Annotated in this window: 56 protein-coding genes and 1 tRNA gene (1 of these 57 only partly in view); 41 read left to right on the plus strand and 16 right to left on the minus strand. The window is 63.1% G+C overall.

What is annotated here, in order from left to right; translation table 11 throughout:
• Positions 1–59: 59 nt before the first annotated feature.
• The gene (gene amaB / locus ACE04A_RS14790) at positions 60–1562 is read right to left on the minus strand and encodes an L-piperidine-6-carboxylate dehydrogenase (RefSeq protein ID WP_448717488.1); all 1503 of its coding nucleotides are present in this window, start codon (positions 1560–1562) and stop codon (positions 60–62) included.
• 153 nt (positions 1563–1715) lie between these two features.
• Between amaB and ACE04A_RS14795 the strand changes: the two genes are divergently transcribed.
• The 22 genes from ACE04A_RS14795 to ACE04A_RS14900 all read left to right on the plus strand — a co-directional run bounded on the left by ACE04A_RS14795 (position 1716) and on the right by ACE04A_RS14900 (position 25391).
• Positions 1716–2465, plus strand: a complete 750-nt coding sequence (locus ACE04A_RS14795) for an amino acid ABC transporter ATP-binding protein (RefSeq protein ID WP_485820252.1) — start codon at positions 1716–1718, stop codon at positions 2463–2465.
• Positions 2466–2620: 155 nt separating this feature from the next.
• Complete coding sequence (locus tag ACE04A_RS14800; protein ID WP_279995615.1) at positions 2621–3415, plus strand: ABC transporter substrate-binding protein; 795 nt, start codon at positions 2621–2623, stop codon at positions 3413–3415.
• Positions 3416–3448: 33 nt separating this feature from the next.
• Positions 3449–4141 carry an amino acid ABC transporter permease gene (locus tag ACE04A_RS14805; RefSeq protein ID WP_259245785.1) on the plus strand — a complete coding sequence of 231 codons (693 nt, stop codon included), beginning with the start codon at positions 3449–3451 and terminating at the stop codon, positions 4139–4141.
• 2 nt (positions 4142–4143) lie between these two features.
• Positions 4144–4833, plus strand: coding sequence for an amino acid ABC transporter permease (locus ACE04A_RS14810; RefSeq protein ID WP_100856850.1), 690 nt, complete (start codon positions 4144–4146; stop codon positions 4831–4833).
• A 17-nt stretch (positions 4834–4850) separates the two neighbouring features.
• The gene (locus ACE04A_RS14815) at positions 4851–6143 is read left to right on the plus strand and encodes an NAD(P)/FAD-dependent oxidoreductase (protein ID WP_448717485.1); all 1293 of its coding nucleotides are present in this window, start codon (positions 4851–4853) and stop codon (positions 6141–6143) included.
• A 13-nt stretch (positions 6144–6156) separates the two neighbouring features.
• Positions 6157–6741, plus strand: coding sequence for a helix-turn-helix domain-containing protein (locus ACE04A_RS14820; RefSeq protein ID WP_259245787.1), 585 nt, complete (start codon positions 6157–6159; stop codon positions 6739–6741).
• Positions 6742–6847: 106 nt separating this feature from the next.
• Positions 6848–6924, plus strand: a tRNA-Arg gene (locus ACE04A_RS14825).
• A 319-nt stretch (positions 6925–7243) separates the two neighbouring features.
• A complete protein-coding gene (locus ACE04A_RS14830) occupies positions 7244–7756 on the plus strand; it encodes a sigma-70 family RNA polymerase sigma factor (protein ID WP_448717484.1) in 513 nt (170 codons plus the stop codon).
• Positions 7749–8753, plus strand: coding sequence for a FecR domain-containing protein (locus ACE04A_RS14835; RefSeq protein ID WP_448717483.1), 1005 nt, complete (start codon positions 7749–7751; stop codon positions 8751–8753). Before ACE04A_RS14830 ends, ACE04A_RS14835 begins: the two co-directional genes overlap by 8 nt.
• A gap of 118 nt (positions 8754–8871) precedes the next feature.
• Positions 8872–11352 (plus strand): TonB-dependent siderophore receptor, encoded by a 2481-nt coding sequence (locus ACE04A_RS14840; RefSeq protein ID WP_448717482.1) that lies wholly within the window; start codon positions 8872–8874, stop codon positions 11350–11352.
• A gap of 255 nt (positions 11353–11607) precedes the next feature.
• Positions 11608–12540, plus strand: a complete 933-nt coding sequence (locus ACE04A_RS14845; RefSeq protein ID WP_448717481.1) for a DUF4123 domain-containing protein — start codon at positions 11608–11610, stop codon at positions 12538–12540.
• A 10-nt stretch (positions 12541–12550) separates the two neighbouring features.
• The gene (locus tag ACE04A_RS14850) at positions 12551–15394 is read left to right on the plus strand and encodes a toxin VasX (RefSeq protein WP_448717480.1); all 2844 of its coding nucleotides are present in this window, start codon (positions 12551–12553) and stop codon (positions 15392–15394) included.
• Complete coding sequence (locus tag ACE04A_RS14855) at positions 15381–16325, plus strand: DUF6708 domain-containing protein (RefSeq protein ID WP_448717479.1); 945 nt, start codon at positions 15381–15383, stop codon at positions 16323–16325. The genes ACE04A_RS14850 and ACE04A_RS14855 overlap by 14 nt, the downstream gene beginning before the upstream one ends.
• 27 nt (positions 16326–16352) lie before the next feature.
• Positions 16353–17291, plus strand: coding sequence for a DUF6708 domain-containing protein (locus ACE04A_RS14860; RefSeq protein ID WP_448717478.1), 939 nt, complete (start codon positions 16353–16355; stop codon positions 17289–17291).
• A 308-nt stretch (positions 17292–17599) separates the two neighbouring features.
• Positions 17600–18142 carry a hypothetical protein gene (locus tag ACE04A_RS14865; RefSeq protein ID WP_448717477.1) on the plus strand — a complete coding sequence of 181 codons (543 nt, stop codon included), beginning with the start codon at positions 17600–17602 and terminating at the stop codon, positions 18140–18142.
• A 345-nt stretch (positions 18143–18487) separates the two neighbouring features.
• Entirely contained in the window at positions 18488–19249 is a 762-nt protein-coding gene (locus ACE04A_RS14870; RefSeq protein WP_448717476.1) for an enoyl-CoA hydratase/isomerase family protein, read from the plus strand.
• Complete coding sequence (locus ACE04A_RS14875; protein ID WP_485820253.1) at positions 19246–20865, plus strand: AMP-binding protein; 1620 nt, start codon at positions 19246–19248, stop codon at positions 20863–20865. The genes ACE04A_RS14870 and ACE04A_RS14875 overlap by 4 nt, the downstream gene beginning before the upstream one ends.
• Positions 20862–21797, plus strand: a complete 936-nt coding sequence (locus ACE04A_RS14880) for a hydroxymethylglutaryl-CoA lyase (RefSeq protein ID WP_448717472.1) — start codon at positions 20862–20864, stop codon at positions 21795–21797. The genes ACE04A_RS14875 and ACE04A_RS14880 overlap by 4 nt, the downstream gene beginning before the upstream one ends.
• A 52-nt stretch (positions 21798–21849) precedes the next feature.
• On the plus strand, positions 21850–22377 hold the full coding sequence (locus tag ACE04A_RS14885; RefSeq protein ID WP_279995603.1) for a MarR family winged helix-turn-helix transcriptional regulator: 528 nt from the start codon (positions 21850–21852) through the stop codon (positions 22375–22377).
• Between the two features lie 73 nt (positions 22378–22450).
• A complete protein-coding gene (locus ACE04A_RS14890) occupies positions 22451–23185 on the plus strand; it encodes an enoyl-CoA hydratase/isomerase family protein (protein WP_485820254.1) in 735 nt (244 codons plus the stop codon).
• The gene (locus ACE04A_RS14895) at positions 23182–24378 is read left to right on the plus strand and encodes a CaiB/BaiF CoA transferase family protein (RefSeq protein WP_279995601.1); all 1197 of its coding nucleotides are present in this window, start codon (positions 23182–23184) and stop codon (positions 24376–24378) included. Before ACE04A_RS14890 ends, ACE04A_RS14895 begins: the two co-directional genes overlap by 4 nt.
• Before the next feature lie 41 nt (positions 24379–24419).
• A complete protein-coding gene (locus tag ACE04A_RS14900) occupies positions 24420–25391 on the plus strand; it encodes a Bug family tripartite tricarboxylate transporter substrate binding protein (protein WP_485820255.1) in 972 nt (323 codons plus the stop codon).
• A 168-nt stretch (positions 25392–25559) separates the two neighbouring features.
• Here the strand turns inward: ACE04A_RS14900 and ACE04A_RS14905 are convergent, their stop codons facing one another.
• Entirely contained in the window at positions 25560–26510 is a 951-nt protein-coding gene (locus tag ACE04A_RS14905; protein WP_259245803.1) for an NAD(P)H-dependent flavin oxidoreductase, read from the minus strand.
• Between the two features lie 220 nt (positions 26511–26730).
• Between ACE04A_RS14905 and ACE04A_RS14910 the strand changes: the two genes are divergently transcribed.
• The 4 genes from ACE04A_RS14910 to ACE04A_RS14925 all read left to right on the plus strand — a co-directional run bounded on the left by ACE04A_RS14910 (position 26731) and on the right by ACE04A_RS14925 (position 28721).
• A complete protein-coding gene (locus ACE04A_RS14910; RefSeq protein WP_448717466.1) occupies positions 26731–27558 on the plus strand; it encodes a hypothetical protein in 828 nt (275 codons plus the stop codon).
• Positions 27559–27663: 105 nt separating this feature from the next.
• On the plus strand, positions 27664–27819 hold the full coding sequence (locus ACE04A_RS14915; RefSeq protein WP_100856831.1) for a hypothetical protein: 156 nt from the start codon (positions 27664–27666) through the stop codon (positions 27817–27819).
• A gap of 137 nt (positions 27820–27956) precedes the next feature.
• On the plus strand, positions 27957–28295 hold the full coding sequence (locus ACE04A_RS14920; protein ID WP_100856830.1) for a DUF6693 family protein: 339 nt from the start codon (positions 27957–27959) through the stop codon (positions 28293–28295).
• 222 nt (positions 28296–28517) lie between these two features.
• Positions 28518–28721, plus strand: a complete 204-nt coding sequence (locus ACE04A_RS14925) for a cold-shock protein (RefSeq protein WP_172616244.1) — start codon at positions 28518–28520, stop codon at positions 28719–28721.
• A gap of 113 nt (positions 28722–28834) precedes the next feature.
• On the opposite strand, the gene ACE04A_RS14930 is transcribed toward ACE04A_RS14925, so the two are convergent.
• The 10 genes from ACE04A_RS14930 to ACE04A_RS14975 all read right to left on the minus strand — a co-directional run bounded on the left by ACE04A_RS14930 (position 28835) and on the right by ACE04A_RS14975 (position 35844).
• On the minus strand, positions 28835–29218 hold the full coding sequence (locus ACE04A_RS14930; RefSeq protein ID WP_448717465.1) for a GFA family protein: 384 nt from the start codon (positions 29216–29218) through the stop codon (positions 28835–28837).
• Between the two features lie 3 nt (positions 29219–29221).
• Positions 29222–29581 carry a type II toxin-antitoxin system HicB family antitoxin gene (locus tag ACE04A_RS14935; protein WP_438860292.1) on the minus strand — a complete coding sequence of 120 codons (360 nt, stop codon included), beginning with the start codon at positions 29579–29581 and terminating at the stop codon, positions 29222–29224.
• A 108-nt stretch (positions 29582–29689) separates the two neighbouring features.
• Entirely contained in the window at positions 29690–30097 is a 408-nt protein-coding gene (locus tag ACE04A_RS14940) for a hypothetical protein (protein WP_485820256.1), read from the minus strand.
• The gene (locus ACE04A_RS14945; RefSeq protein ID WP_485820257.1) at positions 30037–31101 is read right to left on the minus strand and encodes a lyase family protein; all 1065 of its coding nucleotides are present in this window, start codon (positions 31099–31101) and stop codon (positions 30037–30039) included. Before ACE04A_RS14945 ends, ACE04A_RS14940 begins: the two co-directional genes overlap by 61 nt.
• 21 nt (positions 31102–31122) lie before the next feature.
• Positions 31123–31701: a protocatechuate 3,4-dioxygenase subunit alpha gene (pcaG, locus tag ACE04A_RS14950; RefSeq protein WP_448717462.1), complete on the minus strand. Its 579-nt coding sequence runs from the start codon at positions 31699–31701 to the stop codon at positions 31123–31125.
• A gap of 3 nt (positions 31702–31704) precedes the next feature.
• On the minus strand, positions 31705–32406 hold the full coding sequence (gene pcaH, locus ACE04A_RS14955; RefSeq protein WP_259245808.1) for a protocatechuate 3,4-dioxygenase subunit beta: 702 nt from the start codon (positions 32404–32406) through the stop codon (positions 31705–31707).
• Between the two features lie 63 nt (positions 32407–32469).
• Positions 32470–33750, minus strand: coding sequence for a TRAP transporter large permease (locus ACE04A_RS14960; protein WP_259245809.1), 1281 nt, complete (start codon positions 33748–33750; stop codon positions 32470–32472).
• Positions 33747–34313, minus strand: coding sequence for a TRAP transporter small permease (locus ACE04A_RS14965; protein WP_424917686.1), 567 nt, complete (start codon positions 34311–34313; stop codon positions 33747–33749). The genes ACE04A_RS14960 and ACE04A_RS14965 overlap by 4 nt, the downstream gene beginning before the upstream one ends.
• A gap of 60 nt (positions 34314–34373) precedes the next feature.
• Entirely contained in the window at positions 34374–34817 is a 444-nt protein-coding gene (locus ACE04A_RS14970; RefSeq protein ID WP_279995595.1) for a type II 3-dehydroquinate dehydratase, read from the minus strand.
• A 19-nt stretch (positions 34818–34836) separates the two neighbouring features.
• Complete coding sequence (locus ACE04A_RS14975) at positions 34837–35844, minus strand: TRAP transporter substrate-binding protein (protein ID WP_404976226.1); 1008 nt, start codon at positions 35842–35844, stop codon at positions 34837–34839.
• 131 nt (positions 35845–35975) lie between these two features.
• Here ACE04A_RS14975 and ACE04A_RS14980 point away from each other — a divergent pair, with 131 nt between their 5' ends.
• A complete protein-coding gene (locus ACE04A_RS14980) occupies positions 35976–36797 on the plus strand; it encodes an IclR family transcriptional regulator (RefSeq protein WP_100856821.1) in 822 nt (273 codons plus the stop codon).
• A gap of 31 nt (positions 36798–36828) precedes the next feature.
• Here ACE04A_RS14980 and ACE04A_RS14985 read toward each other — a convergent pair whose 3' ends face one another.
• Positions 36829–37680: an IclR family transcriptional regulator gene (locus tag ACE04A_RS14985; protein ID WP_448717459.1), complete on the minus strand. Its 852-nt coding sequence runs from the start codon at positions 37678–37680 to the stop codon at positions 36829–36831.
• Between the two features lie 164 nt (positions 37681–37844).
• Here ACE04A_RS14985 and ACE04A_RS14990 point away from each other — a divergent pair, with 164 nt between their 5' ends.
• The 4 genes from ACE04A_RS14990 (at position 37845) to ACE04A_RS15005 (ending at position 41553) form a co-directional block, all read left to right on the plus strand.
• On the plus strand, positions 37845–38876 hold the full coding sequence (locus ACE04A_RS14990) for a TRAP transporter substrate-binding protein (RefSeq protein WP_448717458.1): 1032 nt from the start codon (positions 37845–37847) through the stop codon (positions 38874–38876).
• 2 nt (positions 38877–38878) lie between these two features.
• A complete protein-coding gene (locus ACE04A_RS14995) occupies positions 38879–39550 on the plus strand; it encodes a hypothetical protein (protein ID WP_279995592.1) in 672 nt (223 codons plus the stop codon).
• 87 nt (positions 39551–39637) lie between these two features.
• A complete protein-coding gene (locus ACE04A_RS15000; protein WP_448717457.1) occupies positions 39638–39904 on the plus strand; it encodes a hypothetical protein in 267 nt (88 codons plus the stop codon).
• A 140-nt stretch (positions 39905–40044) separates the two neighbouring features.
• Positions 40045–41553, plus strand: coding sequence for a metal-dependent hydrolase family protein (locus ACE04A_RS15005; protein WP_448717456.1), 1509 nt, complete (start codon positions 40045–40047; stop codon positions 41551–41553).
• Between the two features lie 472 nt (positions 41554–42025).
• On the opposite strand, the gene ACE04A_RS15010 is transcribed toward ACE04A_RS15005, so the two are convergent.
• Complete coding sequence (locus ACE04A_RS15010) at positions 42026–42853, minus strand: IclR family transcriptional regulator (RefSeq protein ID WP_448717455.1); 828 nt, start codon at positions 42851–42853, stop codon at positions 42026–42028.
• Between the two features lie 130 nt (positions 42854–42983).
• Between ACE04A_RS15010 and ACE04A_RS15015 the strand changes: the two genes are divergently transcribed.
• The 3 genes from ACE04A_RS15015 (at position 42984) to ACE04A_RS15025 (ending at position 46985) form a co-directional block, all read left to right on the plus strand.
• Positions 42984–43820, plus strand: a complete 837-nt coding sequence (locus ACE04A_RS15015; protein ID WP_448717454.1) for an enoyl-CoA hydratase/isomerase family protein — start codon at positions 42984–42986, stop codon at positions 43818–43820.
• Positions 43817–45913 (plus strand): acetate--CoA ligase family protein, encoded by a 2097-nt coding sequence (locus tag ACE04A_RS15020; RefSeq protein ID WP_485820258.1) that lies wholly within the window; start codon positions 43817–43819, stop codon positions 45911–45913. Before ACE04A_RS15015 ends, ACE04A_RS15020 begins: the two co-directional genes overlap by 4 nt.
• 79 nt (positions 45914–45992) lie before the next feature.
• The gene (locus tag ACE04A_RS15025; RefSeq protein WP_448717452.1) at positions 45993–46985 is read left to right on the plus strand and encodes a tripartite tricarboxylate transporter substrate binding protein; all 993 of its coding nucleotides are present in this window, start codon (positions 45993–45995) and stop codon (positions 46983–46985) included.
• Between the two features lie 103 nt (positions 46986–47088).
• Here the strand turns inward: ACE04A_RS15025 and ACE04A_RS15030 are convergent, their stop codons facing one another.
• Positions 47089–47793 carry a nucleotidyltransferase family protein gene (locus tag ACE04A_RS15030; protein WP_448717451.1) on the minus strand — a complete coding sequence of 235 codons (705 nt, stop codon included), beginning with the start codon at positions 47791–47793 and terminating at the stop codon, positions 47089–47091.
• A gap of 173 nt (positions 47794–47966) precedes the next feature.
• On the opposite strand from ACE04A_RS15030, the gene ACE04A_RS15035 reads away from it, so the two are divergent.
• The 4 genes from ACE04A_RS15035 to paoC are packed head-to-tail and all read left to right on the plus strand — an operon-like array spanning position 47967 to position 52819.
• Positions 47967–48995 carry an XdhC family protein gene (locus tag ACE04A_RS15035; protein ID WP_485820259.1) on the plus strand — a complete coding sequence of 343 codons (1029 nt, stop codon included), beginning with the start codon at positions 47967–47969 and terminating at the stop codon, positions 48993–48995.
• Between the two features lie 14 nt (positions 48996–49009).
• A complete protein-coding gene (gene paoA, locus ACE04A_RS15040; protein ID WP_448717449.1) occupies positions 49010–49651 on the plus strand; it encodes an aldehyde dehydrogenase iron-sulfur subunit PaoA in 642 nt (213 codons plus the stop codon).
• A complete protein-coding gene (locus tag ACE04A_RS15045) occupies positions 49648–50598 on the plus strand; it encodes an FAD binding domain-containing protein (RefSeq protein ID WP_438858907.1) in 951 nt (316 codons plus the stop codon). The genes paoA and ACE04A_RS15045 overlap by 4 nt, the downstream gene beginning before the upstream one ends.
• 4 nt (positions 50599–50602) lie before the next feature.
• The gene (gene paoC, locus ACE04A_RS15050; protein ID WP_485820260.1) at positions 50603–52819 is read left to right on the plus strand and encodes an aldehyde oxidoreductase molybdenum-binding subunit PaoC; all 2217 of its coding nucleotides are present in this window, start codon (positions 50603–50605) and stop codon (positions 52817–52819) included.
• A gap of 31 nt (positions 52820–52850) precedes the next feature.
• Here paoC and ACE04A_RS15055 read toward each other — a convergent pair whose 3' ends face one another.
• The gene (locus ACE04A_RS15055) at positions 52851–53654 is read right to left on the minus strand and encodes an IclR family transcriptional regulator (protein ID WP_259245825.1); all 804 of its coding nucleotides are present in this window, start codon (positions 53652–53654) and stop codon (positions 52851–52853) included.
• A gap of 209 nt (positions 53655–53863) precedes the next feature.
• Here ACE04A_RS15055 and ACE04A_RS15060 point away from each other — a divergent pair, with 209 nt between their 5' ends.
• The 3 genes from ACE04A_RS15060 to ACE04A_RS15070 all read left to right on the plus strand — a co-directional run.
• A complete protein-coding gene (locus tag ACE04A_RS15060; protein ID WP_448717446.1) occupies positions 53864–54190 on the plus strand; it encodes a recombinase-like helix-turn-helix domain-containing protein in 327 nt (108 codons plus the stop codon).
• A 61-nt stretch (positions 54191–54251) separates the two neighbouring features.
• A complete protein-coding gene (locus tag ACE04A_RS15065) occupies positions 54252–55286 on the plus strand; it encodes an aromatic ring-hydroxylating dioxygenase subunit alpha (protein ID WP_485820261.1) in 1035 nt (344 codons plus the stop codon).
• Positions 55279–55961, plus strand: partial view of an SDR family oxidoreductase gene (locus ACE04A_RS15070; protein WP_448717444.1) — the 5' portion only. 100 nt of this gene lie beyond the right edge of the window; only the first 683 of its 783 coding nucleotides appear in the window; it begins with the start codon at positions 55279–55281; the stop codon falls past the right edge of the window. The genes ACE04A_RS15065 and ACE04A_RS15070 overlap by 8 nt, the downstream gene beginning before the upstream one ends.

Below are 55961 nucleotides of genomic sequence, written 5' to 3' on the forward strand. Positions count from 1 at the left end.
GATTCAACCGGGCGGGGCCTTGCGTTTCAAACCTTGCGATTCAAGGCTTTCCAGTCGGCCTACTCGCCGAACTTGATGCCTTGCGCCAGCGGCAGGTTGCGCGAGTAGTTGATGGTGTTGGTGGCGCGGCGCATGTAATTGCGCCAGGCGTCGGAACCCGATTCGCGGCCGCCGCCCGTCTCCTTTTCGCCACCGAACGCGCCGCCGATCTCGGCGCCCGACGTGCCGATGTTGACGTTGGCAATGCCGCAGTCGGAACCGGACGCTGACAGGAAGGTCTCGGCTTCGCGCAGGTCATTGGTGAAGATGGCCGACGACAGGCCTTGCGGCACGCCGTTCTGCAAGGCCAGCGCGTCGCCGAATTCCTGGTAGCGCATCACGTACAGGATGGGGGCGAAGGTTTCGTGGCAGACCACGTCGGTCTGGCCGGGCATTTCGGCGATGGCCGGGCGCACGTACCAAGCGTTGGGGTATTCATCGGCCAGCACGCGCTCGCCGCCCGTGACCTTGCCGCCTTGCTCGCGCGCAGCCTTGAGCGCGTCTTGCATGGCGTCAAACGATCCCCGGTCGATCAGCGGGCCGACCAGGTTGCCGCTGTCCAGCGGGTTGCCGATGGGGGCGCTGGCGTAGGCCTTGTGCAGGCGTTGCACCAGGGCGTCGGCCACGCTTTCATGCACGATCAGGCGGCGGGTAGTGGTGCAGCGCTGACCGGCCGTGCCGATGGCGCCAAACACGATGCCGCGCGCGGCCATGTCCAGGTCGGCGGTGGGGCCGACGATGATGGCGTTGTTGCCGCCCAGTTCGAGCAGCACGCGGCCAAAGCGTTGCGCCACGCGCGGGCCCACCTGGCGGCCCATGCGGGTGGAGCCGGTGGCCGACACCAGCGCCACCGTATGCGAATCCACCAGCGCTTCGCCCACGTCACGGCCGCCGATCAGCACTTCGGACAAGCCGGCGGGCGCGTCGCCGAAACGCTGCATGGCTTGCGCGAAGAGCGCTTGGCAGGCCAGGGCGGTCAAGGGTGTTTTTTCAGACGGCTTCCACACCACGGCGTTGCCGCAGACGATGGCCAGCGCCGCGTTCCACGACCACACTGCCACCGGGAAATTGAAGGCGCTGATCACGCCGATGACGCCCAGCGGATGCCAGGTTTCCATCATGCGGTGGCCGGGGCGTTCGGACGCGATGGTCAGGCCGTACAACTGGCGCGACAGGCCGACGGCGAAGTCGCAGATGTCGATCATTTCCTGCACTTCGCCTTCGCCTTCGGCCACGATCTTGCCGGCTTCCAGGCTGACCAGGCGGCCCAGCGCGGTCTTGTTCTCGCGCAGGGTTTCGCCCAGCAGGCGGATCAGTTCGCCCCGGCGCGGGGCCGGCACGTCGCGCCAGGCCAGGCTGGCCTGGCGGGCGCGGGTGATGGCCGAATGGGCCTGGGCCACCGTGTGTTCATGCACCTGCGCCAGTTCAGCGCCGTCGATCGGGCTGCGCGCGGTCAGCGTGCCGCCGGTAAGCGCGTCGGGGTTCAGACCGAGCGCGCGCAGGATGTCTTGGGGGGTGTCCATGCCGGTTCCTTGGATTGCCAGCGAAGTCATGGCTTCGCTTAAGGGTTATGCCTAAGTGGCGATTCGGGAAAAAAATTTACTATACGAAACTCCAGCGTGAATTGCGAAACTTTTTTGCTTAACCCGCTTAAGCGCGGTTTTCGAGGTGCATCAGTGGCAGACGCTTTACTGGATGTCCAAGCAGTCACCAAAACGTTCCATCGCGACGGGCAGCCGCCGCATCTGGCGCTGGACGGCGTCGATTGCCAGCTGAACAAGGGCGAAGTCATGGTGGTGGTCGGGCCGTCGGGCTCCGGCAAAAGCACCTTGCTGCGCACGCTGAACGGCCTGGAAACCATTGATAGCGGCACCATCCGTGTGGACGGCGTGTCCTTGACGGACCCGGCCACCGACGTCAACCGCTGGCGCATGAATGTCGGCATGGTGTTCCAGCACTTCAACCTGTTCCAACACCGTACTGCGCTGGACAACGTGGCGCTACCCCAGCGGGTGGTGCGCGGGCGCAGCCGCGCCGACGCCGAACGCTACGCCCGCGACCTGCTGGGCCGCGTGGGCATGGCGGACTTCGGTGAGCGCTATCCCAGCCAGCTGTCGGGCGGCCAGCAGCAGCGCGTGGCCATCGCCCGCGCGCTGGCCATGGACCCCAAGCTGATGCTGTTCGACGAGGCCACATCCGCGCTCGACCCCGAAACCGTGGGCGGCATCCTGGAACTGATGCGGCAACTGGCGCGCGACGGCATGACGATGGCGGTGGTGACCCACGAAATGGGATTCGCGCGCGACGTCGGCGACCGTGCGCTGTTCATGGACGCCGGGCGCATCGTGGAAATCGGTACGCCCGACGAGGTGTTCGTTCATCCCAAGGAGCCGCGCACGCGCGCTTTCCTGGACAAGATTCTGTAGTCAAGGCAGTCCCAAGGCAGTCCCAAGACAGTTCGAAAGCAGTCCGAAAGCAGTCCAAGCACAGGCCGGTCCGGCAACTCCGGGCGCTGCCGGCCATGCGGCAACACCCTATGCCAAGCCCGGAACGACGTCATCCACCACAAGGGAATATCGACATGCTGAAAATCAAACAATGGCTGGGCCTGGCCAGCATCGCCCTCGCCAGCGCCACCGTGGCGCTGCCCGCGCAAGCCGACGAACTTAGCGACATCATCAAGCGCGGCGAACTGCGCGTGGCCGTGCAGACCTCGGGCCCCTTGATGAGCTTCATGGACAAATCCGGCAAGCGCACCGGGCTGGCCGTGGAAGTGGCCAAGCGCATGGCCGACGACCTGGGCGTGAAGCTGGTCCTGCAAGACTATGAATGGAAGGGCCTGCTGCCGGCGCTGTTGTCCGGCAAGGCCGACATGGTGGCCGCCGACATGACGCCCACCCCGCAACGCGCGGCGCAAGTGCTGTTCTCGGCGCCCATGTTCTATGCCGAAACGGTTGCCGTGGTGCAGAAGGACTCGCCCTACAAGTCGTACCAGGAACTGAACAAGGACGGCGTCAACGTCGGCGTGCTGGGCGCCAGCACCTATGCCGAAGCCGGCAAGAAGATGTTGCCCAAGGCCACCATGAAAGAGTTCTCCGGCGGCAGCGCCCCGGTCGGCCAGGCTCTGTCCAGCGGCCGCCTGGACGCCGGCATCATGTCCATGTCCACCGCCAACCAGTTCCTGGTGGACTTCGGCAACCTGCGCGTGCTGGACGGCGTAATGGTGCGCGAGCCGCTGGCGTTTGCCGTGGGCCCCAATGCCTTCCGCCTGAAGTTCTGGCTGGATAACTGGCAAACGCTGAAGACCGCCGACAACACGCTGCCCGAGCAGGTGCAGTACTGGTACTCCACCGACTGGAAGAAAGACCACCAATAAACCGCGCCACACAACCAGGAGACCGGAGCGCCCATGGATTGGCTGATCGACTATTACAACTGGCGCATCGTCAGCCAGTACGCGGGCGAATTCGCCACGGGCCTGGCCAACACGCTGATCGCGGCGGGCGCCAGCCTGGTGCTGTCCGTGTTGCTGGGTGTGCCGCTGGCCTTGCTGCACATGTCGCGCCGTGGCGCCATCTGGCGCCCGGTGGCGGCGTATGTGCAGTTCATCCGGTCCACCCCCTTGCTGGTGCAGATCTACCTGGTTTATTACGCCGTGCCCATGGTGATACCGGGCGCGGGGCGCTGGAGCGAAATGGTGCTGGGCATCATGGCCATGACGCTGCATCACGCCGCCTACATGAGCGAGATCATCCGCGTGGGCATCGAGTCGGTGCCGCGCGGCCAGATCGAAGGCGCCAAGGCTTGCGGCATGAACTATCAGCAGCGGCTGCGCTACGTGGTGCTGCCGCAGGCCTTCGTCAACACGCTGCCGCCGCTGCTGGGGCAGACCGCTGTGCTGATCAAGGACACCTCGCTGCTGTCGTTGATTACCGTATTCGAACTGGTGGCCGCCGGTGTGCAGATGAACAGCGACCGCATCGTGCCCAGCGAAAGTTTCCTGACCATCGCCGCGGGCTACCTGCTGATCTACGGCGTCATGCTGATGTTGTCGCGAGGCGTCAGCCTCTGGTTGGCCGGCCCGGCCTGGAACGCGAGGTAAGCATGCTGGATTCCTATCTTTCCACCGCCGGCGTCGTGCTGCCCTTCCTGCTGAAGGGCTTCTGGGAAACGCTGAAGATCTCGTTCGTGGCCATCATCGCCGGGTCGCTGCTGGGCTTTGTGATAGGTGTGATACGCAGCTACCACATCCGTGGTATCCACCAATTGCTGGGCCTGTACATCCACATCCTGCGCGGCACGCCGTTCCTGGTGCAGCTTTATATCTTCTACTTTGTGCTGCCCAGCACCGGCATCGCGCTGCTGCATTGGGATTCCGCCACCGCCGCCTTCGTGTCGCTGTCGGTGTACACGTCTTGCTATGTGGCGGAAATCGTCATGGGCGCCATCCAGTCCGTGCCGCGCGGCCAGACCGAAGGCGCCATGACACTCGGCCTGCGTCCCTTGCAGATCCTGCGGCTGGTGGTGCTGCCGCAAGCCATGCGCCTGATCGTGCAACCCATGAGCGGCGTCTACGTCATGCTGATCAAAAGCACCGCCATTCTGTCGGTGGTCGGCATTACCGAACTGACGCGCCAGGGCGAGGTATTCATCATCACCTTTCCGGCGAAATCGCTGTTCATCTACGGCATGATCGCCGCCATCTACTTCATCTACTGCTACCCGTTGCTGCGCCTGGCCAACTGGCTGGAAAAGCGCCTGACGGGCGGCCTGCAAGGCGCAAGCCTGCACTGACACGGACCCCCACCGGCATGGCCTCCGAGTACATCGACACCTATTACAAGCGCACGCTGTCCGACGCGGACACGCGCTATGCGCCGTTGGCCGGCGTGGCCAGCACCGACGTCTGCGTGGTGGGCGGCGGCTTGGCCGGCTTGTCGACCGCGCTGGAACTCGCCCGGCGCGGCCGCAGCGTCACCTTGTTGGAAGGGCGGCGCATCGCCTGGGGCGCATCGGGGCGCAACGGCGGCTCGGTGTCGCCCGCGTTCTCGGCCGGCGCCGACGCCATCAAGCGCCATGTGGACGAAGACCACTACCGCCAGCTTTACCGGCTGTCGATGGAAGGCGTGGAGATCATCCGCGACAACATCCGCACCCTAGCCATCACCGACGCGCACAAGGTCGACGGCCGGCTGCGCGTGGTGCGCTACGAAGCCACCGACGCGCTCAACCAGTGGTGCGACGCCCAGCGCCGCGACTTTGGCCGCGATGTGCGCTTCCTGACGCGCAGCCAGGTCCGCGAACGGCTGGTGTCCGACGTCTATCACCAAGGTGTCGAAGACCCGGCCTCGTTTCACTTTCATCCCCTGAACTACGCGCGCGCGATGGCCCGCGAATGCGTGCGCCTGGGCGTGCGCATTCATGAAGATTCCCCCGTCACCGGCGTCACGCTAACCGGCGCCGTCAAGCACCTGAAGACGGCGCACGGCCAGATCGACGCGCGCACCGTGGTGCTGGCCACCGGCGGCTATACCGGCGACGTGGTGCCCGCGCTGCGCCGGGCCATGTTGCCCATCGCCACCTACATCATGTTGACCGAACCGCTGGGCGATCGCGTGCTTGAAGCCATCCGCAGCACCGCCGCCATTGGCGACGACCGCCGCGCCGGCAACTATTACCGCGTGCTGGATGGCGGCCGCATCGGCTGGGGCAGTAGAATCACCACCCGTGTCGACGACCCACCCGATCTGGCCGAGTCCCTGCGCCGCGAATTGCTGTCCGTTTACCCGCAATTGCAGGGGCTGCGCGTGGAAACCGCCTGGTCGGGCCGCATGGCCTACGCCCGGCACTTGATGCCGCAGATCGGCCAGTTGGCGCCAGACGTCTGGTATTGCACGGCGTTCGGCGGGCACGGCATGAACACCACGTCTATCGGCGGGCGCGTTGTGGCCGAAGGGATCACCGGCGACACGCAGCGCTACAAGCTGTTCGAACCCTTTGGGCTGGCGTGGAACGGCGGCGGGCTGGGCACGGCGGCGGTTCAACTGACTTATTGGTCTTACCAGGCGCGCGACTGGTGGCGGGAGCGCACCACGCGGGCATGACAAGGTACACAGGATGCACGGCAACAAACAAAGCGCATTGGCGCAACGGCTGCGGGCCCTGCGCCAAGCGCGCAATTGGACCCTGAAGCAGGCGGCGGCAGCCACCGGCGTTGCCGCGTCCACGCTGTCGAAAATCGAAAACAGCCTGCTGTCGCCCACCTACGACAACCTGATCAAGATCGCCGCGGGCCTGGACCTGGACGTGGCCGAACTTTTTTCCGCGTCTGACGCCCACATGGGCACCGGCCGCCGCAGCCTCAGCCGCGAAGGCGAAGGCCGCCAATACGAAACCCCGTACTACGACCACCGCCTGCTGTGCACCGCGCTGTCGCACAAGCGCATGATGCCGTTTCACACCCGCGTCAAGGCGCGCTCGTTCGACGAATTCCAGGACTGGAGCCGCCACCGCGGCGAAGAATTCGTCTACGTGCTGGAAGGGGAGGTGATGCTGTACACCGAGTTCTACGAACCGGCGCGTTTGAAGGCGGGCGAGAGCTTCTATATAGACAGCCGCATGGGTCACCGGGTGATCAGCCTGAGCGAGGCGGATGCGATGGTGCTGTGGGTGTCCACGCACGCGGATATCGAGGACGAGTAGGGGGGCGTGGGGGCTTAGAGGCCGCTGCGGTGGGCCGCGTCCCAAGTTTTTCCGCAACAAGGTAAAATGCGGCGCCCGGACATCTTCCGGGTCATCAAAAGACTGCGCGGCAGTAGCTCAGCTGGATAGAGCACGGGCCTTCTAAGCCCGGGGTCGGGGGTTCGAGCCCCTCCTGCCGCGCCAGAATCTTTAGGGAATACAGGGCTTTAGACTAAGTCCACCCTCCGAAGTCCACCCCCCGAAGTCCACCCTCCGAAGTCCACCCACCGAGTCCATCCACTTGCGGCCCAGAAGCCACATCGCGCCGTTGCATTGGTCGATGTATTCGCTGAAGGCGCCGTCCACCATGCCGTCCGCGTTTACACCGAAGAGCTTGTCTTCGGTTGTGATGAACCCTGCCTTTTCGACAAACAGCTTGGTCCGTGCTTCGTAGGCGGCGCGGGCGTACGCACTGTGTCTATAATGCGAATCGTTATTGTTCTACTTTCGTGCGGGCGCAGCCGTGTCTTCCTCATCCGATGTTATGAAAGGCCAGGCGGTCGAGGACCTTTATCGCGTCCATCACCGCTGGCTGGTGACACTACTGCGGCGCAAGACGGGTAACGTCGATCAGGCGGCCGACTTGGCGCACGACACCTTCGAACGGGTCTTGCGTGACGATATCCGCGCCATCATCGCGGCGCCGCGTGCCTGCCTGACCAACATCGCACGCACGCTGACCATCGGCCATTTCCGCCGGGCGGCCGTCGAGGCGGCCTATTGCGAGGTGCTGGCGCGCCAGCCCGTCGACATGGCCCCTTCGCCGGAAGAGCAGGCGCTGGTGGTCGAGGCGGTGACGGCGGTGTGCACCGTGTTGGATGGCTTGTCGGTGCACGTGCACCGGGTGTTCATGCTGGCGCAGGTGCAAGGCCTGTCGCAGCCCGAGATCGCCCGCGAACTGGGCATTTCCACCAACGCCGTACAGAAAGCCTTGTCCAAGGCCTTGCAGCATTGCTATCTGGCGATCTATGGCTGACGCCGCGATGCTGAGCAAGCGTGCCCCGGACGGCCTGCCGGTCGATCGCAAGCGCCTGGCGCAGGCGGCCGACTGGATGGCGCGGCTGCAAGGCGAGCCCAGCGACGCGACGGTGGCCGCCTGTCTGCGCTGGCGTCAGGCGCATCCCGACAACGAAACCATCTGGCAGCGGATGTGCGCCATGCGCGGCGATCTTGCAGCGCGCTGTGCCGTGGCGCCGCCGGCGGTCGCGGTCGAATTGATCGAGCGGGCCGCGATGCGCCGCGCGCGCCGCGACGCGCTCAAGTGGATGGTGACGGGCGGTGCCGTGGCCGGGCTGGCATGGACCGCCGAACCGTGGGAGCGCTGGCCCGTCCTGCTGGCGGATCAGCGCACGGGCACGGGCGAGCTGCGCACCCTGACGTTGGATGACGGCACGCGCATCGTCATGGGGCCGGGCACCGCGCTGGACCTGCGCCTGGACCAGCGGCCTCGCTCCCTGGTGCTGCGTTCGGGTGAAATCTTGATCACCAGCGCCAGTTCCAACGACTTGGGCCCGCTGTCGGTGATGACGCGCGACGGCGTGCTGACGCCGGTGGGTACGCGCTATTCCGTGCGCGACAACGGGGCTGACCGAGGCTATGAGATCGCCGTTTTTGAAGGGGCGGTTGATATCGTCGCGCGCACCGATGGGCGGGTGACACGGGTGCTGGCAGGCCAGCATACGGCGCTGCAAGCCTTGGGCACTGGTCCGGTGCTGCCGGTGGCGCCGGGCGCGGACGCCTGGACGCATGGCATGTTGTTGGCCGACCGGATGCCGTTGGGCGACTTCGTGGTGCAACTGGCCCGCTACCGGACGGGCGTGCTGCGTTGTGATCCCGCCATCGCGCGGCTGGAAGTGGTGGGCACGTATCCGTTGGCGGACACCGACAGCATTCTGACGATGCTGCCCCGGGTGTTGCCGGTGCGGGTGCATTACCGCACGCGATATTGGGTGACCCTGAGCGCCGCCCACTGAGGGCGCGGTGAAGTTGTTACAGGAAAGGCGGAAATTCAGCGTTCGAGCGCAAGAGATAGAGAACGGCGCCAACACACCGGCGTATCTGTTTTCCATCCCAGTCTAGGAACCCTGAGTCATGGCCTTTCCCCGAGCCGCCCGCCACACCCTTCTTGCGTCGGTATTGCTTGGCGCAATTCTTCCTCATCTGCCGTCTTCTGCCTGGGCGCAGGCGGCAGCCGACGATCAGCGTCGCGCCTATCGCATTGACGCGGGTGGCTTGAACGCCGCCTTGTTGAGCTTTGGCGCTCAGGCCGGGGTGTTGATCGCAAGCGATCCCGCCGTCACGTCGGGTTTGCAGAGTCCGGGCGTGGACGGGGTGATGAGCGTCAGGGAAGGGCTGGTGGCGCTGCTGCGCGGCACGGGTCTGGAGGCGCTGCCCGAGCGTGACGGGTATCGCCTGGTTCGCGTGCCACCGCCCGGCGTGACTCAGCTTGAGCCCGTCACCGTGCTGGGCCGCGTGGGCGTGACCGAAAACACGGGTTCTTTCACCGCCAGTTCGGCCACGGTAGGTGGCAAGACGGCGCAAGCGCTGCGCGAGGTGCCGCAAAGCGTGTCGGTGATCACCCGGCAAGAAATCGAAGACCGGCGTCTGGTCAGCCTGAACGACGTGATGAGCGCCACCCCGGGCATCTCGATGTTCCAGGGGGCGATGCTCAGCAGCAACTACCTGTCGCGCGGATTCGCAATCGGCAATATGCGCGTGGATGGTGGGGCGTCGATGTACCGCTCGTTCGGTGCGGACGATGACATGGCGTTCTATGACCACGTCGAAGTGCTGCGCGGTGCTGACGGCCTGTTTGGCGGCGCCAACGAAGCGGGCGGCACGATCAACCTGGTACGCAAGAAACCCACCCCGGAATTGCAGGTTATCGCGCAGGCCGAGGTAGGCAGTTGGGCCTATAAGCGTACGGATCTGGACGTGAGTGGCCCGCTGACGGAAAACGGCAAGTTGCGTGGGCGCGGCGTGCTGGCCTATGAAGACAAGAACTTCTTCTACGATGTGGCGCACAGCCGCCGCACGCTGGGCTACGGGATTCTTGAAGCGGATCTGTCCAGCACCACCACGGCCTTTGTCGGGGCCTCTTATCAAAAGCGGGATTCGTCCTATCAGGGCTACGGTTTGCCGCGCTATGCCACCGGCGAGGACCTGAAGCTTCCCCGCAATACCTACCTTAGCGGCGCCGACGATCAGGCGACCCGGACCATCGTCAATCTGTTCGGGCATGTGACGCAGCAGCTTGGAGGAGATTGGAGCGCCAACCTGGACATCAACCATGAAAACTCGCACCAGGACCGCTTCGATCACTATTTCTCCGGCGCGATCGACCCCTTGACGGGCAGCGGGTTGTTCGACACCGCCAGCGACCAGAACGAGCACTTCAAGAACACGTCCATCGACTTGTCCGCCAATGGTTCGTTTGGTCTGTGGGGCCGCCGCCACCAGGTGGTGGTGGGCGCCAGTTGGGAACGTTTCCGGCCCAGCACTTATGGTTCCAAACCGGCCAGCCGCGGCCAGGCGGTGCCCAACATCTTCGAGTTCGACCCTGACGATTACCCGCGCGACACGGACTTCACGCCGATGTGGAATCAGACCACCGACACGCGGCAGGCCGGCGTGTACGGGTCGCTGAACATGCATCTGGCGGATCCGCTGCATGTCATTGTGGGCGGCCGCCTGAGCCGGTACGACTACACATTCACGAACCAGACCTTGAATGCCGCAAGAGAGGTCACTGCAACCTCGGTGACCCAGTACCAGGACGACAATGTCTTTACGCCCTATCTGGCCGCGACGGTTGACCTGAACGACACCTGGACCACCTACGCTAGCGTGGCCGAAACCTTCAAATCGCAAGCCAACAGCCTGCAAGGCCCAGCGCCCGGTAACCCGCTGGACCCGGTAACCGGCCGCAACTACGAGATCGGCCTGAAGGGCGAGCATCTGGACGGCAAGCTGCACAGCGCGTTCGCCATTTATCAGATCGAGCGCAAGAATGCCGCCGTGCGCGATACGGCCTATCCGTCCAGCAGGGCGGGCAACGGCGCGACTTGCTGCTTCCTGCCCAACGGGAACATCGTCAGCAAGGGCTTCGACGCGGAACTGAGCGGGGAAGTAGCGCCGGGCGTGCAACTGACAGCCAGCTACAACTACAACCAGAATCGCGACCGCAATGCGTCGGGCGGCAGCTATCAGCCCCTGACGCCCAAGCACATGGCCAAGATCTTTGCGACCTACCAGTTGCCGGGCGAACTGCATCGCTGGAAAGTGGGCGGCGGCGTCAGCATCCAAAGCACCACCTATGTGAGCGGCAGCGCGTACTTGCGTAATGCCGACGGCAGCCTCAGCAAGCAAAGCACGCCTTACAAGTTCACGCAGCCCGGCTACGCGATCTGGAATGCGTTTGCTCAATACCAGATCAGCGACAACTGGTCGGCGCAGGTCAACGTGAACAATCTGTTCGACAAGACCTACTACAGCACGGTCGGTTACCTGGACTACGGCAACTTCTACGGGACACCGCGCAGCGCCGCATTGACCTTGCGCGGCCGCTTCTAAGCCGTTGTCCGGCTGGCTCCTGACCAGGTTCGCCTAAGAGAACAGGACATATCCCATACATTTCTAAGATTGTTCTCATTTACCTGCTCAGGAGCTTGCTTCTAAAAGTGGTTACCACCACTTGACGCCTGAGACGGCCACCAAGGTCCGTCCTCGGCGGGAGCACGCCATGACTTCTTCATCCCACTTCCAGCCCTTCACCACCCAGCAGATATTCGAAGCAACGCTCAGCGTTCCAGGCCATACGGAAACGGCATGAAGTACACCACGTCCGATCAATCCAAGGGGTCGCGTCAAGTGGTGAACACTCTGCCTCTCATGGACTGGGCCACGCTGCAACAGGGCGCACGGCCTTGGCTTTGGCTGACCGGCGCACACAGCGAAACACTTGAACAAGACCTGCTGAAGTTAACCAAGCGTTTTGACTATCGTTGGGTGTGGCGCGACACCCCCTGGGAATACGCTTCTCCAGGCTATCGCGACGGGCCTTTGCTGGTACCGCTGGACGAGCCGCTCTTTACCTTCGCGCTCGACCACTGGCTTGGCCGGCAGGCGGGCTTGATCCTGCTAGGCCCTGACGACGAAGCCATGCTCGTGGCTCACCTCCAGCACCTGCACCAACTGCTGGGATCTGATGGTTTTCCGATCGCTTTCAGCCTCCATGCCGCGCGCGCCCTTGAAGAACTCTGTGAAGGCTTGCCGGCGGATCGTCTATCTCAGCTTTTCGGCCCTATTCAGCGCTTTGTCTGGCATGCAGGTGATGTGTTGTCGGGCGAGTGGCTGTGTGCCGATGCTCCGGAAGCCGCTCTTACTTCGTGGATAACGGAAAGCCCCATCGCTTTGACAGCGAACGATGAGGCCGCGCTTGGCCAAGCCAGCCTCGCGTGGTTCATGCGCGACTGTGCACGCGACGTTCGTCAACGTTTTCCGGCGTACGGCCGCCCAGAAAATGAATCCGTGCTCTGGCGGCATCTAAATCTCTTCACCAGTGAGGCTACCGATCAACTGGGGCTAGTCACGGAACGCGACGTTCGCCACTACCTGGAGCTGCGCTTTCGCTATGCACAGGAGAGCTTTACCAAGGACGTCGCGTTGCGCGACATCTTGGTCAACCGACACGTGCAGGGGAAACAGCGCTTGACTGACGCCGAAGCGCGGCTGGCGGCTACTGCTTCCACGATGTCGTGAGGGAAGATGCATGACGACGACTTACAAAATAGCGCTAGGCCCGGACCGCCCCAATGAAAAACAGCTGGGTAAAGCTATCTCGGCACCACCGTGTCATCGGTGCATTCCTGTCTACCCATTACGCTACGGCATCGCGGATAGTGCGCTAGATAAAGACGTATTCCCCACCCTTGATATCAAGGGCTATCCCGCGCTCGCATCAGGCAAGGCCTACGGCCTGCGCGTGCTGCGTCCAGGCACCTACGTCTACCTTTGCTATTTCGAGAATGGCCGCATGTGGACGCAGCACTATCAAGTTACCGAGGACATACGATTTGCTCGTATCTGGTGGAGCCGTGCCGATGAAACCGACGCTACCCCAGGTCGGCATGCTCGCCCCGACACCGTGGGCGCCAAGTCCTTCCTATCAGCCCCAGACAGCAAAACCGCAGAAAGCGTCTATCTGATGGTGAGTGAAACGTTGCTGACGCATCGCACTCTTTGGGATATCGAAACGAACAAGGACGGGCTGCGGGATGCGCTGGCCGTCAAGGTCCAGCCTGGTGGGGGGGCTACGCAGAAGCATGCCTTCAATGCCGCGTTGCTTGGCAATGCCGCCCCTGAGCTCGTTGCACCTGCCGTGTACGGCACTCCCATGCATTACGGCTGGAGCGAGATTCGGTTCTCAGCCACGGCACCTAACCACAACAACATACTGGGCAATATGTATATCGAACTGCGCCCACGTATGGACGTCACTCCGCTGGCAGTGGCATTGCCAGATCCCATCGGCATCGCAAGCGAACTTCACTACCTGGTCACCGATGCTGTTGCGACCAAGACAAAATACGCAGGTCGGAATGCACATAAGTTGCAGAGCGGAACCCTCATCGCCAACTATTTCGAAGCGATGACGAAGCAAACGGCCAGTTCCCCTGAACTGGCCAAGATCCTGGCCAAGCAGCGTGGTCTTGTGAACTATGCCGGGGCAATCTCGTTTCCCGATACCTACTCCAAGAAGATCAAAGAGTTTGAGAAAGCCATTGCCACGGCGGTGAACGATTCCATCGCCTGGGTGCGGCTCATCGACCAAGAGAAGCTGTTGGGCAAAGCACTGAGGTGCTTTGATCTTCGCGTGATCCACAACGCACGCGACTATGAGAATGCAGTCTTCCAGTGCATTGGCGGCTTGGTTCATACCAAGGACGGGGCGCAAGTCCTAGGCGACTTGATCGCCAAGCCCGCAGACAAGAGCCCCTATTGGCTCGCACTCGCCAATGGCAGCGAAATCCTGCTGGCCCGGTTGCAGTCCAGTACGGGTTATATCGCCAAGAACATGTTCGAAGTCATGGACAAGTTTATGGAAGAGCATGTCATCACTCCCGCCACCAATGCGCTAATTGGATTGCTGCAGGTGCTACCGCAAGCCAAACAAGCGGACGTACTGGCACGACGTCTGCGACACGTGATGGAGATCCGAGCCAACGCAACCATCGTTGTATACGACGTAAGTTTGGCGGATTTGCAGCGCGCCGCCTATGAATTCCAGGGCTATCAAACGCTAGGTGGCGAGCGCTCGCAGGGCTGGAAAATTCCGTCTCCGAAAGTCAATCAAGCTGACATAGTGACGCGTGTTTTGGTGTACGACTGGGTCAAGGTTGCTGAAACCACATACCGAGAGCTTGATGAGGCGCCGGCTGATCGGGCTGCATTGCCTGCGCCTCGGGCTATACACATGGAAGGTAATCTTTTCATCAATATGCTGGATCGACTGCGAGGGCCGGGTGGACATTTCTTCACTGGACTAGGCGGCTTTCTAGCATTGAAGGGGCTGAGCAATGCCTGGACAGATTTCAAGAAACTTAAAAAATCTGCTGCCAGTGTTGGCAGTGTAGTCGGGGCTATCAGTGCCGTAGTCGGGGCTGGTATAGAAATTGGATCAACCGCTATTGCAATTGGCGCAGGGGGGCGCGGGAATACGGCCTTGGCGACAAGCATGAGAATCCATGCTGCAAAATGGGGGGTTGCCGTCTTCGGAGCCGTAGGGGCTGGACTCGCAGCCATTGCAGACTCAATAAGAGCAATTAGCGCATTTAGTGACAGCAATCCGCAACAAGGAGGAATGCTGCTTGGCGCCGCCCTCGCTGGCGGCGCGCTGGCGGTCGCGACCTGGGCTGGCGGTTCGGCCGTAGCAGCAACCATTTCTGGGGGAGGGGCAGCCGTTGCGGTGCTTGGGCTCACTCCGTTGGGCTGGGCAGTTGTTGCAGGTGTCGCCGTCGTACTTGTCATTGGATTCGCGTTCGGCGCAGATATGGCCAAACACGGTCCCGTGGAAATATGGCTCAAACATAGCGCTTGGGGAGTGGACAGTCGTCACTACACCAATCGCGAGGAGTTGGATGCCGTTCATAGTTTGTACTATCGCCCCAGGCTGACTCCTGAATGGGATCAATCCTTTGGGTATTCGGTGGGAACCCTTCGCATCAGTTGCCAGTTGCCCGGCATCAACGACATGCCTGGAGATAGATTTCAAACCAAGCTGACCTTAACCCTCCGGGGCAACAAGCTTACGCAAGTCAACGGGCCTATTGCGTATGCCACGGGCACCAGCCCCATCGACTATCGACTTGAATGCTTGGTCACTCCGTTAGGCGGCATCGGCAGAGAATGTGGCTGGGCGATTCAAATGCATGAGGACACCGAAGTGGCACTGGAGTATCTGTACTTTCCTGACCCTGAACAACAACCTGGGTTGGCATTGCTTCAACCCCACGCGCCGACGCCATTGGTGTTCACATCAAGTGGCTGGTTCACGAATCCGATTGATTCAGCCAAGCTAGAACCCGTTGGAGCACCAAATAATGTCCGCGACTAAACGTCTACCAAACAACCTGCGCTTTGGTGGAACGCCTCTGTATCGAAATCGGCCCACGGGAGAACCCCCTCAACCCGATGGGGTGCGACGTGTCAACGACCGATGTGTCGAACTTGAAACTTATGCAAACTTCACGCAAAGCGGAACAGCAAGTTTTATCGGTATGTCCGTCATTGTGACCATCGCTGGATTGACAGCTTGCGTGTTCGGCCTTGGGCCAGAAAACGTTGACGTTGAGTTCATATTAATTTTGGTCGCCTGGTCTCCAGCTGCAACAGGTATTGCGTTCATTTTTTACCTAGCCAGCGGTGCTCATCGGAGTCGTGGCGCCTTTATTCGCATTCACCGAGGCACCCGCAAACTCTACTTCATCTATCCGCGCCAGAAGCGTCTGCACATACTTGACTGGGATCAACTGGAAGCTCTGGCAGGGTACATTCCCATTGTGTCTGCAAGTGGCTATGCCAGCCGGCACCCGCTGTACCTTTTTGGCGTGGACTACAGCATGGACCCGCCGACCGAGATCTGTGCGGCATGCGGCAATCTCGGCTTGTTTGACGGCGACCGTTCGGCCAAGGCCCTCTGGTCCTATTTGCAAGTTTTCATGGAACGTGGTCCGGACACCCTGCCCAAGCCTGCACCGCTGCCACCACGACAGAGCCGTTGGCAAGAGACGAAACAACCCTATCGAGACTGGTATGCCGGTCTGCGTCGTACGCTGGCGAAGCCCTACGGCATGTTCAAGGCCCCCTTGACCATTCCGCTCTTGTTAGGTTGGCTGCTTATCAATGCATTCCCCGATAGCGTCGAGGCCTTCATCCAGTACAACGTGCCGTACGCACAGTTTCCAAAGGAGATCGACAAGTTGTGCGGCTTTGACGAGAAGCGCAGGCCAGTGATTCGTGTGAACGGGGAGCGCATTGAGCCATGAAGTACTGCCGTGGATAGGACAGACAATGTGATCAAGCGTCTGCCAAACAACCTGCGCTTTGGTGGAACGCCTCTATATCGAGATCAGCCCACAGGAGAAAGCCCTCAACCGGATGGCGTGCGTAGGGTAAACAGTCAGGCTGTTGAACTTGAAACCTTTGCGAATTTCACTCAACTTGGGGCCGCTGGAGCCCTTGGATTGTCAGTCGTTGTCTCGCTCGGAGCATGTGCGCTTATTCTTTTTGTTGAAGGTATAGAGCACGTGACATTGAGGAGTTTCGTGGAGATTTCACTCTATATCCCTGTGCTGCCTGCAATGATCTCCATTTTCTACTTCGCTAGCGGTGCCCATCGAAATCGCGGCGCGTATATTCGCATTCACCGAGGCACCCGCAAACTCTACTTCATCTATCGGCGCCAGAAGCGTCTGCACGTACTTGACTGGGACCAACTCGAAGCCTTCGCGGGCTACGTACCCATTGTGTCTGCAAGTGGCTACACCAGCCGGCACCCGCTGTACCTTTTTGGCGTGGACTACAGCATGGACCCGCCGACAGAAATCTGTGCGGCATGCGGCAATCTCGGCCTGTTTGACGGCGACCGTTCGGCCAAGGCCCTCTGGTCCTATTTGCAAGCCTTCATGGAACGAGGCCCAGAAGGCCTGCCCAAACCCGCGCCGCTGCCACCACGACAGAGCCGATGGCGAGAGACCCAACAACCCTACCGAGACTGGTATGCAGGCCTGCGACGCCGGCTGGCGAAGCCCTATGGAATGTTCACAGCCCCCCTCACCATTCCGCTCTGGCTGGGCTGGCTGCTCATCAACGCATTTCCGGACAGCGTCGAGGCCTTCATCCAGTACAACGTGCCGTACACGCAGTTCCCCAAAGATATCGACCGGCTGTGCGGCTTCGACGAGAAGCGCAGGCCTGTGATCCGTGTGAATGGGGAGCGAATTGATTCGTGAGCACATGGCCACTGTTGGATGAACGACGGCGGACTCCGCCGCGCTTGCGTATCGCGGCCGCGTTTCGCTTGTGTCAGCGTTGCTGAATGGTAAGCGCCCGGCGAACACGCCTTAAGCGCCGCCATTGTCCGCAAGCCTTAAACCCTGGCACATAGCGTCCTCAAACACCTGATGCACTCGGCTCAATCGCTCGGTGTAGGTGAAGGTGGGGGCATTACCGGAGGGATTGCCCTTTTCGGTGGAGTTACATAGACCGCTTCCGCGACTACCCTATTTGTTCGAAAAAAAGAACAACCGAGGGGATCGTCATGAAGAGATGGCTATGCGGTGCGGGCATCATGGGGATGATGCTGACGGGTCCGGTTGCAGCTCAATACATCGCCACCTGGCAGGATCCTGCGGGCGTGTGGAAAGGCCCCGCGGCGAATCAACCGGGTACGGAGCTTTACGCTGCTGAAGGAGCCGCGCAACGCGCTTGCCTGGATCGCGGCAACCCCAAACTTTGGAACCGCGCGGCGAAAGTGACGGAAAAGGCCACGGGAAAGGTGCTCCTGGAACTGGACTGCGACGCGGAGCGCGCAAAGAGAAAGAAGGGCCAGCCTCAGGCAGTCGCATCTTCCAGTGCTACGACCTATCAGGTTTCCAGGAAAGATCCTTTCGGTAGATGGATGCACGGGCACGGTTCCGATCCTGGGGCAAATCTCGCTTTGGCGGAAGCCTACGCATACGAAGCCTGCAAAGATCGCGGCAACCCTAAAGACCTGCAGTTGGCGTCCAAGGTGACTGAAAAAGGGACGGGAAAAATCGTGCTGGAACTCGATTGCAACGCCGTGCGCGCGAAGGCGAAATGATCTGCTAACCCAGCGAACGTTCCGCCATGCCCAGGCGTGGCAAGCTATGCGCAGCGCAACCTCGACGAAGCCGCCGCCAAGCTAAACGTCCGTCTCGGAAAGACCTTGGGGTCCACGACTCCAGCTGAGGCGCTTGGCGAATGTTGCACCGACCGCCTGAAGCCAGGGGCGTATTCGGGGCCAAGGTCTCCAGGCCCAACATTGCAGAAAAGAACGGTATATCCGGTCAGGCCGAGGACGTAACAGCGCTCGAATAAATAGTGGATTAAATCAACTAAAAGGCATATAGTCGATCCATGGCCGCGGCGTCTTGCGGCGACAAGAACCGAACATTCAGGAGCAGGCATGACCCCGACTTATCACACGATTCTGCTTGAGGTGCGGGACCGTGTTGCCACGGTGACATTGAACCGGCCCGATAGCCGTAACGCGCTCAGTTCGCAGATGTGCGCGGAGCTGGTGCAGGTCATGGAGGCGATTGCGGCTGACCCCGGCGTGCACGTGGCGCTGATCACGGGCAACGGCCCCGCCTTTTGCGCTGGCGCCGATCTCAAGGAACGCAAAACCATGAACCATCAGGAGCTGACGGCGCGCCGGGTTCAGGGCTTTGCCGCTTATGCCGCCATTGAGCGCCTGCCGCAACCCGTGGTGGCGGTGGTGCATGGTCCGGCCTTTGGTTCGGGTTGCGAAATCGCCGGCGCCTGCGACTTCGTGCTGGCCTCCACCGAGGCCGTGTTCTGCTATCCCGAAGTGGGGTGGGGCACGGTCGGCGCAACGCAGCGTTTACCGCGTATTGCTGGCGCTCGCATGGCCAAAGAGCTGTTGTTTACCGGCCGCCGCTTCGACGCCGACGAAGCGCGCGAGATCGGTCTGGTCAACCATGTGTATGCGCCAGATGCGCTGCGCCAGGAGGCGCAAGCCATGGCGGCCGCCATGGCCAGTGCCCAGCCTTTGACCATGCGTCTGACCAAGCGCAGCATTGATCAAGGCCTGGCCACCACGCGCGAAGGCGCGATGGCCATTGAACTGTTGGCCATTGAAGAAAACCTGCGTGGCACGGATTGGCAAGGCGCCATCGCCGGCTTTGGCAAGGAGCCGCAGGCATGAAGGCAATGACTCTGGCTGCCTGTTTGGCGCAGACGGTGGCGGCACGTGGCCCCGAAGAGGCTTTTGTGGCCCCGGGGGAACGTTTGAACTGGAATGAGCTGGCAGCCGGCGCCCGGCTACGTGCGCGGGCGCTGTATGCGGCCGGTGTGCGCCGTGGTGACCATGTCGGCATCTTTCTTGGTAATGGTGGCGACTGGCTGCAACTGTTCTACGCCTGCGCCTTGATCGGCGCGGTGACGGTGCCGGTCAATACCCGGTTCAAGACGGAAGAGCTGGCCTTCTGCCTGCAACAGGCTGACGTCAAGCTGCTGCTGACGGCCGACACCTTTCTGGGCATAGACTTTCTGGATCTGCTGCAACGGGTAGAGCCCGCCCTGACGCAGCGTCTGCCCGGCGTGGCGCTGCCGGTATTGGGCAAGGTGGTGGTGCTGGGTGATCGCAGCCTGCCGGGCACGACCTCGTGGGCAGACTTTATCGAAGGCGCGGATCGTGCCGACGCGGCGGGCTTTGATGCAGCCATGCACGCCGTCAGCAGTGATGATGTGCTTTTGATCCAATACACCTCGGGCACGACTTCGTTCCCCAAGGGCGTGATGCTCAGCCACGCCAATATGCTGGGCAATGCCGCAGCCGTGGCGAAGCGCATGGGCGTGCGGCCGGAAGACCGCTATTTCAGTATCCGGCCTTATTTCCACGTGGCCGGCACCACGCTGTCCATTCTGGTCAGCCTGGTGACCGGGTGCTGTCTGCTGACCTTGCCGAATTTTGATGTGGGCGAGACCTTGCGCATGTTGGATGAAGAGCGCTGCACGCTGACCTCCGGCAACGACACCATCTTTCTGATGCTGATGGGCCATCCCGATTTTGATCGCCAGCGGATTCATCTGCGTGGCGGTTGGGCCGCCGCTGGCCCCGAGGTGATGCAGAAGATTCGCGATGTGATGGGCGTGCCCTCGGTGTGCAACGCCTATGGGCAATCCGAAGCCTCACCCAATATCGTCATGTCGGCCTGGAACGACGAGTTTTCATTGCGCGCCCACGGGTGGGCCTTGCCGCATCCTGGCATGGAAATCCGTCTGATCGATCCGGCAACCGGCGCGGTAGTCGCTCCCGGCGGGCAGGGTGAGATCCAGGCCCGTGGCTGGAGCGTGATGAAGGGCTATTACAAGATGCCCGAGGCCACCGCACGCGCGTTGAGCGAGGATGGCTGGCTCAGCACGGGCGACCTGGGCGAGATGAATGCCGATGGGCGCTTGCGCATGGTGGGCCGCTTGAAGGATATGTTCCGGGTCGGTGGCGAAAATGTGGCGCCGGCCGAGGTTGAAGAGGTTTTGCATGGTCATCCTGCCGTGCGCATGGCCCAGGTGGTGGGGGTGCCCGATGTTCGTCTGGGCGAAGTGCCGGCCGCCTTTGTGCTCTTGCGCGAAGACCAGCAGGCCGAGACTGCCGAGTTGATCGCCTGGTGCAAAAGCCGTTGCGCCAATTTCAAGGTGCCGCGCTATATGGAAATCGTCGATACCTTCGAAAACATAGGCATGACAGGTAGCTCCAAGGTGCAGAAGATAAAGTTGCGCGCCCACGCGATCCGCCTGTTTGGCCTGGAGGAAAAAGCATGACGCGTGATGTGGTGCTGTGCGAGTGTTTTGCCCGCGATGGCTTGCAGCATGAGCCGGATTTCATTGCGACCGACATCAAGATCGAATTGGTCGACGCGTTTGCGGCGCTGGGTTTTGAGCGGGTAGAGGCCACCTCGTATTCCAATCCCAAGGTGGTGCCGCAATTTGCCGATGCGAGCGACATGCTGGCGGCGCTGCCGCGTCGGCACGGCGTCTGGTACAAGGCGACCTGCGCTAATGCGCGCGCCGTGCAGCGGGCGCTGGCCGATCTGGAGCAGGGGCACGGCGCCAATGAGATCAGCCTGCTGGTCTCGGCCAGCGAGTCGCACTCCGAGCGCAATCTGAAGCGCAGCCGCGCTGACCAATGGGGCAATATCGCCGAGATGGCCAGCCTGGGCCGGGGCCATTTCCGCATGATAGGCACGATCTCGGTGGCGTTTGGTTGCCCCTTCGAGGGCGCGGTATCGGCCGATAGCGTGCTGCGCGACGCCGAGCGCTATGCGGCGCTGGGTGTGGATATCGTCACCTTGGGCGACACCACCGGCATGGCCACGCCGCAAGCGGTGCGCGAGTTGTATGGCGCGTTGCAACGTGAATTGCCGCAGCTCACGCTGGTGGCCCATTTTCATGACACCCGCGCAACCGGCCTGGTGAATTACGTGGCCGCCTTGGACGCCGGTGTGCGCTGGTTTGATTGCGCCGTCGGCGGCGTGGGCGGCCATCCGGCCAAGGTCAAATATGGCGGCGGCCATACCGGCAATGTGGCGACTGAAGACCTGGTCAGTCTGTTTGAATCCATGGGCGTGCGCACCGGTCTGGACCTGGACGGGCTGGCCGCCGTGTCGCAGCGTTGCCGCGAGGTGCTGGGGCGCGACCTGCATAGCCGCGTGGCCGACAGCGGCTTCCATCCGTTGATCAAGGCCGGTGCTTGAGCGGCGGTTGTATATCATGCCCTCGTCACCGCAACCGCTCCAAGAGAATTCCATGGCAACCAAAAGCAAGCTTTCCCCCCGCCGCGCCACGCCCGCCACGCTCAAGGAGCTGTTTTCCTACCGCTTGAATCGGCTGGCCTATGTGTCCAGCCGTATTGCCGCTGGCCTTAACGAAAGCCGCTATGGCGTGGGTCCGCGTGAGTGGCGGATTCTGGCCTTGCTGGGTGCCACGCCCGATATGTCTCTGAACGCAGTGGCACGTGAAGCCAATATCGACAAAAGCCAGGCCAGCCGTACGGTGTCCGACCTGATCGAGCGCGGCTTGATCAAGCGCAGCGCCGACGCCCAGGATGCGCGCGGCGTAAGCCTGGACCTGACGCGCGCTGGAAAAAAACTCTACCAAGAGATATTCCCGGCCGCCATTGAGCGTAACGAGGAAATGCTGGCCGTGCTGAGCGAAGACGAGCGCGAGGTGCTGGAGCGCGCCTTGGACAAGATGACGTCGCACATGCTGGATATGCTTAATGACTTGAAGGCCGAAGTGCCCACACGCCGCGGTCGCGGCGTACAGCCGCGCTAAGGCAGCAGCCTGTCTGTGACAGGCTTTCTTATGCTCATAAAGTTGATTAAATCAATTAAATAGAGGTCAAGACATGGTTGAATTGATTATCGAAAATCAGGGCGCGGTGCGCGTGCTGCGGCTGAACCGCCCGGAAAAGCACAATGCCTTGAACACCGCCTTGACGACCGGCTTGCTGACCAGCCTGCGCGAGGCTGATCAAGACCAGTCGGTGCGCGCGGTGGTGCTGACCGGCAATGGCAAGTCGTTTTGCGCAGGCGCGGATACGACGGAGTTTTCCGCGCTGACGCCTGAACATCCCGAGGCCGTGCTGGCGCGCGCCAGCCTGACTACCGACCTGCATCTGGTTTTCTCGCGGATGAGCAAGCCCGTGATCGGCGCCGTGCATGGCAATGCGCTGGGCGGCGGTGCCGGCCTGGCGCTGGCGTGCGACATGGTGGTCATGGCCGAGGACACGCGCTTTGGCTATCCGGAATTGCGTCACGGCATCGTGGCCGCGGTGGTGATGGCCAATCTGGTACGGCAATTGGGCCGCAAGCAGGCTTTCGAGCTGGTGGCCATGGCCGAGGCCATCGACGGCCATCGGGCGCTGGCCTTGGGATTGGTGAATCGGGCAGTGCCGGCCGCCGACGTCTTGCCGCAAGCGTTAGAACTGGCCGAGCGTGTCGCGGGTTGGGACCCGGCCGCCATGGGTCTCACCAAGCGCGCATTCCATCGTTGCGCGGATCTTGCGCTGGAAGACGCGCTGGGCGTGGGCCGGGATGCCAACATCATCATGCGCGGCTTTCGACAAGGGGCGGCGCGATGAAGCCGCTTGATGGCGTCACCATCCTGGACTTGTCGCGGGTGCTGGCCTGCCCCTTCGCGTCGATGATATTGGCCGAACTGGGCGCCACGGTGATCAAGGTCGAACAACCCGAAGGCGGCGACGAGACGCGCGGATTTGAACCCAAGGTGCACGGCGAGGGCGGCGATGAGTCGGCCTATTACCTTGCCTTCAATCGCAGCAAGCAATCGATCACGGTTAATTTCCGCACGCCCGAGGGGCAGGACTTGATACGCCGGCTGGCACAGGACGTTGATGTGGTGGTCGAGAATTTTCCGGTGGGCACTCTGGCGCGCTACGGCCTGGACAAAGCGCACATCGCGCCCGACAACACCGACCTGATTTACTTCTCGTGCACCGGCTTTGGCATGACCGGGCCGTATGCGGCGCGTAAAGGCTATGACACCGTATTCCAGGCCATGGGCGGCATCATGAGTTTGACCGGCGAGCGTGGTCGCGGGCCGGTCAAGCCTGGCTTGCCGGTGGCCGACTTGACCTCGGGCTTGTGGGCGGCGATAGGCATTTTGTCGGCCCTGGTCGGCCGTGAGCGTAGCGGGCGCGGCTGCCATGTCGATTTCTCCATGCTGGACGGTCAGGTCGGCCTGCTGTCGTTGGCTGCGGCGCGCTATTTCGCCTTGGGTGAAGTACCGCCGCGCATGGGCACGGAACATCCTGGGCGCGTGCCGTCGGCCGCGTTTGAATGCCGCGATGGCAAATGGGTGCAGATCACCGGCAGCGACCAACACTGGAAACCGCTGTGCGACCTCTTGGACCTCCCTCAATGGAGCGCCGATGAGGAACTGGCCCGCAACGCGGTGCGCGTGGCCCGGCGAGAGGAAGTCATGGCCGGCTTGCAGGGCGCGGTGGCCAAGCTGGACCGCGATGAGCTTTGCCGCCGTTGTGATGCCGCCGGCGTGCCGGCCGGGCCGATTCTGGATGTTGGCGAAATTCTCAATAACGAGCACGTGCTCGCGCGCGGCATGGTCGCAAGCTATGAGCATCCTCGCATCGGCCGCTTTGGCGCGGTGCCGGTGCCCTTCAAGTTCGAGGGTTATGAAGATCCTCAGGTCGAACGGCCTCCTTTGCTGGGCGAGCATACCGACGAGGTGTTGCGCGCAAGGCTGGGGCTGTCGCACGAGGAAATCACGGCGCTAAGGCAGCTTGGCGCCATCTAGCAATACAAAAAAAGCATCCCGATGAGGATCAGGAGACAAAGATGAATACCTTGAAGCGATTGCTGTGCGGCTTGGCCGTCAGCGCGGTGTGCAGCGGTGCAAGCCTGGCGGCGGACAGCTATCCCAGTCAGCCGATCACGCTGGTCAATCCTTATGCGGCGGGCGGCCCCGCCGATGTGCTGGGGCGGGCGTTGGCGCGCGAGCTGGAAAAGCAGTTGGGCAAGGCGGTTATCGTGGAGAACAAGGCCGGGGGTGGGGCTGCCATAGGCGCCAACTTCGTGGCGCGGGCCAAACCGGATGGCTATACCTTGTTGCTGGGCACGTCGGCCGCGCATGTGGTGACGCCCTTGATGCAGCAGACGCCGTACGACGGCATCAAGGATTTTGCCTTCGTGGGCATCGTGGCCAACCAGCCCAATATGCTGGTGGTGCGTTCATCCATGCCGGTGTCGACCTTGCCGGAGCTTATCGCCCTGGCGCGCAAGGAACCGGGCAAGATCAACTACGCGTCGGCGGGCCCGGGCAGTTCGCCGCATCTGGGCGGCGAGCTGTTCCGCCAGCAGGCCAAGGTCGACATCATGCATATTCCCTATAGCGGCGCTGCCCCGGCCATCAATGATCTGGTGGGCGGGCAGGTCGACATGGCCGTGTTGAATCTGGCTGCCAGCGTGCAGTTCATTCGTAGCGGAAAACTCAAGGCGCTGGCCTATGCCAACCCCAAGCGCTCGGCCTTGTTTCCCGATGTGCCCACCTTGGCGGAAGCGGGGGTAAGCGGGGCGGAGGCGGCGTCGTGGTACAGCTTGGCCGCGCCCAAAGGCACGCCGCCCCAGGTGCTGGAGACATTGAACAAAGCCGTGCAGGCCGTGAACCAGTCGGCGGAATATCGCAAGCTGATGGACGCGCAAGGTGTCGAGCTCTGGACCATGACGCCGCAAGAAGCGACCCAGTTCGTGGAGAAGGATCAGGTAGCCATGCGCAAGCTGGTCGAAGGCGCGGGCTTGTTGAAGAAGTAGGGCGGTCGAAGAAGTCGGCTTGCCGAAGAAGTCGGGTGGTTCACGACTTCAGACGTGAAATGAACGGACTCCCGATGGTTGGATAAAGCCAATCTTCGGGAGTCGGCGTGGTGTATGACGTCGGTGCTTGCCCAGTTCAACTGCGCTGGACCTTGCCACGGTCGCGGCTCAGCCCAACGCGGAAAGCCGCCGAATCGCCACCAAGGTTTCTTCCACCAGACGCTGCATTAATTCGCCGGCCGGTACCAGATCGTCAATCAACCCGGCGCTTTGCCCGGCTTCGACTTTACCCAGTTCGACATTGCCTTCCAGCGCCGCTTGCTTCAAGGTGCTCTGGGCAAACAGGGCGTCCAGCTCTTCGTCGCTGCCGTTGCGTTCGGCGGTGAGGTACTGCTGGGCAAAGGCGTTGCGCAGCATGCGCACCGGCGAGCGCCCGCGGCCAACCAGGGTGGTGTCGCTGATGTTCGCGCCCATCACGGCCGCTTTATAGGCCGCGTGCACGCCCGCTTCGGGTGTCAGCAAAAAGCGCGTTCCCAGTTGCGCGCCGGCCGCACCCAGGCAAAGCGCGGCGGCAATTCCCGCGCCATCCGCGATGCCGCCGGCTGCAACCACCGGAAGGTCCACGCGCTGCACCGTCGCCCGCAGCAGCACTTGGGTGGTGATCTCTTCAGGGCCGGGGTGCCCGCCAGCCTCCAACCCGACCGCGATCACGCCATCGACGCCGGCCGCCTGGGCTTTCTCGGCATGGACCGGGCTGGCAATGACCTGTAGCCATTTCATCCCGGCATCGTGCACGCGGCCCAGGTGCTCTCGCGGCCCGCCTTGCGAGGCGATGATGATAGGGGCGCCTTCCGCGATGGCGATGTCCAAATGCTCGCGCGCGCGCTTGTTGTAGAGCGGGATGTTCACCGCGTAGGGGGCATCGGTCAGGCTGCGAAGCTTGCGCAGCGCGGCTTGCAGCGCCTCGGGGTACATCGGTCCGGAGGCCACCACGCCCAGGCCGCCAGCGGCCGAGACAGCGGCCGCCAGTTCCGCGTTGGAGGATGCCCAGCTCATGCCGGCTTGAATGATGGGATATCGGATACCCAGAAGACGGGTCAGCGGGGTCTGCAAAGTCATGATGGCATCTCGGTGGGAAAGCAATCATTCTCGTGCAATTGGTTGATTTAATCAACTAATGTGCGGGGGTTGCTTGGGTGGCGCTGGCTGCCTGCCACTCCTATCTATAAGCAAACCCCGCGCAGGTGAGCCGGTTCTTTTACAATCCGGCGCGGTCCTTGGCGGGCACTCCGCCCGCATCTAATAACGGACCGCTCTCAACAACAGGATGTGGCAGTACATGGCAACGCAGCACTCTCAGCCCTCGACAGGCGAACTGATCAAGACCTTTCGGCATGGCAAGTTCTTTGTCTATTTCCTTGTAATACTGGGCATCGCGTGCCTGGCACTGGCCGGTTTCGTTGTCTACCTGAGCACCATCGTGCCCCAGAAGAATCCCCCGCTTTTCTTCGGCACCGCCGGTTTCCTGGCCTTCTGCGGGCTCGGCGCGCTTGCGGCCAGCGTGTGGCAGAAGAAGTTGCGTCAGCCTAGCTATGAGATCTATGAAAAGGGCGTGGCCCGTATCGTCGGCGCGCAGAAGACGTACACGCCTTTTGCCGAGATCGAAGATCTGTATCTGTTCAGTTCCGGGCAGACCGTGATGAGCGGCCTGGCCACCAACCTGGCCTATCGCCGCAACGCGCAAGAATCCTTCAACTGGATCAGTCTGCACCTGTCGGGCTTCATGGATTTCCAGCAGCTGTTCCGCGAGCTCTACCTGCGCGAGCGCCAGCCTGTCGTTCTTGAGACCCTGGCATCGGCCGGGGCGGTGACCTTCAACTACATCAGCACGGGACAGGTCTGGCGCAAGCGCATGAGCGGCAAGTTCCTGAGCATCACCACCCAGCCCATCGTTGTCACCCGCGACGCGCTGGAAGTGCAGGGGCAGAAGGTGCCGGTATCCAGCCTGCGCAACGTCGACCTGAACGCCTGGACCGAGAAGGTTGTTATCAAGGATGCGGCGGGCAATACCGTGCTGTCGACCATCGGCTTGGGCATTCTGGGCCTTGATCTGTTCCTGAATACCTTGAGCTTGATGCTTGACCAGAACCAGGACGTTGCGGCGTAACGGTTCGCTTAAGCAGGGAGCATGGGCGGATCGTTACAAAAGTAGGGGCATGGTTGCAAGGGTCCGAAATACACTTTCGCCGACCTTAACCCTCTGGATTTCAAGATGAAGATGTTCTGTGCCCTGGCCGTCGTTGCATGCCTGCTTGGTGGATGCGCGGTCTATACGCCCGATGGCGCCGTGATCGTGGACCCGCATGGCGGTGGCGGCGGCGGTGGTGGATTCTGCCCGCCTGGACAGGCCAAGAAGGGAAATTGCTGAGCGGCGTTTAACGAAAGGCCGAAAGTTGCCCAGGCATGCAGCACGATGTCGGTTGGTGCGGTCGGTGCGTTTTGATACATTTATAAAAAAATGGTAAAACGTCCGGCGTTAACTTACATCAAAGGCCTGGGCACACCATGAAGCAATTGAAGTTGAAATCGGATCTCACCGTCGGCGATATCATCGGCCACGGGATTATCTGGATCCTCTTGAGCATCGTCACGCTCGGCCTGGCGCTGTTCGTGTTCCCGTACTACATGCAGCGGTTCATCATCAGCCGGACCTCGGTGCTTGACGATTCCGGTCGCCGCGTGGGGCGGCTGGAATGCACGATCGATTTGGCCAGCATCATCGGCAATATCGTCATTTGGGCGATCATCTCGATCGTCACGCTTGGCATCGGCTACCTCATCTTCCTGTACAAGATCAATGCGCATTGCATGAATCACACCAAGGTTGTGGACGTCACTATCTGACGATCAACCCGTGCGAATCAGCCCGCCTCTGTAGGCGGGCTTTTTTTATGACAGAGGGACTTGGCGCGGACAGCCCTATAGGCGCCGCTTCGGCCGCAGCAGGGCAGAAAGCTCACTCGCGTAATTGTGTCATTTCGAAACAGGGATATCTTTGTTCCTGGTAATCACCCATAGTGGCCGCGGGAATATTTTTTCCCTGTACATCTAGGACATACATTGAAGATAGAAACTGGCATCGTGAAGTGGTTCAACAACGACAAGGGCTACGGCTTTATTTCCCCGGAACTGGGCGGTAAAGATCTGTTCGCGCACTACTCTGAAATCCAGGGTGACGGACACAAGTCTCTTGAAGAGAACCAACGCGTGTCGTTTGTCGCTGGCCAAGGACAGAAAGGTCCCCAGGCGACGATGATCAAAGCGATCTAATTCCTGAGCTGCTTGCGCAAGCAGGCAGATGGGATGCAGTGATAGGGCCGAATCCTTTGAAACATGGGATTCGGCTTTTTGCTTTCTGATCGCTACGTCCCGTCCATCGCCGTTTAGATCGTCAGATCCGCACCGTTCACGAACTTGACGGGAACGGCGGCCAGATCCACCCCTTCAAGACAACGGACATTGATTGCCCAGCCATCGAAGGCAAGCATGCCCTGGGCGCGCTCTTCGGGCGTGGGCTGGCTGGGTACCCGGAACGGCAAGATTCCGCAGCGTGCGCAGAAGTAGTCGGTGGCGGTCTCGGACCCCCACTTGTAGGTGCTCAGGTTTTCCAGCGGGGTGACCATGCGTAGCGCTGTCGCGGGCACCCGATGCATCAGCGCGCCGCGCCGCTTGCAGATCGAACAATTGCAACTGCGCACGTGATCCAGATCCAGATCAACTTCGAAGCGGCAGGCGCCGCAATGGCATGAGCCTTGATAGGTACGCATGGGTCAGGCTGTGGGCCAGGAGTGGCGTGAGGCGTTGACCGTGGACAGGTCAATGTCGACGTGCATCCAGAAGCCATCTTGAAACTCCGTCTGCTGCATCCAGTCGTTAACGGAGCTGGGCGGGGCAATAGGCGCGGTTTCGCCAAATAAATGGGCCTCAACGGCTTCTTGTGCCGCTGCGGTCAACTGTTGCAGCGTGGAGGCTGCCGCATGGCAACCGAGAAAGTCCGGAAAAGAAGCGCCGTAGACGCTGCCTTTTTCCTTGTGTACGTAAATGGGGTAGAGCACTTGGTTCTCCTGGCCGATCGCGCTTACCTCAAGCCGGCTTGCTTGAAGATCCTGCACGGTGACGCCGCGATTCATGAGGCCTTGATATGGGCTACACAATAATCGCTCTGTAGTGTGCGCGTATATCGGACCGTTCACCTACGGCCGAATCTAAGACCAATTCCCTCGACCCCTCCCAACCCCTCAGCCCCCGTACGTTACCTCTCCCCCACGCGCCTTCCAGGCCGCCAGCACTTCATCGCACATCGCAGGCGCTTGTCCCAAGTAGTTCACCGGATCACTCAAGCGATCCAGTTCTTCCTCACCCAGCAATTCCCGCGTCGCCTCGTGCGATGCCAGCGTGTCCCGCACGGCGACTTTCAGCGGGCAGTTTCTGCGGACGGCTTCCTTGGATGCCTGTTCGATCAGTTCGTGCGCCTGCAAACGGCCGATGCGCGCGCCTAGCGCCAAGGCGTATGCCTCGGCCAGAATCAGGCCGTGGGTGGCGTCGAGATTGCGCGTCATGTTGGCGGGGTTGACTTCCAGGCCGTTCAACATGCCCACCAGATGGCGCAGCGCGCCGCCTGCCAAGGCGCAGATTCTGGGCAGCACGTCCCATTCGGCCTGCCATCCGCCCAGCGCGCGCTCGTGCTCTTGAACCATCGCGGACAGCATGGTCGACACCAGGGGCGGCACGCGGGTCGCGGCGGCCAGGATGGCGGCGCTGGCGACGGGGTTGCGTTTGTGCGGCATGGTGCTAGAGCCGCCCCCCCCGGGCCGCCGGGTTCGGCCAGTTCCGCGATTTCGGTTTGCGCCATCAGCGAGACATCGCGGGCAATCTTGCCCAGCGTGCCGGTCAGCACGCCCAGCGTGGCGGCTACATCGGCGAGCCGGTCGCGATGCGTGTGCCAAGGCATGCCGGGCAGCGTCAAACCCAGCTCTTCGGCAAAGGCTAGCGCGACGGCGGGTGCCGCCGCGCCCAGGCTGGCCAGCGTGCCGACAGCGCCACCGAATTGCAGCAGCGCCATGTGTTCCGCGTCTTGCCGTAAGCGACGCTGCGCCCGTTCCAGGTCTTGCAGCCAGCCCGCCGTCTTGAGACCGAAGGTGGTGGGCAGTGCGTGTTGCATCCACGTCCGGCCGATCAGGATCGTGTTGCGATGCGCCCCTGTCAATGTTGCGCACGCCGATTGCGCCGCGCTCAAGTCTTGATCCAACTGGGCAATGGCTTGGCGCAGTTGCAGTACCAGCGCGGTGTCCAGGATGTCCTGGCTGGTGGCGCCCCAATGCACATAACGCGCCGCCCCGGGGTCGACACGATGCACGGCGGCCGTCAGTTGCTTGACGAAGGGAATGGCGATGTTGCCGGCCAGGATCGAGGCGGTGGCGATGGCGTCCAGGTCGATGACGGCACCGATGTCGTCGCCACGGCAGGCGTCGTGGCAAACCCCATCAATGCCGCGCGCGGCGCTGGCGGGGATGACGCCGCAGCGTGCCTGGGCGCGGGCCAAGGCCGCTTCAACCTCCAGCATCCGCCTGATCGTCTCCGCGCCCGAGAAGCACGCCATGATGTCGCGATCGCAGTAGATCTGTTCGGTCAGGCTGGAAAGAGTCGTCATGGTGCGCCGATTGAAAACACGTCAGATCTCAAAGAAAACGGTTTCGCCCGCGCCCTGCAGGTTGACGTTCCAGCGCAGTGTGCCGTTGTCTCCCGCTTGCGCCACCAGCGTGGCCCGCCGCGCGGCGGGAACTTGCCGCAGAATCCAGTCCTGTTCGTTGGCTTGAGCTTCGTCTGGAAAATACATCCGCGTCGACAGATGCTTGAGCAGCCCACGCATGAACAGCGACACAACCAGGTGCGGAGCCTGGAGCGTGCCGTCGGGGCCGGCAACGCGCCCTGGCTTGATGGTGGTGATGCGAAACGAGCCATCCGGCTCGGTCGGCACGCGGCCAAAGCCCGTGAAGCCGGACTTCGCGGCATCAGCGCCGGAATAGCGCGGATCATCCGGATGTTGGTACACGCCTTGCGCGTCGGCTTGCCAGATCTCGATCATGCCGTCGGGCACGGGCTTGCCTTGCCCATCCGTGACGCGCCCTTCAATAATGACCGGGGGCGTGTCGAGCGCGGTCAGGCCGGCGGTCAGGTCCGCACAGTTCAGTCCAGACAGGCCGATATGCAAATAGGGGCCGACGGTTTGCGAAGTGGTGGGGTAGAGCATGCGTTACTCCATCGGGGTGGCGTTGCGGCCGCGCAGCACAATATCGAATCGGTAGCCCAGCGCGTACTCGGGCACGGTGGTTTCCCAGTCAAGCGTGGCGACCAGGCGCGCGCGAGCCTTGGCGTCGGGAATGCATTGAAAGATCGGGTCGAATTCCAGCAGCGGATCACCAGGGAAGTACATCTGCGTGACCAGGCGCGTGGCATACGCACGGCCGAACAAGGAAAAGTGGATATGCTGCGGCCGCCAGCCGTTGTAGTGATTGCCCCACGGGTAGGCGCCCGGCTTGATCGTCTTGAACTGATAGCGGCCCTGCGCGTCGGTGACGGTGCGGCCTTCGCCGCTGAAGTTCGGGTCCAGCGGCGCATCGTGCTGATCGCGCTTGTGCAGGTAGCGGCCGGCGGCGTTGGCCTGCCAGATTTCAATCAAGGCATCGGGAACGGGCCTGCCGTTTTCGTCCAGCACGCGGCCCGACACGATGATGCGTTCGCCGATGGCGTCGGCCTGGGCGATGCGTGTCAGGTCGCTGTCGCCCTGGGCGACGAAGTCCGCGCCGAAGGTGGGGCCCGTAATCTCGGACAAGGTTTGCGGAACGACGATCAAGGGCTCATTGGGCGAGCGCAGTTGGGTCGAACCGTAAGGGTCGAAGCGGTACGCGGGCTGGGTGTTCCAGAACGCGCGCCGATACTGGGCAAGATGGGACATTGCAAAAACTCTCCTATTAAGTGCCGCCGGGGCCGGCCCGGCGGCGCAATCCTGTCGAACCCGCTACCCGCCGAACCAGCGCGCGGGCACCATGACCAAGGTGGGGAAGACGATCATCAGGAACATGACCAGGAACTCCGCGATCATGAACGGCACCACGCCGCGCATGACATCACCGAGCTTCATCTTGCCGACCCCCGCCACCACGTTGAGCACGGCGCCCACGGGCGGCGTCACCAGGCCGATCGAGCAGTTGATGATGAACATCACGCCGAAATACACCGGGTCGATCTCGGCCGCGCGCACCACGGGCATCAGCACGGGCGTCAGGATCAAGATCGTGGGCGTCATGTCCATGGCGGTGCCTACCACCATGACCAGCACCATGATGGCCGCCATCAGCAGGACCTTGTTATCGATGAACGGTTGCAGCATTTCAACGATGCTGGCGGGCAACTCGGCCACGGTGATCAGCCAAGCGCTCACCATCGCGGCCGCGATCAGGAACATGACGATGGCGCTGGTTTTCGCGGCGCCAACGAATACTGCGTACAACTGGTTGAGCTTCAGTTCGCGGTAGACCAGCGTCGACACCAGCAGGGCATACGTGGCGGCGACCACGGCGGCTTCCGTCGGCGTGAATACCCCCATCCGCAAACCCACCAGGATGATGACGGGCAGCATCAGCGCCCACAGCGCCTTGCGAAACGCCGTACCGATTTCCTGTGCCGATTTGCGCGGCGGCGGGACCAGCTTTTCGCGCCGCACGAGCCATGCCCAGGTCACCCACAAGGCGCCGCCGATCAACAGGCCGGGAACGATGGCCGCCATGAACAGCTTGGCAATGGACACATTGGCCGCCACCCCGAAGATGACCAGGCCGATGCTGGGTGGTATCACCGGGCCGATCACGCCCGTGGCCGCGATCAAGCCGCCCGCCGTGGGTTTCTTGTGGCCGGCGCTGACCATCATGGGCAGCAGCAACGCGGTCAACGCTGCGGCGTCGGCCACGGCCGAACCTGACAAGGCGGACAGCAGGCAACCCGCCATGATGGTGACGTAGCCCAGCCCGCCCTTGACGTGCCCGACCAGCGCCAGCGCCAAATCCACGATGCGCCGCGACAGCCCGCCCACGTTCATGATTTCGCCGGCCAGCATGAAGAACGGCACGGCCAGCAGCGGAAAGCTATCCGCGCCACCAATGACGTTCTGCGCCAGGATCTGCGAATCGAAAATATCCAGGTGCCACATCAGCGCAACGCCGCTGGCCAGCAGCGCAAACGCGATGGGCACGCCCAAGGCCATGACACCCAATAGCGAGCCGATAAAAATGGCGATGGTCATGCGCTTCTCCCGGTGGCGCCATGCTTGGCGTCGTCCAGAATCTGCTTTAGCTGCACGGCCTCTTCGGATTCCTGGACCATGATCAGGTCCTGGTTGCGCAGCTTGCCCGTCAAGACACGGTAGAGATCCACCGCGATGATCAAGCCGGCCAGGGCCGAAAACACCAGCCCTGCCGCATACACGATCGCCATCGGTAAACCGCTGACGGGCGCGCTGACGTCGGCGTTGATCACCGCCTGCTTCCAACTGCCTTCGAACATTAGCGCCACGATGTAAAGCATGATGATCTGCCCGACCACCAGGCAGATCTTCTTGCCCGCCGTGGGCAGCTTGGCCACGATCATGTCCATGCCCAGGTGGCCGCGTTCCTTCAAGGCGATGACGGCGCCCAGGAAGGTCAGCCAGATGAACATCCAGCGCGAGAGCTCTTCCGACAGCGTGATGCCGGAATTGAAGCCATAGCGCGCCACCACGTTGCCGAAGACCAGTACCACCATCGCCGCCAGCAGCAGGGCGATGGCCAGTTCCAGCACGCGGCAGACGGCGCTGATGAATCTGTCTATGAAAACCATGGTCCGGCCCCTACGCGAATCGGAGTTGGATCGGAGATGGGGCACGCCGCGTCATGCCTTGGCGTCCCGAACGATATCCACCAGGCCGCGCAGCGCCGTCAGGTAGGAATGCGGCCCCAACCCTTGCACCGTGCCGCGCACGGCGGGCGAGATGATCGAATGCGCCCGCCACGCCTCGCGCGCCGCGATGTTCGACATATGCACTTCCAGCGTGGGAAAGGGCATGGCCTTGATGGCGTCGTGCAGCGGCACGCCATGTTGGGTCAGGCCGGCCGGGTTCACCAGCGCGCCTTGCGCCGCGTCGATGTTCTCGTGCAGGAAATCGATCAGCGCACCCTCGTGGTTGGATTGCAGGGTGGCCAGTTCAACGCCCAGTTCACCGGCCAGCACGCTCAGGCGCTGGTTGATTTCCGCCAGGGTGGTGGTGCCATAGATGTGCGGCTCGCGGCGCCCGAACAGGTTGAGGTTCGGGCCGTGCAAAACAAGAATCTTCATGATGGATAAGCCGGTGCGTTTACTTGCGGATGCGGGCGAGTTCGTCGTTGTAGAGCTTGACGATGGCGGGGTCGTAGCTGCCGGTGAAGTGCGCCACAACCGGTTTCACGACCTGCTGCATACGGACCTTTTGCGCCGGTTCGATCGTGTTGTATTGGATGCCCTTGGCCTGCAATTCCGCCACGGCCTTTTGCGCGGCTTCGCGGCTGACCTTGCGCTGATAGCTGCGCGCCTCGTTGGCGGCCTCTTGCATGATGCGTTGCTCGGTGGGCGACAGCTTGTCCCAGAACTTCTTGCTGACCAGCACGATGTTCGCGGCGTAGACGTGGTTGGTCGCACTGACGAACTTCTGCACTTCGTAGAACTTGTTCGACAGGATCACCGAGTACGGATTCTCCTGGCCGTCCACTGCCCGCGCTTCCAGCGCGCCGTAGAGTTCAGCAAACGGCATGGGCACCGGGTTGGCGTTGAAGGCCTTGAACGTGTCCAGGAACACCGGGTTGGGAATCACGCGGATCTTCAGCCCCGCCAAGTCTTCCGGCTTGGTGATGGCGTGCTTGGAGTTGGTGACGTTGCGAAAGCCCAAGTCCCAGAAGCCCAGCGCAACCAGGCCTTTCTCGGGCAGCTTGGCGATCAGGGCACTGCCCAACGGACCGTCCAGCAGCGCGTCGGCCTGGCCGAAGTCGGTGACCGAGAAGGGCAGGTCAACCAAGCCGAATTCCTTGACGATGCCCGCCAGCGACGTCGACGCGGGGGCCGCCATTTCCTGCACGCCGCCTTGCAGGCCGGACTGCTGCTGCATTTCATTGCCAAGCTGCGACGCCGGGAATTCCTTGACCTTCAGCTTGCCCCCGCTTTTGGCGGCAAGCAGTTCTGCAAACTTCTGCACGCCGGCGCTGACGGGGTGATCGGTATTGTTCAGGTGGCCGAAGCGGATCGTGCGTTCCTGGATGTCTTGCGCGGTGGCCGTCATGGCGGCCGTGCACAGGACAGCCATCAAACCCAAACGGAAAAGGGGGTTCTTCATCGTTGTCTCCTTCCTGGTTTTATTGGAATGTTCTCGATGTCTTGCAGGACTCGGTAGTGGAATGTAATTCCGAGTGGAATAGTTTTCCACCTAGGGTTATCATCCATCACCCCATTACTTGTTGAGATGACATGGCCGGAGTCCTCGAACGCGCGCTTGCCGTCATGGAGTACTTGTCCTCCAGACCCGAAGGCGTGCCGCTAGCCTCGCTGGCGCAGCAACTTGAGATCCCCCAAAGCGCGGCCCATCGCCTGCTGACCGACCTTTGCCGCTGCGGCTACGTCCGGCAGATTCGGGATCATGGCGACTACGCGTTGACGGCCCGCGTGGCCTCGATTGGCCTGAGCTATCTGGCGGCGACCGGCATCGTTGATATCGCCCAGCCGCTGGTTGACCGCCTGGCGGATATCTCAGGCGAACTCGTGCGCCTGGCCATCGTTGATAACGAACGGCTGACCTGGGTTGCCAAGGCGCAAGGCGCGCGCCATGGCTTGCGCTACGACCCGGAAATGGGATCGGACGCCAGGCTGTCGTGCAGCGCGTCGGGGCATGCCTGGATGCTGACGATGTCGGATGAACGGGCGCTGGACCTGGTGTCGCGACAAGGCTTCGGGTCGCCGGAGGAATACGGCCCGAATGCGCCCACCACGATTGCCGCCCTGACCAAGATGTTGCACGCGGCGCGCAAGCGCGGCTACGCGATGATCAATGAAGTGTTCGCGCCCGGCATGACCGCCATGGCTGCGCCCGTGCAGCGCAAGGGCGAAGACGCCATCGGCGTGCTGAGTATTGCCGGCCCCGCCATGCGCCTGACCGAAGCGCGCATGGTGGAACTGGGCCCCGACCTCTTGGCGGCCACCGAGGAACTGGCGCTGGCCAGCCTGGCCTCACCGATGTTTCGCAAGCGCTTTCCCATGCAGGGCCGTAACGCCGGCGACGACGCGGGGAAGTGAGTCACCGGTAAAGCAGTCACGGGGAAACGAGTCACCGCGCGCGGCCGGCGTCGTCGTCATCGCTGCCGTTGTCAGTCACCGGGCCATTGCCCCACGTGCCTACGCGAGCCGAGCGCAACAAGGGCGACGCCTCTCCGGCCTGCGCCAACTCGCTGGCGGCGCGCAACAAGGCAGGCCCGAATTTCTCCATCGCCTTCAGCGTCAGCCGCTGCGACGGGCCGGCCACAATCAGAATGCCGGTGCTGGCGTGCCCCGGGCGGCGCACGGGCGCGGCCATCGCGCTCATCCCTGCCGCATACACGTCTTGAAGCATGCTGTACCCGCGCCGACGATGCCCGTCCAGGCTGGCCAGCAAGGCGCGTATCGACGTCGGCGCATTCGGCCCGAAGTCGCGCGGCTTGCCCAGGCCTTGCTCGGTGACATAGGCAATGGCCTGGTCTTCCGGCAGCGTCATCAGCCACGCATGCCCCGCGGCGCTGCAAGACAGGCGCAGGTCGATGCCCATGTCGGGGTCGTAGAGCAGCCCGGATTTCGCGCCCTGGGCCTTGGCCACCAAGGTGAGCCGCTTGCCGTCCACGATTGCCAGCCGCACCAATTCGCCCGTGGCCAGGGCAAAGCGGTCAATGACGGGCTGCGCAATATCGACCACGCCCGAGCGGCCCAGAAAGCTCAGCCCCATCGAGGCCAGCTTGGTCGTCAGGGCATATTCCCCCCGCACCGGCGTCTGCCGCACATAGCCGTACTTCATCAATTCGTGCAGGGTGCGATGGCAGCCGCTGCGCAACTGATTAAGGTCGTCGGCAACAGTGGCCAAGGCCACGCCGTCGGGGTGCTCGGCCAGGTATTCAAGCAACGCCAATGTCTTTTCGATTGCCCCGCTCATCGCTTGCTCCCAGAGGTTTGCCGCACTGAAATTCAAATTTTGAATTCGGCCAAATTTTGAACGGCATTCAAAATTATGCCCTATGCTCGCAGCCGAATAACCCGCAACTGAATATCCCGCAACTGAATACCCGTTACCCACATCAACAACTAAAGGGGTTTGTGATGGAGACCAGGAAACCGTTGTTCCGCTTTGCCGTAACCGCCGCCGCGTCGCTGCTGGCGTGTCTGTCGTTGAGCGCCACCGTGGCCGCGCAGGAGATCAAGGCACGCACCTTGAAATTCGCATTCAGCCTGGCGCAGGACCATCCGCTGGGCCAGGGCGCGCAGAAATTCGCGGACCTGGTCGCCGAGAAAAGCGGCGGCAAGATGAAGGTGTCGATCTACGCGAACGCCGTGCTGGGCGGAGACCCGCAGAACCTGTCGGCCGTGCGGGGCGGCACGCTGGACTTCACCTCGATGGCGACGGGCCTGCTGGCCGGCATCGACAAGCGCTTCATGGTGTTCGACCTGCCATTCCTGTTCAACGATGCAAGCGAAGCCTATGCAGTGTCCGATGGCCCCGTGGCCCAGCGCCTGCTGGGCGGGCTGGCCGACCATGGCTTGATTGGGCTGGGCATCTGGGATCTGGGCTTTCGCAACATGACCAACAGCAAGCGCCCGATTGCCACGGTGCAGGACTTTCAAGGCCTGAAGATCCGCGTGATAGCGGCGCCGGTGTATATCGACATGTTCAAGACCCTGGGCGCCAATCCGGTTCCCATGACCTTTGGCGAGGTCTACGGCGCGCTGGAATCCAAGGCGATCGATGGGCAGGACAACCCCGTTGGCGTCATTCAATCCGCCAAGTTCGCCGAGGTGCAAAAGTACCTGTCGCTGACGCGCCATATCTACACCGGCATGCCCTTTCTGATGAGCAAGAAGACGTGGGACGGCATGTCGCAGGCGGAACGCCAGATCATCCTGGACGCCGCCGCCGAGGCCAAGGCGCAGGAACGCAAGATCTCGCAAGCGAAGGAAGCCGTGGCCATCGACGACTTGAAGAAGATGATGCAAGTTAACGGGCTGACCCCGGAACAGGTCAGCCAACTGCGCGCAGCGGTCAAACCCGTGGTGGAAAAATTCGCGGGCGAAATCGGGCCTGATGTGATGCAGCAAGTGACGACCGAACTGGCCACTCTGCGGGCCAAGCGCTGATCATGGCGCTTCTGGGAAAAGCCGCCATTGCGATGTGGTGGGACATGGCGCCGGCCTGGCGTTCGGAGTTCGAGGACTGGCACTCGCACGAGCACTTCCCGGAGCGCATGAGCGTGCCGGGGTTTCTGCGCGGGTCTCGTTGGGTCAGCGCGCATGGTGGGGAAGGGTTCTTCGTCATGTACGAGCTGGACGCCTACGAGACGCTGAGTTCTCCCGCCTACCTGGACAGGCTCAATCGCCCCACGCCCTGGTCCACCAAGCTGATGCCGCAGCACCGCAACATGATCCGCAGCCAATGCAAGGTGCTGGATAGCACCGGGGGCGGCTTGGCGCGGTATGCGCTGACCATCCGCTTGTCGCCGCGCCCAGGCAGGCAAGACGAATTGAGGGCGTACTTGAAGGCGCATGCGGCCCTGGCCTGTTCGCGCCCGGGCCTGTCCGGCGCCCACTTGCTCATGACGCAGACGCCGCCCCTCTCCGCAACCACCGAGCAAGCGATACGAGGCGGGATGGACCGGGTTGCGGATTGGATCTATGTCGTTCACGGCTACGAAATCCATCCCGTGGCGCTCTGCGAGGGCGAAGTGCTCAACGCCGAGGAACTGCGCGACATGGGGGACATGGCTGCCGCGTGGTCGGATATCTATTGTTTGTCCCACACCTTGGAGTCATAGGGGCAATTTGGAACAACTTTCCTCGCGGGAGCTTGCTATAAAGGGGGCTACCGCAGCGATTCAAGGATGAGGAAAATGTTGATTCAAATGCTGGGCCGCCCCGCTGTGGCTGCTGTGGCGCTCGCGCTTGCCACGCTTGTTTCCGGTTGTTCATCGATACTTCCCGGTTCATCAAAACCCGACCCGGCCTCCGCCGCCGCGTCCGAACGCGTGGTCAGCGACAACTGCAAATTCTTGCGCAGCCGCTGCATTCATGAAGGCTCTTACGATGCCGGCGAACGAGACTATGCCGAGCTGGAAGCACGGCGCTTGAATCAGGCGGAACTGCAACGATTGCGCCGCATGGCGCAGTAAGCGGCAAGGCCATAAGGGCATCGCACCACGCCTTCCTATTTCGCTTCGTATATCGGCCGCTGGCATCGTGTCGCCACGCTTCTGTTTATTGAGTAGCATCGGACCATCTTTGGCCAGGCACTCAATGTCAGGAGAACTCGATGGCCCGTTCCACCGCAGTCCAGCGCGTCACTTCCCAGACCTATCTATTCAGCCGCAGACGCCCCTGCCATTGCGGCAGCGTGGCGTGCCGCTTGATCTACCAGCGCGTGATGGCGGATATGTCGCGTCGCAAGTTCCTGGGCGGCGTGGCGGCCATGGCGATGCCCTTCATGGGCACGCGCGCCGCGACCGCAGCGACCGCAGCGACCGATATCTTCCGCCATCCCGCCACGCCTGATCGCCCCTTGCTGCTGACCAACCTGCGCCTGTTCGATGGCTCGGGCAAGGCGGTGCAAGCGGGCGTGCAGGTGTTGATCAAGGGCAACGTGATTACCGACTTGCCGGCCGCTGGCGTATCCGTTGCCGATGCGCAGATCATCGACTGCCAGGGCAAGCTGGTCATGCCCGGGCTGATCGACGTGCATTGGCATTCCATGCTGGCCGCCATTGCGCAAACCACCGCAATGACGGCCGACCTGGGTTACCTGTACATCGCGGCCGCCGAAGAAGCCGAGCGCACGCTGATGCGCGGCTTTACCGCCATTCGCGATGCAGGCGGCCCCGCGTTCGCCTTGAAGCGCGCCATCGACGAAGGCATGGTGCCCGGGCCGCGCATCTACCCCAGCGGCGCCATGATTTCCCAAACCGCGGGGCATGGTGATTTCCGCTTGCGCAGCGAAGTGCCGCGCGCGGCCAATGCGCCGCTGAGCCTGGTGGAAAGCGTGGGCGTCGCGATGATCGCCGACGGTGCCGACGAAGTCTTGCGCCGGGTGCGCGAACAACTGATGTTGGGCGCATCGCAGATCAAGGTCATGGCGGGCGGCGGCGTCGCGTCGCTTTACGATCCCTTGGACAGCACACAGTTTTCCGAGGTTGAACTGCGCGCCGCGGTCGACGCAGCGGCGGATTGGAACACCTATGTGATGGCGCATGTCTACACGCCCAAAGGCATCCAGCGCACGATCAAGTCCGGCGTCAAATGCATTGAACACGGCCAACTGGCGGATGACGCCAGCGTGCGCATGATGCGTGACGAGGGGGTGTGGTGGAGCCTGCAACCGTTTTTGCAGGACGAAGACGCCAACTCCTATCCGGATGCCGAACGGCGCGCAAGCCAGCAGCGTGTTTCAGAAGGCACGGTCAACGCGTATGAGCTTGCGCAGAAATACGGCATCAAGACGGGCTGGGGCACGGACATTTTGTTCAACGCCAAGAACACGCCCAGCCAAGGGCGGCAACTGGCCAAGCTGGTGCGCTTTTACGACCCGCTGACGCTGCTTGCCCAAGCCACAGGCGTTAACGGCGAACTGCTGGGGCTGTCCGGTGAACGCAACCCGTATCCGCGCGCGCTGGGTCGCATCGTGCCGGGGGCGCTGGCCGATATTCTGGTGGCCGATGGAGACCCCTCACGCAACCTGGATTTTTTGGGCGACCCGGCCAACAATCTGCGGCTGATCATGAAAGACGGAAAGGTCTATAAAAATACTCTGGGCGCGGCAGCGGGCTAATCGGTTTTATTAAGATGCATTATCTCTGCATATTATCTTTCCGCATTTATTGCAGAATAAATTGAAATAGTTAATGGGTTAGATACTTTCTGTCTGGTTTGATTGCCTTTCTTAAAGACCGGGGACGCATCACTCTCTACACTGCGCCGTTCCTGTAGAGGTGTAAATCCGGAATGCTGAATAGGGCAGTGCTTGTGCATGTGGCTTCGTTACTGGTGCTCTGGCCATCGCAAAAAATACGAGAAGAAATAATCTGCGTGGAATATCCCATCCATTCGCGAATAATCGTGCTGATCAGAAAAGACGTTTTCCTGAAATGGAATATTCCGGGTCCTGGTGTGCCTGAGGGCGGCTGTACCGACGAACCATTACCCAGCATCCGCCGCATCAAAGCCGTTACCGGCGTCCGGGGTTGATCGACCCGGAGTTGATCAAGCCGGGTTTGATCTAGCCGAGTTTGATCAAGCATCCGCTAGCCAGCCGGCGCACGGCGTTCCAGCTCATGAACGATCATATTTTTCAACGCCAGCAGCGCCGCGCCATGCTGCCTTTCCACCGTTGATGCCGCATCGTCGGTAATCAGGCTCAGGTTCAAGGCCAGCGTTTGCCCACCAGGCACGGCCAAGGGCGTGGACATGGCGACGACCCCCGGTTGCCACGACGCCAGGCAAAGCCCCGTCGCGGCTACTTTCTCAATGGCTTTGTTGATCTCGGCGCTTATCGGTTTCCATGACGCGCTGCGATAGCCCTGCATTATTTCCTCAAGCAGCGCCTGCCGCGTCCTGGCGTCCAGCGTGGCCAGATAGGCTCGGCCCAATGACGTCAGTTCAATCGGAACACGCTGGCCCGCCACGATGGTGCGCAACGAGGGCTTGCGGTTATAGCGGATGGATTCCAGATAAACCATTTCCGTGCGGTCCGCGCTGGCCAGACCGATATTGACCTTGAGCTTGTTGGACACGTCCTGCATGAACGGCGTGGCCGCTTTCAAGACGGGCGAGGCGGCGCGCATCGCGTGTCCCAGGCTGAGCACGGGCGCGGCCAGCCGATAGGCGCGCGCACCCCGTTCATATTCCAGAAAACCGCTGGTGACCAAGGTTTGCGTCAAGCGGCTGACGGTTGCCGCCGATAAGCCGGTGCGTTCGGCAAGCTCGCCATTGCCCAGCAGGTCGGTGCCCGGTTTGAACGCCCGCAGGATGTCCAGGCCACGGGCCAGCGAACGGTTCTGGCTGACGCCATCGAAGCGTTGCGAGGGGTTGGCCGAAATATTGGCCGTTGAGTCGGGTATCCGGGTTGCCATCTGCAATTCCATCTAGTGGAAATAGGTGAGTGTTTTCGCCAACTGTAGCGCCTACCGTGTCGATATCGCCAGCCAAGAAAAACCCGATACCGGGACTGGCTGGTCCATCGACCAGGACGGAGCAAGCAAGATGGCGGACTACGAATTCATCAAACTGCAATTGGACGGCGGGGTGGCGACGCTGACGCTGAACCGGCCCGAAAAGCGCAACGCGATCAGCGACGCCATGCGCGCCGAATTGATCCACGCGCTGGAGGCCGTAAGCGCCGACCGTGGCACGAAGGCATTGGTGTTGACCGGCGAAGGCAAGGGCTTTTGCGCGGGCGGCGACATCTCGGGCATGCAGCGCCGCATGGACGCACCCTCGGGCGAGGTCGCCTTCAACGGCTGGTCGCGGCAGCAGCGCGTGCACCACGCGGTCAGCCTGCTGTATCGCATGCCCAAGCCCACCATCGCGGCCGTCAACGGCGCGGCCGCCGGGTTGGGCGCGGACACGGCCCTTAGCTGCGACTTCATCATGGCCTCGGAAGCCGCGTCATTCACCTGGAGCTACATTGCGCGCGGGTTGATACCGGATGGCGGCGGCATGTATTTTCTGCCGCGTCGCGTGGGGCTGGCTCGCGCCAAGGACCTGATCTATTCCGGCCGCAAAGTGCTGGCGGATGAAGCCTTGGCCTTGGGGATCGCCGACCGCCTGGCACCGGCCGGGGACGAGGTGCGCGCGGCCCAGGCTTGGGCGGCCGAACTGGCGCAAGGCTCGGCCACGGCGCTGGCGCTCAGCAAGTCGATTCTGGACCAGAGTTCCGAGTTGACGGCGGACCAGGTGTTCGCGATGGGCAGCCAGGCGCAGGGCATTTGCTACACCAGCACCGAACACCGCGAGTCGGTGGCGGCGTTTCTGGCGAAGATGGCCGAGGCCAAGACGGGCCGGGCCAATACGGCCAAGGCCCCGGGAGAAGGCCAATGAACGGCCTGCAAAAGCTGCTGCGGCCGCGCAGCGTGGCGGTGGTGGGGGCGTCGGCGGACCCGGCCAAGACCTCGGGCCGGCCCGTGGCCTATTTGCAGAAGCACGGCTTCCAGGGCCGCATCTATCCCGTCAATCCCAAGGCGTCCGAGATTGCCGGGCTGCGTTGCTACCCCGATGTGCGCGCCTTGCCGGAAGCGCCGGACGTGGCCATCGTGCTGCTCAGCGCCCAGCACACGCAGCAAGCCGTGCGAGACCTGGCCGAGATCGGCACGGGCGCCGCCATCGTGCTGGCCAGCGGCTATGCCGAAACCGGGGACGAGGGCGCGCACCGTCAGCGCGAACTGCGTGACGCGGCGGGCAGCATGCGCATCCTGGGCCCCAACACGATAGGCCTCGTCAACCTGACGGACCGCATCACGCTATCGGCCAGCGGCGCGTTGGAACTGGACGATCTGCACGCCGGCGCGGTCGGCCTGGTGTCGCAAAGCGGCGGCATCCTGGGTGCGCTGCTGTCGCGCGCGGCGGCGCGTGGCATCGGCTTGTCCAAGCTGATCTCCACCAGCAACGAGGTCGACCTGGACCTGGCCGATTTTGTGGACGCGCTGGCGGACGACCCCGCCACGCGCGTCATCGCGCTGTATGTGGAAAGCATCCGCAACCCCAAGACCTTCCGCGCCGCCGCGCGCAAGGCCGCCGCGGCGGGCAAGCCGATCGTGGCGTTCAAGATCGGCCGCTCGGCATCCGGCGCGCAGGCCGCCGCGTCGCACACGGGTGCGCTGGCGGGCGCCGACGCCATGTACGACGCGCTGTTCGACGACGTGGGCATCATCCGCGCGCAGACGTTTGCAGACCTGCTGGACATTGCCGCCGCGCTGGCCAGCGAACGCAAGCTGGGCGGCCAGCGCGTCGCGGTGCTGACCTCAACGGGCGGAGCGGGCACGCTGGTGGCTGACAGCCTGGGCGTGGCGGGCTTTGAACTGCCCGCGCCCGACGCGCGCACCGGCGCCGCCTTGCGGGCGCTGCAAACGGGCGACCACGCCGCGCTGGACCGCAACCCCATCGACGTGACCCTGGCCGGCTTGCAGCCGGACCTGCTGCGCAACGCCATCCGCATCGTGCTGGAAAGCGATCAATACGATGCGCTGGTGGTGGTGGTGGGTTCGTCAGGCGTGGCGCAGCCTGAACTGATGGCCAACGCGCTGCGCGATTCTCTTGCGCTGAGCAGCAAGCCCTTGATGGCCTTCATCAGCCCACACGCGCCGCGCGCGGCCGAAGTGCTTAGCCACTACGGCATCCCCGCGTTCCCTGCGCCCGAGAGCATCGGCGCGGCGCTCTCGGCCATGTGGCGCGTGCAGGAGGACAAGGAACGTACTGTGCCGGCGCACGTGCCATCCAAGGCGACCGACCCGATCCCCTGCGCGGAGCGGGGCTCGTTGGACGAGGCCCAGGCCAAGGCGCTGTTCGCCCGGTTCGGCATTCCCGGCGTACGCGAAATCACCGTCACGTCCGACGCGCAGGCAACAAGCGCCGCCGACACCTTGGGGCCGCGCGTCGTGCTCAAGCTGCTGTCGCGCGACATCACCCACAAAAGCGATGTGGGCGGCGTGGCGGTCAACGTGGCGCCCGAAGACATCGCAGAGCGCCTGCGGCAGATGACGCAAGACGTGCAGCGGCACACCGGGCAGTCGCCCCAGGCCTTCCTGGTGCAAGAGATGGTGACGGGCGCCGCCGAGGTCATCGTCGGCCTGCACCACGACACGGTCGGTACGGCGGTGCTGCTGGGCATGGGCGGGGTGGTGGCCGAGCTGGTGCGCGACACGACCTTGCTGCTGCTGCCGGAAGATGGCGCGGCCTTGACGGAAGACGCGGTGCTTGCCGCCTTGCAACGCCTGAAGACCTGGCCCTTGCTGGACGGCTATCGCGGTCGCCCCAAAGCCGATGTGCCCGCGTTGATTCAGGCGGTGCTGGCGTTCGCGCGCATGGCCACCGCCTTGCAAGCGCAGTTGATCGAAGCCGAGATCAACCCCTTGTTCGTCAAGCCCTTGGGGCAGGGCGTCTGCGCGGCCGATGGCGTTGTGGTGTTGAAGAACTGACCGGGCACGGCCATCCGGCCGCCCATTTTTTGCAGAGGCGCCGCATCAGATCGGCGCAAGACAATATCAGGAGACAAGAATGAAGACCCAGCAATTTGCATGGCTTTCCGCCAAGGCCCTGGCGGCCACCGCGCTGACGATGGCTAGCCTTTGCGCACCGCAGGCGCACGCGGCGTTTCCGGATCGGCCGCTGCGCATCGTGGTGCCGTTCACCCCGGGTGGCGGCACCGACATCGTCGCGCGTCAGCTCGCCAAGGGCTTGACCGATGAGCTAGGCGAGTCGGTCATCGTGGAAAACCGGCCGGGCGGCAGCACCATCATCGGCACGGAAAACGTGGCCAAGAGCCCGCCCGATGGCTACTCGCTGTTGATGGCGACGTTCGCGCATGCGGTCAACCCGGCCATCCACAAGAAACTGCCCTACGATACCGAGGCCGCGTTCGCGCCGGTGGCGATGATCGGCAAGTCGCCCAATGTGCTGGTCGTGTCGCCCAAGTCCCCATTCAAAAGCGTGCAGGACCTCTTGACCTACGCGCGCGCCCATCCGGGCAAGCTGACGTTCGGTTCCTACGGCAACGGCACGTCGGCGCACCTGGCGGGGGAATTGTTCAAGAGCCTGGGCAAGGTCGACATCCTGCACGTGCCGTACAAGGGCGCGGGGCCGGCCATCAATGACCTGATAGGCGGGCAGATCGACATGATCTTCTCAACCTCGGCCAGCGTCAGTGGCCAGATCAAGAACGGGCAACTGCGCGCGCTGGCGGTCACGACCAAAGACCGTTCGCCCGCGTATCCCGATGTGCCCAGCGTTGCGGAAGCGGGCGAAGCTGGTTACTTCGTGGATAGCTGGTACGGCGTCTTCGTGCCGCAGGGCACGCCGCAGGCGGTCATCGACCAGCTCAACGCGGCGATCAAGAAGGTGTCGGGCAAAGCAGATTTCCAGGCGGCGCTGGAGCTGGAAGGGCTGGTCGCCGACGTGGGAACACCGGCTGCGTTGGGTGAATACGTGCAGCAAGAGGAGACGCGCTGGACCAAGATCATCCGTGACGCGGGGATTGCGGATAAGCCGTAAAGGTCGACATTACAGACGCTATCTAGGACGCGATGGAGGACGCTGTGAAGGATGCGATGAAGGACGCTGCAAGGCGTGCCTGACATGCAATCCAAGCCGCGCGTCAAGGCTTGGAGACCAAGTCCCCCGGCGCGTCCACATCCGCCAGCACGCCCGGGTCGTCAACCACCAATTCATGAACAGGATGGCGCATCAGCACGCTGCGCGCTCCCACATCGCCCGCTAGCACGGCAAGCTCCGGCCACAGGTCGCGAGCGAACGCAACCGGATGCCCACGGCGGCCCTGCCACGTGGGCGCCACGATGCGGTGCCGGCGTGTTGCGGCAGCCACCTGCAAACAGGTGTCGGCGCGCAACCACGGCATGTCGGCCAAGGCGATCAGGCAGGCGGACTCGGAAAGGTGGTCCAGGGCGTGCACGTCTTGCACCGCTTGCACCCCTTGCTCCGCTTGCTCCCCTTGTTTCTCTTGCATCAAGTGGCGCGCGGCCGTGGCCAAGCTGTCGCCCATGCCGTTTGCCTCAGCCTGCACCACCACGATTTCGCAACCCTCCGATTCCAGCAAGGCCCGCAGCGCCGTTTGGTCTGCGCGTAGCACCGCAATGGTGCGCGCCGTGGCTTGCCGCAGGGCACGGGCGCATGCCACGGCAACGGGTGTGCCATCGCCCAGCAGTACCAACAGCTTGTCCTGGCCCGGCGCGGCGGCGGCATAGCGCCGCCCGTGGCCCGCCGCCAGCAGCACGCCCACGCAGAGGGGCAAGGCAGTGGAAGGGGGCAGTGAAGGGGGGCTGTCGAGTGCGGGGCTGGGCATGGGACTTGCTGGGTTTGCGCCTTGGCGGGTTGGTGTATTGAAGCATCGATGCACCAGCGCATCGGCGCACCGGCCCGTTGGTGAGTATTGCTCATCAGAGTATGCGGATTTTGCCTCTTTTCTTGTCGGGTGGCGCGCTGCTACAGTGATTTTGATATCCGGAGGGCATCACTATGGAAAGCCTGGATTTGCAGGTTTTAGCCGCAATCGAGAGCTGGCGCCATCAGGGCCACCGATTCATCCTGGCCACGGTTGCCAACACCTGGGGCGCCTCGCCACGACCGCGCGGATCCTGGCTGGCAGTGCGGGACGACGGGCGCATAGCCGGGTCGGTATCGGGCGGCTGTATTGAAGACGACCTGATCGACAAGATGCGGCGCGGCGAGCTCTGGCAGCCACGCGCTTACGCCCTGACCTACGGCGCCACCCGCGACGAAGCGTTGAACTTCGGCCTGCCCTGTGGCGGCATTCTGGAATTGCTCATCGAACCCGACCCAGACGTCGCGCTGCTGCAAGGTTTGGCAGAACACTTGGGCAAGGGTGAATTGGTCAAAAGAACTCTTAGCCTGGATGCCGGCGTGGTCACCTTGGCGCCTGCCCAGCCGGGCGATCAATTCCACTGGGACGGCAAAACGCTGACCACGCTGCACGGGCCGCAATGGCGTCTGTTGCTGGTGGGCGCGGGCGACATCGCGCGCTACATCGCGCCCATGGCGATGGCGCTGGGCTTTGAAGTCATTGTGTGCGACCCGCGCGAGGAATACGCCGCGTCGTGGAATGTGCCGGGCACGCGGCTGCTGACGACGATGCCCGACGACACCGTCACGGCCATCACGCCGGATATCCGCACGGCGATCATTGTGCTGGCGCATGACCCCAAGCTGGACGATATGGCGCTGCTGGAAGCGCTGCCGTCGCAAGCCTTCTTCGTGGGCGCGCTGGGTTCGCGGCGCACCAACGAGCAGCGCCGCAAGCGACTGCTTGAACATTTTGGTTTTACCCACGCGCAGGGGGCGCGCCTGCGCGGGCCGGTGGGCCTGCCCATCGGCAGCCGCACCCCGCCGGAAATCGCGGTATCCATCCTGGCCGAGTTGACGCAAGAGCGCATCCGCCACACCACCCCGCCCAGCCCCCATTCGCTACAGGAATGCGGATTGCTGGCCGATGACCTGGAGCGCGGCGTGGTCCGCGTTGCCGACTAGACAAAGAGGCTGCCTTGGAAAATTCGCTTGCCATCAAGATCACCCGGCGCAACCTGCTCAAGGCAGGCGCCGTTTCTGCCACCGCGATGGCTACGCCATCGATGACGGTCGCCCAGCAGGCCACGCAGGCCGGCATGCAAGCCATGTCGGCCACGGTGACCTTGCGTGTCAATGGCGCGGCGCGCGAGGTGTCACTGGACATGCGCACGACGCTGCTGGACGCGCTGCGCGAACACCTGTACCTGACCGGCACCAAGAAAGGTTGCGACCACGGCCAGTGCGGCGCCTGTACGGTGATGCTGGACGGGCGGCGCGTCAATTCCTGTTTGACGCTGGCTGTCATGCATGACGGGGCCGAGATCACCACCATCGAAGGGCTGGGCACGCCCACTGCGCTGCACCCGCTGCAGGCCGCCTTCGTCAAGCATGACGGCTACCAGTGCGGCTACTGTACGCCCGGTCAGATCTGTTCGGCGGTGGCCATGCTGGAAGAGGTATCGCAAGGCGTGCCCAGCCACGTCAGCGCCAGCCTGACCGAGCGCCCGCTCTTGAGCGCGGAGGAAATCCGCGAACGCATGAGCGGCAATATCTGCCGCTGCGGCGCGTATTCGAACATCGTCGATGCCATCACCGAGGTGGCGGGGAGCAAAGCATGAGGCCCTTTACCTACGAGCGCGCCCGCACCCCCGCCGAAGCCGCCGCCAGCGCCGCCCAGGTGCGCGGCGCACGCTTCATTGCGGGCGGCACGAACCTGCTGGACCTGATGAAACTGGAAGTGGAAACCCCCACGCATCTGATCGACGTGAACGGCTTGGGCCTGGACCAGATTTCAGAAACGCCGGACGGCGGCTTGCGCGTGGGCAGCCTGGTGCGCAACACCGACCTGGCTGCGGACGAGCGCGTGCGGCGCGATTACGCGGTGCTGTCGCGCGCCATTTTGGCGGGCGCTTCCGGGCAGATCCGCAACCGCGCCACCACCGCCGGCAATCTGCTGCAGCGCACGCGCTGCCCGTACTTCTACGACACCAACATGCCCTGTAATAAGCGCGCGCCCGGCACCGGCTGTTCGGCCATGGGCGGCGTGACGCGCCAGTTGGCCGTGATCGGCGCCAGCGAGGCCTGTATTGCCACGCACCCCAGCGACATGGCGGTGGCCATGCGCCTGTTGGATGCGCAGGTGGAAACCGTGCGCCCCGACGGCGCCACCCGCGTGATTCCAATCGCGGATTTTTACCGGCTGCCCGGCGACACGCCGCACATCGACAGCAACCTGGAACCCGGTGAACTCATCACTGCCGTGAACTTGCCCAAGCCGGTGGGCGGCGTCCATGTGTACCGCAAGGTGCGCGACCGCGCGTCGTTCGCCTTCGCGCTGGTGTCCGTTGCCGTCGTGGTGCAGGAAGACGGCAGCGGCCGTGTGGCGATGGGCGGCGTGGCCCCACAGCCGTGGCGCGTGGACGCAGCCGACGCCGCGATGCCGCAAGGCGCCCGCGCGGTGGCCGACCGTCTGCTGGCTGACGCGCGACCCACCGAAGACAACGCGTTCAAGCTGACGCTGGCGGCAAGAACCCTGAGTGCAGTGCTGGCGCAAGCGAGGGCCTGACGCGATGAAATTCGATACTCCCGCCACCCAAAATCCCATCGATCAATTAAAGGTCGTGGGCCATGCCGTTGACCGCATCGACGGCCCCTTGAAGACCACGGGCAAGGCGCCCTACGCCTATGAACAGCATGACGCCGCGCCGCAGGCCGCGGTGGGCTATGTGCTGGGCGCGGCCATTGCGAAGGGCCGCATCAGCAGCATGGACATCGAGGCCGCGCGTCGCGCGCCCGGCGTGCTGGCGGTGGTTACCGCGCAAAACGCCGGCAAGCTGGGCAAGGGCAAGATGAACACCGCCGTGTTGTTGGGCGGGCCTGACATCCAGCACTATCACCAGGCCATCGCACTGGTCGTGGCTGAAAACCTGGAGCAGGCGCGCGCCGCCAGCCGCTTGATCCGCGTGCAGTATGAACGTGCGCTCGGCGCGTTCGACCTGGCGGCGGAAAAGGAATCGGGCGGCAAGGCCGGCAAAAACGACGGCAAGAAAAACCCGCGCGAAGACCGCGTCGGCGATTTCGAAAGCGCCTTTGCACAAGCCCCAGTGAAGATCGACCACCTCTACACCACGCCGGATCAATCCCACTGCATGATGGAACCGCATGCGTCCATGGCGGCATGGGAGGGCGATTCGCTGACCTTGTGGACGTCGAATCAGATGATCGACTGGGGGCGCAGCGACGTGGCCCGCACACTGGGCATCCCGCGCGAAAAAGTGCGGCTGATCTCGCCCTACATTGGCGGCGGCTTTGGCGGCAAGCTGTTCGTGCGGGCGGACGCCTTGCTGGCGGCGTTGGGCGCTCGCGCGGCGCGGCGGCCCGTGAAGGTGGCGTTGCAGCGACCCCTGATCGCCAACAACACCACGCACCGTCCGGCGACGATCCAGCGGGTGCGCATCGGCACCACCCAAGACGGCAAGATCACGGCCATCGGCCATGAAAGCTGGTCAGGCGATTTGCCCGGCGGCGGTCCCGAAGAAGCCGTGCAGCAGACGCGCCTGCTCTATGCCGGCGCCAACCGGCTGACCGCGCTGAACCTGATAGAACTGGACCTGCCCGAAGGCAACGCGATGCGTGCCCCGGGCGAAGCGCCGGGCCTGATGGTGCTGGAGATCGCAGTGGACGAAATGGCCGAGGCCGCAGGCGTGGACCCGGTGGAATTTCGCGTGCGCAACGATACGCAGGTGGACCCCGCCAAGCCCGAGCGCCCGTTCTCGCAACGGCACCTGATTGAATGCCTGCGCGTGGGGGCGGACCACTTCGGGTGGGCTGACCGCAGCGCGCGGCCGGGCACGCGGCGAGAAGGGCGCTGGCTGGTGGGCATGGGCGTGGCGGCGGCGTTTCGCAATAACCTGGTGATGAAATCGGCCGCGCGCGTGCGTCTGGACGCAGCCGGCCAGGTCATCGTGGAAACCGACATGACCGACATCGGCACCGGCAGCTACACCGTCATCGCGCAGACCGCCGCGGAAATGCTGGGCGTGCCGCTGGCCAAAGTCATCGTGCGGCTGGGGGATTCCTCGTTCCCCGTGTCGGCGGGGTCGGGCGGCCAGTGGGGCGCCAACAGTTCCACGGCCGGCGTGTACGCGGCCTGCGACAAGCTGCGCACCGCCATCCTGCAACGGCTGGGGTTTGCGAGCGACGGCGCGATGTTCGCGGACGGCTCGGTCACCGACGCCAGCGGCCGCACTGCCACGCTGCGCGATGCGGCGGCGGGCGGCGAGCTGGTGGCTGAAGACGTGCTGGAATTTGGCGACCTGGACAAGAAGTTCCAGCAGTCCACGTTTGGCGCGCACTTTGTCGAAGTGGCGGTGGACGCCGCCACCGGCGAAACACGCATCCGCCGCATGTTGGCCGTGTGCGCGGCCGGGCGCATTCTGAACCCCAAGACCGCGCGCAGCCAGGTGATAGGCGCCATGACGATGGGCGTGGGCGCGGCGCTGATGGAGGAATTGGCGGTGGACGATCGCGTGGGCTATTTCGTGAACCACGACCTGGCCAGCTACGAGGTCCCCGTGCATGCCGACATCCCCAGTCAGGAAGTCATATTCCTGGACGAAACCGACCCGATCTCGTCGCCGATGAAGGCCAAGGGGGTAGGGGAATTGGGCCTGTGCGGCGTGGGCGCGGCCATCGCCAACGCGGTCTACAACGCCACCGGCGTGCGGGTGCGCGACTACCCCATCACGCTGGACAAGCTGCTGCCCGGGCTGCCGGACCTGGCTTGATCCAAACCGGTCCGTAACGCTTGCGCGCCGCTCAGCCCGGCGCGTGATCCAGCAAACCCGACAAGGCCGCCGCGCTTTGCCGCACGGCGGCCACGATGGCGTCCTGGTCCAGGCTGCCGCTTTCCAACTGTGCGGCGGGAATCGTCACGCCGATGGCGGCGGCAATGCGGCCGCTCTGGTCGCGCACGGGCGCGACCACGCTCGCGATGGCGGCTTCGAAGAACCCGGTGTCTTGCACATACCCCCGCGCGGCGTCCTGCCGCAGCATCTCATGCAGTGCTTCCACCGTGGCCGGCGTGCGCGGAGTAAAGCCCTGGAGCGGTGTCTCCGGATACAGGGCGCGCAGTTCGTCCAGCGTCAGGTCACAGAGCAGCGCGCGTCCCAATGACGTGGAATGCGCAGGCAGGCGCGTGCCCACGTACACCGTGCTGACAAAGGGCGTGGGCGCGGAAGACTTAGCCACCACCACCACCGACTGGCCGTCTCGCACCACCAGGTTGGATGGCAGGCCTGTGGCATCGCGCAGCTTCTCCAGCAGCGGGCCGCCCAGCTCGGTCAGTTCCAGCGACGCCAGATACTCGAAGCCCAGTCGCAACACGCCCATGTCCAGCCGGTACGCGGAGCCCGATTCCACCTTGCGCACGAAGCCCATGCGTTCCAGCGTGGTCAAGAGACGAAACACGGTGGAACGCGGAATCGACAGGCGACGGGCCAGCTCGGGCGCCGTCAACGTTCTGTCGTTTCTGCTGAACTCGCAAAGCAGCAGCAGGCCGCGCTCCAACGCGGGAACGGCATAGCGGTCGGACGGGGTCTCGCTGGTGTCGAGGTCGGTCAATTCGTGCTCCAGGGCGGTAATCCAAAAATTGGCGACGACAGAGTACCGCAGCTCATGCGCAAACGGGGCCGACTCGTACTTGTCTGAAATGCAGCGCGTCTAGGGATATCCCGGATGCCGGGTCTGGCATTGGTGGCGATAATTTGTCCGTATAGAAAACGTTGTTTTATATATGAGACAAAATGACGTTATTGTCATCGGAGAACGCCATGTCATTACCCCTGCGGTCCGCCGCTGTGCCGTCCTTCAATCCGCACCTGAAGCCCTGGGCGCCGCCGGATATCGAGCATGCCGCCGGCAAGGGCGAGATCGAGCGCCCGGGCGCCGCGCCGAACCTGCTATGGCAAACCCGCGCCCTGGAACCGACCGCTTACGAAAACGCACTGGGCGACGCGCTGGAAGCGGCCTTCGACGATGGCGCCGAGACGCCCGCGGACGTGGTCGCAAGCCTGAATGCCCAGGCCCTGCGCGCGCCGGACGGCGAGCCCTGGACTGAAGCAGGCTTTCTGGACGAAATGCGCCGGCTTGGCGCTTGAACTTACTTCGCGGCCAGGACTCGATCCGCCGCCATCCCTCCTATTTAAGGGGTTGTTGACCATGACATCGCAACAGATAGAAAACCGCCTGAATCAGGGCCTGCGCAATTACTGGTATCCGGTCGCCGCGCAATGGGCCGTGGGCGGCGCGCCGCTCGGCATCACGCGCCTGGGCCAGAACATCGTGTTGTGGCGCGATACGCAAGGCAACGTCCACGCGCTGGAAGACCGCTGCCCGCACCGTGGCGCACGCCTGTCCATGGGCTGGAACCTGGGCGACCGCGTCGCGTGCTGGTATCACGGCGTGGAAGTGGGGGGCGATGGCCAGGTCAAAAGCGTGCCGGCCGTCAGCCAGTGCCCGCTGGAAGGCCGTAGCTGTGTGAAGTCCTACCCCGTGCGCGTCGCGGCGGGGGCGGTATTCCTGTGGTTCGGCCAGGGGCCGGCGCCGGCGCTCAGCCTGCCGGACGAACTGGACTGCCCCGAGCACGCGCACTTTCTGTGTACCGCGCAATGGGCCTGCAACTACCGCTATGCCATCGACAACGTCATGGACCCGATGCACGGCGCTTACCTGCACGCGGCGTCGCATTCGATGGCCGAGGGCGACAAACAGGCGCAGATGGCCATCCGTGAAACCGACACGGGCCTGATCTTCGAAAAGAGCAATCAGTCGGGCGTGAACTTCGATTGGGTCGAGTTCGGCGAAACCGATTCGATGTGGCTGCGCCTGTCCATCCCCTACAAGAAGCGATTCGGCCCAGGCGGCGAGTTTGGCATCGTGGGCTACGCCACCCCCGTGGACGAGGATCACTGCCAGATCTTCTTCTGGCGCACGCGGCGCGTGCAGGGTTGGCAGCGCGACGTGTGGCGCTTTCTGTACCGCAATCGGCTTGAAGGCCTGCATTGGGAAGTGCTGGAGCAAGACCGCGTTGTGCTGGAAAGCATGGCGCCGGATGCGCGCAAGCACGAGACGCTTTATCAGCATGACGTCGGCATCACGCGCGTGCGGCGCATCCTGCAGCGGCGCGCCGAGGCCGAAGTGCAGGCGGAAGTGCAGGCTGAAAGCCCGGCCAATGTGCAGGCCGCACATGTCTGAGGCCAACATTCACAGCTTGCCCGCGCTCTCGTTGGACGGCCGCCGCATTCTGGTGACGGGCGCGGCGCGCGGGCTGGGCCTGGCCTTTACGGAATATCTGGCGCAAGCCGGCGCGCAGATTGCGATGGTCGACGTATTGGGCCGGGAACTGGACCAGCAGGTCACCCGCCTGCGCAACGCCGGCCTGCGCGTGGATGCCTTCCTGGCGGATCTGCGCGACCCCGACTCCTGCCTGCGCTGCGCCCATGACGCGGTGCGCGCGCTGGGCGGCTTGGACGGCCTGGTGAACAACGCATCCATCACCCATTCCGGCGGACGCCTGGCCGAAGAGCTGGACGTGGCGCTGTGGGACAGCGTGATGGAAGTCAATGTGCGCGGCACCTGGTTGATGACCACGGCCTGCCTGCCCGCGTTGCGCGCCAGCGGCCAGGGCAGCATCGTCAACATTGCGTCCGACACGGCGCTGTGGGGCGCGCCCAAGCTGTTGGCCTACGTGGCCAGCAAGGGGGCGTTGATCAGCATGAGCCGCTCTCTGGCGCGCGAACTGGGCGCGGACAACATCACGGTCAACACGATCGCCCCGGGCCTGACGCGCGTGGAAGCCACCGACTACGTGCCGGCCGCGCGCCATGAGCTCTACCGCAACCAGCGCGCCATTGCACGAGACCAGGTGCC

Source organism: Achromobacter colocynthidis, from assembly GCF_057334535.1.

Coding starts and splice junctions, on each gene's coding strand:
- amaB (WP_448717488.1), bottom strand. CDS start 1,562: ATGGACACCCCCCAAGACATCCTGCGCGCGCTCGGTCTGAACCCCGAC.
- ACE04A_RS14800 (WP_279995615.1), top strand. CDS start 2,621: ATGCTGAAAATCAAACAATGGCTGGGCCTGGCCAGCATCGCCCTCGCC.
- ACE04A_RS14805 (WP_259245785.1), top strand. CDS start 3,449: ATGGATTGGCTGATCGACTATTACAACTGGCGCATCGTCAGCCAGTAC.
- ACE04A_RS14810 (WP_100856850.1), top strand. CDS start 4,144: ATGCTGGATTCCTATCTTTCCACCGCCGGCGTCGTGCTGCCCTTCCTG.
- ACE04A_RS14815 (WP_448717485.1), top strand. CDS start 4,851: ATGGCCTCCGAGTACATCGACACCTATTACAAGCGCACGCTGTCCGAC.
- ACE04A_RS14820 (WP_259245787.1), top strand. CDS start 6,157: ATGCACGGCAACAAACAAAGCGCATTGGCGCAACGGCTGCGGGCCCTG.
- ACE04A_RS14835 (WP_448717483.1), top strand. CDS start 7,749: ATGGCTGACGCCGCGATGCTGAGCAAGCGTGCCCCGGACGGCCTGCCG.
- ACE04A_RS14840 (WP_448717482.1), top strand. CDS start 8,872: ATGGCCTTTCCCCGAGCCGCCCGCCACACCCTTCTTGCGTCGGTATTG.
- ACE04A_RS14845 (WP_448717481.1), top strand. CDS start 11,608: ATGAAGTACACCACGTCCGATCAATCCAAGGGGTCGCGTCAAGTGGTG.
- ACE04A_RS14850 (WP_448717480.1), top strand. CDS start 12,551: ATGACGACGACTTACAAAATAGCGCTAGGCCCGGACCGCCCCAATGAA.
- ACE04A_RS14855 (WP_448717479.1), top strand. CDS start 15,381: ATGTCCGCGACTAAACGTCTACCAAACAACCTGCGCTTTGGTGGAACG.
- ACE04A_RS14865 (WP_448717477.1), top strand. CDS start 17,600: ATGAAGAGATGGCTATGCGGTGCGGGCATCATGGGGATGATGCTGACG.
- ACE04A_RS14870 (WP_448717476.1), top strand. CDS start 18,488: ATGACCCCGACTTATCACACGATTCTGCTTGAGGTGCGGGACCGTGTT.
- ACE04A_RS14875 (WP_485820253.1), top strand. CDS start 19,246: ATGAAGGCAATGACTCTGGCTGCCTGTTTGGCGCAGACGGTGGCGGCA.
- ACE04A_RS14880 (WP_448717472.1), top strand. CDS start 20,862: ATGACGCGTGATGTGGTGCTGTGCGAGTGTTTTGCCCGCGATGGCTTG.
- ACE04A_RS14885 (WP_279995603.1), top strand. CDS start 21,850: ATGGCAACCAAAAGCAAGCTTTCCCCCCGCCGCGCCACGCCCGCCACG.
- ACE04A_RS14890 (WP_485820254.1), top strand. CDS start 22,451: ATGGTTGAATTGATTATCGAAAATCAGGGCGCGGTGCGCGTGCTGCGG.
- ACE04A_RS14895 (WP_279995601.1), top strand. CDS start 23,182: ATGAAGCCGCTTGATGGCGTCACCATCCTGGACTTGTCGCGGGTGCTG.
- ACE04A_RS14900 (WP_485820255.1), top strand. CDS start 24,420: ATGAATACCTTGAAGCGATTGCTGTGCGGCTTGGCCGTCAGCGCGGTG.
- ACE04A_RS14905 (WP_259245803.1), bottom strand. CDS start 26,510: ATGACTTTGCAGACCCCGCTGACCCGTCTTCTGGGTATCCGATATCCC.
- ACE04A_RS14910 (WP_448717466.1), top strand. CDS start 26,731: ATGGCAACGCAGCACTCTCAGCCCTCGACAGGCGAACTGATCAAGACC.
- ACE04A_RS14915 (WP_100856831.1), top strand. CDS start 27,664: ATGAAGATGTTCTGTGCCCTGGCCGTCGTTGCATGCCTGCTTGGTGGA.
- ACE04A_RS14920 (WP_100856830.1), top strand. CDS start 27,957: ATGAAGCAATTGAAGTTGAAATCGGATCTCACCGTCGGCGATATCATC.
- ACE04A_RS14930 (WP_448717465.1), bottom strand. CDS start 29,218: ATGCGTACCTATCAAGGCTCATGCCATTGCGGCGCCTGCCGCTTCGAA.
- ACE04A_RS14935 (WP_438860292.1), bottom strand. CDS start 29,581: ATGAATCGCGGCGTCACCGTGCAGGATCTTCAAGCAAGCCGGCTTGAG.
- ACE04A_RS14945 (WP_485820257.1), bottom strand. CDS start 31,101: ATGACGACTCTTTCCAGCCTGACCGAACAGATCTACTGCGATCGCGAC.
- pcaG (WP_448717462.1), bottom strand. CDS start 31,701: ATGCTCTACCCCACCACTTCGCAAACCGTCGGCCCCTATTTGCATATC.
- pcaH (WP_259245808.1), bottom strand. CDS start 32,406: ATGTCCCATCTTGCCCAGTATCGGCGCGCGTTCTGGAACACCCAGCCC.
- ACE04A_RS14960 (WP_259245809.1), bottom strand. CDS start 33,750: ATGACCATCGCCATTTTTATCGGCTCGCTATTGGGTGTCATGGCCTTG.
- ACE04A_RS14970 (WP_279995595.1), bottom strand. CDS start 34,817: ATGAAGATTCTTGTTTTGCACGGCCCGAACCTCAACCTGTTCGGGCGC.
- ACE04A_RS14975 (WP_404976226.1), bottom strand. CDS start 35,844: ATGAAGAACCCCCTTTTCCGTTTGGGTTTGATGGCTGTCCTGTGCACG.
- ACE04A_RS14980 (WP_100856821.1), top strand. CDS start 35,976: ATGGCCGGAGTCCTCGAACGCGCGCTTGCCGTCATGGAGTACTTGTCC.
- ACE04A_RS14985 (WP_448717459.1), bottom strand. CDS start 37,680: ATGAGCGGGGCAATCGAAAAGACATTGGCGTTGCTTGAATACCTGGCC.
- ACE04A_RS14990 (WP_448717458.1), top strand. CDS start 37,845: ATGGAGACCAGGAAACCGTTGTTCCGCTTTGCCGTAACCGCCGCCGCG.
- ACE04A_RS14995 (WP_279995592.1), top strand. CDS start 38,879: ATGGCGCTTCTGGGAAAAGCCGCCATTGCGATGTGGTGGGACATGGCG.
- ACE04A_RS15000 (WP_448717457.1), top strand. CDS start 39,638: ATGCTGGGCCGCCCCGCTGTGGCTGCTGTGGCGCTCGCGCTTGCCACG.
- ACE04A_RS15005 (WP_448717456.1), top strand. CDS start 40,045: ATGGCCCGTTCCACCGCAGTCCAGCGCGTCACTTCCCAGACCTATCTA.
- ACE04A_RS15010 (WP_448717455.1), bottom strand. CDS start 42,853: ATGGCAACCCGGATACCCGACTCAACGGCCAATATTTCGGCCAACCCC.
- ACE04A_RS15015 (WP_448717454.1), top strand. CDS start 42,984: ATGGCGGACTACGAATTCATCAAACTGCAATTGGACGGCGGGGTGGCG.
- ACE04A_RS15020 (WP_485820258.1), top strand. CDS start 43,817: ATGAACGGCCTGCAAAAGCTGCTGCGGCCGCGCAGCGTGGCGGTGGTG.
- ACE04A_RS15025 (WP_448717452.1), top strand. CDS start 45,993: ATGAAGACCCAGCAATTTGCATGGCTTTCCGCCAAGGCCCTGGCGGCC.
- ACE04A_RS15030 (WP_448717451.1), bottom strand. CDS start 47,793: ATGCCCAGCCCCGCACTCGACAGCCCCCCTTCACTGCCCCCTTCCACT.
- ACE04A_RS15035 (WP_485820259.1), top strand. CDS start 47,967: ATGGAAAGCCTGGATTTGCAGGTTTTAGCCGCAATCGAGAGCTGGCGC.
- ACE04A_RS15045 (WP_438858907.1), top strand. CDS start 49,648: ATGAGGCCCTTTACCTACGAGCGCGCCCGCACCCCCGCCGAAGCCGCC.
- paoC (WP_485820260.1), top strand. CDS start 50,603: ATGAAATTCGATACTCCCGCCACCCAAAATCCCATCGATCAATTAAAG.
- ACE04A_RS15060 (WP_448717446.1), top strand. CDS start 53,864: ATGTCATTACCCCTGCGGTCCGCCGCTGTGCCGTCCTTCAATCCGCAC.
- ACE04A_RS15065 (WP_485820261.1), top strand. CDS start 54,252: ATGACATCGCAACAGATAGAAAACCGCCTGAATCAGGGCCTGCGCAAT.